General features: G+C 35.7%; 55 protein-coding genes and 2 pseudogenes (2 of these 57 cut by a window edge). 41 read left to right on the forward strand and 16 right to left on the reverse strand.

The window, feature by feature from the left end:
* Positions 1 to 628 carry the 3' end of an alpha,alpha-phosphotrehalase gene (gene treC / locus NLJ82_RS03390; protein ID WP_000656104.1) on the forward strand. 1,034 nt of this gene lie to the left of the window's left edge, so only the last 628 of its 1,662 coding nucleotides appear in the window; the start codon falls outside the window, past its left edge; its stop codon occupies positions 626 to 628.
* Between the two features lie 31 nt (positions 629 to 659).
* On the opposite strand, the gene gerKC is transcribed toward treC, so the two are convergent.
* Genes gerKC through gerKA form a run of 3 tightly spaced genes read right to left on the reverse strand, consistent with a single transcriptional unit; the run spans position 660 to position 4,354 of the window.
* Positions 660 to 1,784, reverse strand: coding sequence for a spore germination protein GerKC (gerKC, locus tag NLJ82_RS03395; protein ID WP_000474040.1), 1,125 nt, complete (start codon positions 1,782 to 1,784; stop codon positions 660 to 662).
* Entirely contained in the window at positions 1,765 to 2,871 is a 1,107-nt protein-coding gene (locus NLJ82_RS03400; RefSeq protein ID WP_000185780.1) for a GerAB/ArcD/ProY family transporter, read from the reverse strand. Before NLJ82_RS03400 ends, gerKC begins: the two co-directional genes overlap by 20 nt.
* Positions 2,852 to 4,354: a spore germination protein GerKA gene (gerKA, locus tag NLJ82_RS03405; RefSeq protein ID WP_000139272.1), complete on the reverse strand. Its 1,503-nt coding sequence runs from the start codon at positions 4,352 to 4,354 to the stop codon at positions 2,852 to 2,854. The genes NLJ82_RS03400 and gerKA overlap by 20 nt, the downstream gene beginning before the upstream one ends.
* A gap of 149 nt (positions 4,355 to 4,503) precedes the next feature.
* On the opposite strand from gerKA, the gene NLJ82_RS03410 reads away from it, so the two are divergent.
* The 12 genes from NLJ82_RS03410 to NLJ82_RS03465 all read left to right on the forward strand — a co-directional run bounded on the left by NLJ82_RS03410 (position 4,504) and on the right by NLJ82_RS03465 (position 15,478).
* Positions 4,504 to 5,190, forward strand: coding sequence for a CPBP family intramembrane glutamic endopeptidase (locus tag NLJ82_RS03410; protein WP_000175469.1), 687 nt, complete (start codon positions 4,504 to 4,506; stop codon positions 5,188 to 5,190).
* A 23-nt stretch (positions 5,191 to 5,213) separates the two neighbouring features.
* On the forward strand, positions 5,214 to 6,185 hold the full coding sequence (locus tag NLJ82_RS03415) for a phosphotransferase enzyme family protein (protein WP_000401621.1): 972 nt from the start codon (positions 5,214 to 5,216) through the stop codon (positions 6,183 to 6,185).
* 157 nt (positions 6,186 to 6,342) lie between these two features.
* On the forward strand, positions 6,343 to 7,803 hold the full coding sequence (locus NLJ82_RS03420) for an alanine/glycine:cation symporter family protein (protein ID WP_000387151.1): 1,461 nt from the start codon (positions 6,343 to 6,345) through the stop codon (positions 7,801 to 7,803).
* A gap of 136 nt (positions 7,804 to 7,939) precedes the next feature.
* Complete coding sequence (locus NLJ82_RS03425; RefSeq protein WP_163170595.1) at positions 7,940 to 8,668, forward strand: amino acid ABC transporter ATP-binding protein; 729 nt, start codon at positions 7,940 to 7,942, stop codon at positions 8,666 to 8,668.
* Positions 8,669 to 8,680: 12 nt separating this feature from the next.
* Positions 8,681 to 9,511 carry a glutamine ABC transporter substrate-binding protein GlnH gene (glnH, locus tag NLJ82_RS03430; RefSeq protein WP_000916479.1) on the forward strand — a complete coding sequence of 277 codons (831 nt, stop codon included), beginning with the start codon at positions 8,681 to 8,683 and terminating at the stop codon, positions 9,509 to 9,511.
* 70 nt (positions 9,512 to 9,581) lie between these two features.
* A complete protein-coding gene (locus NLJ82_RS03435) occupies positions 9,582 to 10,238 on the forward strand; it encodes an amino acid ABC transporter permease (RefSeq protein WP_001112694.1) in 657 nt (218 codons plus the stop codon).
* Positions 10,239 to 10,883, forward strand: coding sequence for an amino acid ABC transporter permease (locus NLJ82_RS03440; protein ID WP_000345989.1), 645 nt, complete (start codon positions 10,239 to 10,241; stop codon positions 10,881 to 10,883).
* Between the two features lie 204 nt (positions 10,884 to 11,087).
* On the forward strand, positions 11,088 to 12,509 hold the full coding sequence (locus tag NLJ82_RS03445) for an amino acid permease (RefSeq protein ID WP_001187116.1): 1,422 nt from the start codon (positions 11,088 to 11,090) through the stop codon (positions 12,507 to 12,509).
* Positions 12,484 to 12,861 (forward strand): OsmC family protein, encoded by a 378-nt coding sequence (locus NLJ82_RS03450; protein WP_000778863.1) that lies wholly within the window; start codon positions 12,484 to 12,486, stop codon positions 12,859 to 12,861. The genes NLJ82_RS03445 and NLJ82_RS03450 overlap by 26 nt, the downstream gene beginning before the upstream one ends.
* A gap of 59 nt (positions 12,862 to 12,920) precedes the next feature.
* Positions 12,921 to 13,358: an HIT family protein gene (locus NLJ82_RS03455; RefSeq protein WP_000969618.1), complete on the forward strand. Its 438-nt coding sequence runs from the start codon at positions 12,921 to 12,923 to the stop codon at positions 13,356 to 13,358.
* 178 nt (positions 13,359 to 13,536) lie between these two features.
* A complete protein-coding gene (locus NLJ82_RS03460) occupies positions 13,537 to 14,094 on the forward strand; it encodes an RNA polymerase sigma factor (protein WP_000869289.1) in 558 nt (185 codons plus the stop codon).
* Positions 14,060 to 15,478 (forward strand): ECF-type sigma factor negative effector, encoded by a 1,419-nt coding sequence (locus NLJ82_RS03465; RefSeq protein WP_000185095.1) that lies wholly within the window; start codon positions 14,060 to 14,062, stop codon positions 15,476 to 15,478. The genes NLJ82_RS03460 and NLJ82_RS03465 overlap by 35 nt, the downstream gene beginning before the upstream one ends.
* Before the next feature lie 29 nt (positions 15,479 to 15,507).
* On the opposite strand, the gene NLJ82_RS03470 is transcribed toward NLJ82_RS03465, so the two are convergent.
* Complete coding sequence (locus tag NLJ82_RS03470; RefSeq protein WP_170930443.1) at positions 15,508 to 16,503, reverse strand: helix-turn-helix transcriptional regulator; 996 nt, start codon at positions 16,501 to 16,503, stop codon at positions 15,508 to 15,510.
* A 76-nt stretch (positions 16,504 to 16,579) separates the two neighbouring features.
* On the opposite strand from NLJ82_RS03470, the gene NLJ82_RS03475 reads away from it, so the two are divergent.
* Entirely contained in the window at positions 16,580 to 17,101 is a 522-nt protein-coding gene (locus NLJ82_RS03475; RefSeq protein WP_000085793.1) for a dihydrofolate reductase family protein, read from the forward strand.
* Positions 17,102 to 17,114: 13 nt separating this feature from the next.
* Here the strand turns inward: NLJ82_RS03475 and NLJ82_RS03480 are convergent, their stop codons facing one another.
* Together NLJ82_RS03480 and NLJ82_RS03485 are read right to left on the reverse strand one after the other, a co-directional pair.
* Positions 17,115 to 18,506: a sensor histidine kinase gene (locus NLJ82_RS03480; protein ID WP_000822575.1), complete on the reverse strand. Its 1,392-nt coding sequence runs from the start codon at positions 18,504 to 18,506 to the stop codon at positions 17,115 to 17,117.
* Between the two features lie 11 nt (positions 18,507 to 18,517).
* Positions 18,518 to 19,195, reverse strand: a complete 678-nt coding sequence (locus NLJ82_RS03485; RefSeq protein WP_000565459.1) for a response regulator transcription factor — start codon at positions 19,193 to 19,195, stop codon at positions 18,518 to 18,520.
* 173 nt (positions 19,196 to 19,368) lie between these two features.
* Here NLJ82_RS03485 and NLJ82_RS03490 point away from each other — a divergent pair, with 173 nt between their 5' ends.
* The 4 genes from NLJ82_RS03490 to NLJ82_RS03505 all read left to right on the forward strand — a co-directional run bounded on the left by NLJ82_RS03490 (position 19,369) and on the right by NLJ82_RS03505 (position 23,048).
* The gene (locus tag NLJ82_RS03490) at positions 19,369 to 20,616 is read left to right on the forward strand and encodes a cell wall-binding repeat-containing protein (RefSeq protein WP_000738890.1); all 1,248 of its coding nucleotides are present in this window, start codon (positions 19,369 to 19,371) and stop codon (positions 20,614 to 20,616) included.
* 157 nt (positions 20,617 to 20,773) lie between these two features.
* Positions 20,774 to 22,225, forward strand: a complete 1,452-nt coding sequence (locus NLJ82_RS03495; protein ID WP_000487890.1) for a SulP family inorganic anion transporter — start codon at positions 20,774 to 20,776, stop codon at positions 22,223 to 22,225.
* Positions 22,226 to 22,290: 65 nt separating this feature from the next.
* On the forward strand, positions 22,291 to 22,713 hold the full coding sequence (locus NLJ82_RS03500) for a universal stress protein (protein ID WP_000277992.1): 423 nt from the start codon (positions 22,291 to 22,293) through the stop codon (positions 22,711 to 22,713).
* 209 nt (positions 22,714 to 22,922) lie between these two features.
* Positions 22,923 to 23,048, forward strand: coding sequence for a DUF4027 family protein (locus NLJ82_RS03505; RefSeq protein WP_000738301.1), 126 nt, complete (start codon positions 22,923 to 22,925; stop codon positions 23,046 to 23,048).
* A gap of 100 nt (positions 23,049 to 23,148) precedes the next feature.
* Here the strand turns inward: NLJ82_RS03505 and opp4A are convergent, their stop codons facing one another.
* From opp4A to glpT, 6 genes are all read right to left on the reverse strand, one after another.
* On the reverse strand, positions 23,149 to 24,924 hold the full coding sequence (opp4A, locus tag NLJ82_RS03510; RefSeq protein ID WP_000182626.1) for an oligopeptide ABC transporter substrate-binding protein: 1,776 nt from the start codon (positions 24,922 to 24,924) through the stop codon (positions 23,149 to 23,151).
* Between the two features lie 12 nt (positions 24,925 to 24,936).
* Positions 24,937 to 25,842, reverse strand: a complete 906-nt coding sequence (locus tag NLJ82_RS03515; RefSeq protein WP_000880726.1) for an ABC transporter permease — start codon at positions 25,840 to 25,842, stop codon at positions 24,937 to 24,939.
* Between the two features lie 17 nt (positions 25,843 to 25,859).
* Positions 25,860 to 26,825: an oligopeptide ABC transporter permease gene (gene opp4B / locus NLJ82_RS03520; protein ID WP_012644197.1), complete on the reverse strand. Its 966-nt coding sequence runs from the start codon at positions 26,823 to 26,825 to the stop codon at positions 25,860 to 25,862.
* A gap of 14 nt (positions 26,826 to 26,839) precedes the next feature.
* Positions 26,840 to 27,766 (reverse strand): ABC transporter ATP-binding protein, encoded by a 927-nt coding sequence (locus tag NLJ82_RS03525; RefSeq protein ID WP_001196370.1) that lies wholly within the window; start codon positions 27,764 to 27,766, stop codon positions 26,840 to 26,842.
* On the reverse strand, positions 27,753 to 28,772 hold the full coding sequence (locus tag NLJ82_RS03530; protein WP_000795376.1) for an ABC transporter ATP-binding protein: 1,020 nt from the start codon (positions 28,770 to 28,772) through the stop codon (positions 27,753 to 27,755). The genes NLJ82_RS03525 and NLJ82_RS03530 overlap by 14 nt, the downstream gene beginning before the upstream one ends.
* Before the next feature lie 283 nt (positions 28,773 to 29,055).
* Positions 29,056 to 30,405: a glycerol-3-phosphate transporter gene (glpT, locus tag NLJ82_RS03535; protein WP_000466372.1), complete on the reverse strand. Its 1,350-nt coding sequence runs from the start codon at positions 30,403 to 30,405 to the stop codon at positions 29,056 to 29,058.
* A 272-nt stretch (positions 30,406 to 30,677) separates the two neighbouring features.
* Between glpT and NLJ82_RS03540 the strand changes: the two genes are divergently transcribed.
* The 11 genes and pseudogenes from NLJ82_RS03540 (at position 30,678) to NLJ82_RS03590 (ending at position 42,626) form a co-directional block, all read left to right on the forward strand.
* Positions 30,678 to 31,136, forward strand: coding sequence for a MarR family winged helix-turn-helix transcriptional regulator (locus NLJ82_RS03540; protein ID WP_001132364.1), 459 nt, complete (start codon positions 30,678 to 30,680; stop codon positions 31,134 to 31,136).
* Positions 31,137 to 31,155: 19 nt separating this feature from the next.
* Positions 31,156 to 32,768, forward strand: a pseudogene (locus NLJ82_RS03545) (MDR family MFS transporter).
* Between the two features lie 137 nt (positions 32,769 to 32,905).
* Positions 32,906 to 33,877 (forward strand): ribose operon transcriptional repressor RbsR, encoded by a 972-nt coding sequence (gene rbsR, locus NLJ82_RS03550; RefSeq protein WP_000104037.1) that lies wholly within the window; start codon positions 32,906 to 32,908, stop codon positions 33,875 to 33,877.
* A gap of 13 nt (positions 33,878 to 33,890) precedes the next feature.
* Positions 33,891 to 34,787, forward strand: coding sequence for a ribokinase (gene rbsK / locus NLJ82_RS03555; protein WP_001132854.1), 897 nt, complete (start codon positions 33,891 to 33,893; stop codon positions 34,785 to 34,787).
* Positions 34,784 to 35,179, forward strand: a complete 396-nt coding sequence (gene rbsD / locus NLJ82_RS03560) for a D-ribose pyranase (protein WP_000716141.1) — start codon at positions 34,784 to 34,786, stop codon at positions 35,177 to 35,179. The genes rbsK and rbsD overlap by 4 nt, the downstream gene beginning before the upstream one ends.
* 18 nt (positions 35,180 to 35,197) lie before the next feature.
* Positions 35,198 to 36,682 (forward strand): ribose ABC transporter ATP-binding protein RbsA, encoded by a 1,485-nt coding sequence (gene rbsA, locus NLJ82_RS03565; RefSeq protein ID WP_041185200.1) that lies wholly within the window; start codon positions 35,198 to 35,200, stop codon positions 36,680 to 36,682.
* Positions 36,683 to 36,684: 2 nt separating this feature from the next.
* Complete coding sequence (locus NLJ82_RS03570) at positions 36,685 to 37,620, forward strand: ABC transporter permease subunit (RefSeq protein ID WP_001074633.1); 936 nt, start codon at positions 36,685 to 36,687, stop codon at positions 37,618 to 37,620.
* 14 nt (positions 37,621 to 37,634) lie between these two features.
* Positions 37,635 to 38,561, forward strand: a complete 927-nt coding sequence (gene rbsB, locus NLJ82_RS03575; RefSeq protein ID WP_000758969.1) for a ribose ABC transporter substrate-binding protein RbsB — start codon at positions 37,635 to 37,637, stop codon at positions 38,559 to 38,561.
* Between the two features lie 34 nt (positions 38,562 to 38,595).
* A complete protein-coding gene (gene fsa, locus NLJ82_RS03580) occupies positions 38,596 to 39,243 on the forward strand; it encodes a fructose-6-phosphate aldolase (protein ID WP_000667663.1) in 648 nt (215 codons plus the stop codon).
* Between the two features lie 323 nt (positions 39,244 to 39,566).
* On the forward strand, positions 39,567 to 41,966 hold the full coding sequence (inhA2, locus tag NLJ82_RS03585; protein WP_001252969.1) for a M6 family metalloprotease immune inhibitor InhA2: 2,400 nt from the start codon (positions 39,567 to 39,569) through the stop codon (positions 41,964 to 41,966).
* 318 nt (positions 41,967 to 42,284) lie between these two features.
* Positions 42,285 to 42,626, forward strand: coding sequence for a YcnL family membrane protein (locus tag NLJ82_RS03590; protein WP_000665758.1), 342 nt, complete (start codon positions 42,285 to 42,287; stop codon positions 42,624 to 42,626).
* Between the two features lie 36 nt (positions 42,627 to 42,662).
* Here the strand turns inward: NLJ82_RS03590 and NLJ82_RS03595 are convergent, their stop codons facing one another.
* Positions 42,663 to 43,835 (reverse strand): MFS transporter, encoded by a 1,173-nt coding sequence (locus NLJ82_RS03595; RefSeq protein WP_000873241.1) that lies wholly within the window; start codon positions 43,833 to 43,835, stop codon positions 42,663 to 42,665.
* Positions 43,836 to 44,060: 225 nt separating this feature from the next.
* Between NLJ82_RS03595 and bdhA the strand changes: the two genes are divergently transcribed.
* The 7 genes from bdhA (at position 44,061) to NLJ82_RS03630 (ending at position 51,764) form a co-directional block, all read left to right on the forward strand.
* Positions 44,061 to 45,113: a (R,R)-butanediol dehydrogenase gene (gene bdhA / locus NLJ82_RS03600; RefSeq protein WP_000645822.1), complete on the forward strand. Its 1,053-nt coding sequence runs from the start codon at positions 44,061 to 44,063 to the stop codon at positions 45,111 to 45,113.
* Positions 45,114 to 45,231: 118 nt separating this feature from the next.
* Positions 45,232 to 45,576 carry a potassium channel family protein gene (locus tag NLJ82_RS03605; RefSeq protein ID WP_000948232.1) on the forward strand — a complete coding sequence of 115 codons (345 nt, stop codon included), beginning with the start codon at positions 45,232 to 45,234 and terminating at the stop codon, positions 45,574 to 45,576.
* A 253-nt stretch (positions 45,577 to 45,829) separates the two neighbouring features.
* On the forward strand, positions 45,830 to 46,681 hold the full coding sequence (gene cerA / locus NLJ82_RS03610; RefSeq protein ID WP_000731014.1) for a phospholipase CerA: 852 nt from the start codon (positions 45,830 to 45,832) through the stop codon (positions 46,679 to 46,681).
* A gap of 269 nt (positions 46,682 to 46,950) precedes the next feature.
* Positions 46,951 to 48,069 (forward strand): IS200/IS605 family element RNA-guided endonuclease TnpB, encoded by a 1,119-nt coding sequence (tnpB, locus tag NLJ82_RS03615; protein ID WP_000608415.1) that lies wholly within the window; start codon positions 46,951 to 46,953, stop codon positions 48,067 to 48,069.
* 94 nt (positions 48,070 to 48,163) lie between these two features.
* The gene (gene sph, locus NLJ82_RS03620) at positions 48,164 to 49,180 is read left to right on the forward strand and encodes a sphingomyelinase C (RefSeq protein ID WP_012644199.1); all 1,017 of its coding nucleotides are present in this window, start codon (positions 48,164 to 48,166) and stop codon (positions 49,178 to 49,180) included.
* A 110-nt stretch (positions 49,181 to 49,290) separates the two neighbouring features.
* Positions 49,291 to 50,463, forward strand: a complete 1,173-nt coding sequence (locus tag NLJ82_RS03625) for an amino acid deaminase/aldolase (protein ID WP_000373740.1) — start codon at positions 49,291 to 49,293, stop codon at positions 50,461 to 50,463.
* Entirely contained in the window at positions 50,451 to 51,764 is a 1,314-nt protein-coding gene (locus NLJ82_RS03630; RefSeq protein WP_000948915.1) for a D-arabinono-1,4-lactone oxidase, read from the forward strand. Before NLJ82_RS03625 ends, NLJ82_RS03630 begins: the two co-directional genes overlap by 13 nt.
* 7 nt (positions 51,765 to 51,771) lie before the next feature.
* On the opposite strand, the gene NLJ82_RS03635 is transcribed toward NLJ82_RS03630, so the two are convergent.
* The gene (locus tag NLJ82_RS03635) at positions 51,772 to 52,923 is read right to left on the reverse strand and encodes a VanZ family protein (RefSeq protein ID WP_000128043.1); all 1,152 of its coding nucleotides are present in this window, start codon (positions 52,921 to 52,923) and stop codon (positions 51,772 to 51,774) included.
* A gap of 172 nt (positions 52,924 to 53,095) precedes the next feature.
* Between NLJ82_RS03635 and NLJ82_RS03640 the strand changes: the two genes are divergently transcribed.
* On the forward strand, positions 53,096 to 53,299 hold the full coding sequence (locus NLJ82_RS03640; RefSeq protein WP_001268337.1) for a hypothetical protein: 204 nt from the start codon (positions 53,096 to 53,098) through the stop codon (positions 53,297 to 53,299).
* Positions 53,300 to 53,357: 58 nt separating this feature from the next.
* Here the strand turns inward: NLJ82_RS03640 and NLJ82_RS03645 are convergent, their stop codons facing one another.
* Both NLJ82_RS03645 and NLJ82_RS28870 read right to left on the reverse strand, forming a co-directional pair.
* Entirely contained in the window at positions 53,358 to 54,170 is an 813-nt protein-coding gene (locus tag NLJ82_RS03645; protein WP_000434782.1) for an undecaprenyl-diphosphate phosphatase, read from the reverse strand.
* A 132-nt stretch (positions 54,171 to 54,302) separates the two neighbouring features.
* Positions 54,303 to 54,836 (reverse strand): annotated as a pseudogene (locus NLJ82_RS28870) (methyl-accepting chemotaxis protein); the annotation flags it as partial.
* Positions 54,837 to 55,467: 631 nt separating this feature from the next.
* Here NLJ82_RS28870 and NLJ82_RS03655 point away from each other — a divergent pair.
* From NLJ82_RS03655 to NLJ82_RS03670, 4 genes are all read left to right on the forward strand, one after another.
* Positions 55,468 to 56,751, forward strand: coding sequence for a 3D domain-containing protein (locus NLJ82_RS03655; protein ID WP_001105827.1), 1,284 nt, complete (start codon positions 55,468 to 55,470; stop codon positions 56,749 to 56,751).
* Positions 56,752 to 56,863: 112 nt separating this feature from the next.
* Positions 56,864 to 57,082: a helix-turn-helix transcriptional regulator gene (locus NLJ82_RS03660; protein WP_000154009.1), complete on the forward strand. Its 219-nt coding sequence runs from the start codon at positions 56,864 to 56,866 to the stop codon at positions 57,080 to 57,082.
* Complete coding sequence (locus NLJ82_RS03665) at positions 57,075 to 57,548, forward strand: hypothetical protein (RefSeq protein ID WP_001081111.1); 474 nt, start codon at positions 57,075 to 57,077, stop codon at positions 57,546 to 57,548. The genes NLJ82_RS03660 and NLJ82_RS03665 overlap by 8 nt, the downstream gene beginning before the upstream one ends.
* A gap of 116 nt (positions 57,549 to 57,664) precedes the next feature.
* On the forward strand, positions 57,665 to 57,671 hold the beginning of the coding sequence (locus NLJ82_RS03670) for a class A sortase (protein WP_001041721.1). The gene runs 626 nt beyond the window's last position; 7 of the gene's 633 nt are visible here — the first part of the coding sequence; it begins with the start codon at positions 57,665 to 57,667; the stop codon falls past the right edge of the window.

The following is a 57,671-nucleotide window of genomic DNA, read 5'->3' on the forward strand; positions in this document are numbered from 1 at the left end:
AACGGCTATGCATATGTTGCAAGGAACGCCTTATATTTATCAAGGCGAAGAAATCGGTATGACGAATCCTAATTTTGAGTCTATTGAACAATATCGTGATGTGGAATCGTTAAATATATATGATATAAAGTTGGAAGAAGGATTATCAAAAGAAGAGATTATCGGGATTTTAAAACAAAAATCTCGTGACAACTCCCGTACTCCAATGCAGTGGAATGAAGAGATGAACAGTGGCTTTACAACAAGTACACCTTGGATTTCAGTGGCTGAAAACTTTAAAGAAATAAACGTAGAGAAGGCATTAGAAGATAAAGAGTCTGTATTTTATCATTATAAAGAGTTAATAGAACTTAGAAAAACGTATGATGTAATTACAGAAGGAGAATATGCTATTTTGGATGAAAATGATCCTAAAATTTGGGCATATACTCGTACTACAGAAAGTGAAGTGCTACTTGTTATCAATAACTTCTATGGAGAGGAAATAACGTACTCTATACCAGCGCACGTTCAATTAGATGGAATGAAACAAGAAGTATTACTGTCGAATTATAAGGATTCCAGCAAGGATATTACAAACCTTGACTTAAGACCATATGAATCAATTGTATATCGATATACGAAATAAAAGGTTGTATGCCTGCGTGGCATACAACCTTTTATTTTAAGACACCACTATACAAAATGCTTACTTCTACCTCAGGCTTAAATTTTACTTTTGCATAATCTTTATTCCAATTTTTTTTCTTCCATAGGTCAGGATGATAAGCGATAAGATGTCTACCAATTCCGAAAGCATCACAATTTGCCTTTTGTAACTTTTTCGTTATTTTTTTCGCTTCTTTCGTGAGCTGTTTGGATAGTTCCTTATTTAGTTTTTTTCTTTCATCCATTTTGTAAAGATTATCTCTCGGAGCTTCAAGGGCTATAACTTTTAATTGAAGCTTAATGTGAGCATAAACATTTCCTTTTTTATCTGTTGTTATTTTTAAGTCTCGTTTTAATTTCCGATTGCTCACTTCCATTGTTAAATAGTCAGATGTCTTCTCGGATTCATCGCTAGTAAGCTTTTGGGTTATACGGGCACTTGTTCCCATTTTTCCAGTTAATAATACGAATAAAACAGATTGTTTTAAAGGTAAATGCCCGGTCAATTTATCATTGTTAAATAAAGCTAATCCGTTTGTAATTACTTCTTGTCCTTTTATTTTTATAGAAGGGAGGGTAAAGTCTTTACCCGGATCTAACATTTTTGTAGCAGCAGTTTCTAAAGTTTCTTTTGGAAATACACTCATATCTTCTAAGCTTTTCACTTTTTTCTTTAGAAAATCTCCAATTAGTAAATTTCCTACTTTCTTTTTTTCTAGTATCTCAGATGTTTCACCATCTACTGCAATAAGTTTTACTAAAGCAGTTGGGTTTGTTGGGTCCCGAAAGCTGACATCTAAATAGGGTAGTATACCTTTTTTTAAAATTTTTGTTCCTAGTAATTGAACACCATATTTGAAATAACGAATGTTTCCCGTTACATTTTTTTTCAGTGCATCGCTTGTATCTCTTATGTTATGCCCGGTTGCTGAATGTATTTCATTCTCGAATGAAGATTGTTCGCCGCTTGAACTTTTTACGAGCTCAATTGTTTGCTGGAGTTGATTCTCTTCCGTAATATCAGATCCAATACTATAAGCTAACCTTGCTTCCCTTAATGGTTCTTGATCCCAACAGCCAGCAAGGAATGCACTAGTGCATAATACAAAAAGTAATTTAACTCTTTTTTTGAACATACTGTTCTCCTTTCTTATTTCTTATTACTGAATAAAGTAGAAATAAAAGAGGGAGGACAACGATGAAAATATAGGTGAACTTATCTGTGAAAGTTGCAATCACTTTTAATTCTTCAGGTGTATCGATAAATAGGGCTATACTAAAAGCAATAATACCAACGATTGGGACAGCCTTTTTATGATTACCAAGATTGAATATATGTCCAATTCCTATAGAAGCAGCACAGTAATAACTAGCGATAGAAGCTACAACTGTTATCATCCAAATTGGTATGAATAGTAAATCAGTTCGGTCTATAATCCCGATATGCAAGGATCGTAATAAGTAAGCAACTGGTTCTGGAATAAGCTCAATTTGTTTTGGACTAAATACGATAAAGCAAATCCAAACAGTAAAAGTATAAAAAAGGGTTACAAATCCATTCGCGATAGAAATTGCCTTTAGTTTTGCAATAGAACCCCCATTTACTTTGGGGAAAGCGATAAGAATAATTTCAAAACCATACATAGCTGTAATTGTTTCTTTAGATGCTTGAATAATATTCCACCATCCAGCTTCTGTAATTGGAAAAATATAAGAAAAATCGGCTCGCGTGAGTCCTAAGGCGATTAAAAGAGCCATTGGTAAAATGAGAATAGAGGCCATGACATAAAATCGTACGATGACTTTAAAAGTGTTATAAGCTACATAACAACAAGCTATTGTAAATAGTATGAGAATGGCATACCAAGGAGTTGCTTGTAATATCCACACTTTAATGACATTACAAGCATTCAACATAACCGTCATACCAATAAGGGTAAAATAAAAAACATAAGCAAAACCTAATAGTTTTCCAAACTTATTCCCAAATAGCATACAAACACTTTCATACATATCTGCATCAGGAAATCGTTTTAAGAAAAGCCACATAAGTAAAATAATAAGCTGAATCGCAAGCCCAGCGATGAGTGCAGAAATCCACCCACCGCCTTTAGCAATCGGGTGAAGGCGGTTCGGTAGAGAAAGTATGCCTACTCCGATTTGGCACTGAATAACGAAAAAGGTAAATTGAACTAACGAAATTTTACTTTGCGTGTTTGTCACCGTCCTCATCCTCTCTCGTTACATGTTGGCGCTGCATTTTTTTCGGTTTTGGATCATGTGGTCGTTCCCAAAATGACCAAATTGGTAGTCTGACAAAAGAATCTTTCATATCTTTAATCCGCATTGGTGCAACAGGAGAAAGATATGGTGTATGAAAAGAATGAAGCTGACATAGGTGAACGAAAGTTATAATGAGACCGAATGATATTCCTACGTATCCGAATAGGGCAGCAAGGAGCATTAATGGAAAACGAAGAATTCGAACTGCTGAACTCATATCGTTTGATGGAACGAGAAAAGATGAGATTGCAGTTAAAGCTACAACGATAATCATTGTGTAAGAAACGAGTCCAGCTTTTACAATTGCATCCCCAATTACTAAACCGCCTACAATACCGATTGTTTGTCCAACTCGGCTCGGCAAGCGAATACCAGCTTCCCGTAATAATTCGAAAATTAGCTCCATTAAGAGAGCTTCAAAAATAGGAGGGAGCGGTACTTTCTCTAATGAAGCTTTAATTGTATACACAAGTTCAAGCGGCAATACATCAGGATGAAAGGCTACGGTTGCGATATATATAGCTGGTAAGAGAAAAGCAATCAAAAAACTCACTAAGCGAATCATTCGGACGAAAGAACCGACAATCCAGCGGTTATTGTAATCATCTGGTGATTGATAGAAAGCAAATAACGTAACAGGAACGATAAGCGCTGTTGGATCTCCATCAGATAAAATAGCAACTCGTCCTTCCATTAAATTTGCTGCGACTCTATCTGGACGCTCTGTATTTAATTGCTGCGGAAATGGTGAGAAAGACGTATCCTCTATAAATTCTTGTATATATCCCGGAGGCATAAGTGCATCTGTCTTAATCGTTTCTAACCTTCTTTTTACTTCTGTAACTAAATCGTCATTCGCTATGTTTTGCATATAAGCAATTGCCACTTTCGTATGCATTTCTTCACCAAGTGTGAAATATTTAACGACGATATTTGGACTTTTTATGAGTTTACGAATGGAAGCTAAATTGGTTGCTAAATCTTCTACAAAACCAGTATGTGGTCCACGTACAATACCTTCATTATCAGGCTCTGCTATATCTCTCTTTAAAGATAAAGCTGTTTCGAAAATACAAAAACTGTCGACTTGTTCATGAAAATATAATGATTTGCCTTGTAATAAAAGTTGCACACCGTAATTTAAATTTGTTTCTTTCTTCATACTTAATGTGGCAAAAGCTTTATCTAAAGATAAATCGGACCGAGTTAATAAAGGTTCAAGAGCTAATTGGTGAATTAAACTCGGGTCTGCTAAAGATTCGATATATAAGATTGTTCCTTTGCCGTTTTGGAAAGGAAGATCTAATTTTTTTATATCGTCTGAATGACAGAGCTTATTTTCGATATAATTAATGTTTTCCGGAAGTGATGGAAACATATGCTTTTGATCCGTACTCTTTTGTTGTTCTTTTTGCTCTGTCATAATTTCCACCTCTTTTAGATAAAGTTACTTCTGTTAATTTTTGCTTTTTGTGAGAAATTTATGCTTGGATTATTTTTGACAAAGTAGCTTGAAAGTTACGTTACGTCATCTTTTATACTATAGAAAATAGGATATAGGGGATGATATAAATGACTTTGAGGTATATGTGGGGATGGAAAGAAGTTTTATATTTATTTATGTTTGTATTTGTTATTGTTCCAGTAACTGTCGAATCCCTTTTTTATAAATATATTTTAGAAGTAATAGGTAACTCACTATATGCTGGAGTATTAATGGGCTTTATAATGGCAGTGATATTTACTACTGTAGTTTATCTTTTTTGTATCAAAAGATATAAACTCTCGTGGAAAGATATTGGAATTCGGAAGCTTTCATGGAAAGATCTTTTATGGACAGTTGGAGCGGTTATTTTCTTAATTGTAGCTAGTATTGCTGTATTAGTGGTAATGGAGAAAATGGGTATTTCCTTTGAAAATAGTAAGACGGAGACAGTCCAAAATGATAAATCAATCTATTCATTCTGTATCGCGGTAATTGGAGCAGCAATTATATCACCAATTTATGAAGAGATTTTATATCGAGGTGTTTTTTATACATTTTTTCGTAATAGATATGGCATGCGGGGCGGTATGTTTATCAGTTCCATAATATTTACCGTTGTCCATATTCCAACATATAACACATTACCGGTGAATTTTTTAAGTGGGGTAGTATTTGCTTGGTTATATGAGAAAACAAATTCTATTTTATCGGCTATGATTGCCCACGCATTATTCAATTTCATAGCAGTACTTCTCACATTTATGTCGAATTAAGAAGATATATAGGAGGGATACATATGGAAATAGCTGTAGAACGTATTTTTACGAAAGAGATTTTAAAAAGAGCAGCGAGTTTGTTTCATGTAACAGTGGACGAAAAGCCGCTTGGAGATTTTGAGAATTATATTTTTAAGGCGAAGGGTGATAATGATGAAGATTACGTATTACGTTTAACACATTCTTCTCATCGCTCTAAACAAGAGGTAGAGGCTGAACTAGATTTTTTACGATATGTTGCGGAGAATGGGGCAAAGGTAGCAGGACCCCTTTATTCAGCATCTCAAAATCTTGTAGAAGAAATCAGAGCAGAGGATGAAACTTTCTTTTTCGCTTCTTTATTTACATATGCAAAAGGTGAGCAAGTAAAAGGAGCGGAATCGCCTTATTGGGGAGACGCTTACTTTGAAGCATGGGGAAAAGCGATTGGACAACTGCATCGCCTTACAATGGATTATCCTAAAACAGACTACCGTGATACGTGGGAAGAAGATGAGAGTGGGATTGTTAATGAATTAGAAGATGATCAAGTGAAAAAGATCGCTGCGGTATTAATGGATGAGATAAAGGCTCTTCCAATTGAAAGAGAAACATTCGGCCTTATGCATGGGGATATTCATCCAGGTAATTTTCATTATGATGGAAAAGAGCTAACAATCTTTGATTTTGATGATGCGGCTTATAATTACTTTATACACGATTTAGCGATGGTTCTTTATTACTCTGTTCTATTTACAACGTGGACAGCGGAAGAGAAGACAGACTTTGCTCGTAAACAGTTACAAGTGTTACGGAAAGGCTATGAGTATGAGCACAGACTGGCGGATAGCTGGTATGAATCATTACCACTATTTTTACGTTTGCGTGACATAGGTCTATACGGCACGCTCCAAAAGAAATTTAAAGGGAAAGATATGCCAGATAATTTCCGAAAGTTATCAGAAGAGCTATACGAAAGAATTATAAAAAAAGAAGCAATTGTGAATATATAATACATTCTGTTCAAAACAAAGTATATAAAACAAATATATACTTTGTTTTTTTATACAAAAATATGTTTGTTTTATTAAAATAATATTGTCATAGATTCGGTATACACTTATAATTTTTATATATTCTGAATATTCTTGATAAAAAGGAGGGGGAATATTGGAAGCTTTCGTAAATTGGTTAAATAATATTGTTTGGAGTCCAGCACTTGTTTATTTATGTTTAGGAGCAGGTTTATATTTTTCTATTCGAACGAGGTTTTTACAAGTAAGGCACGTAGGAGAAATGGTGAAGCTGACATTTAAAGGAGAAAAATCAGAGGCTGGTGTTTCTTCATTCCAAGCGTTAGCACTTTCGTTATCAGGGCGCGTTGGGACAGGGAATATCGCTGGGGTAGCTACAGCGGTTGCCTTCGGCGGACCAGGAGCTGTATTTTGGATGTGGGCAGTAGCCTTTTTAGGAGCAGGATCAGCTTATGTAGAATCAACACTCGCGCAAATCTATAAGACAAAGCATCAAGGACAGTTTCGCGGTGGACCTGCTTATTACATTGAAAAAGGTTTAGGGGTTAAATGGTATGCATTAGTATTCGTTGCAGCGACAATCCTTGCAACTGGGCTTTTATTACCAGGCGTGCAAGCAAATAGTATTGCTGTAAGTTTAGAGACAGCTTTTGGAATTAATACTACTCTATCAGGGGCTTTATTAGTTGTTGTATTGGCTCTTATCATCTTCGGTGGAGTAAAACGAATTGTTAACGTAGCGCAAGTTGTCGTACCGTTTATGGCTGTTGGGTATATTTTAGTAGCTTGTGTTATTGTCGCTATGAATATTGAAAAATTGCCAGAAGCATTTATGTTAATTATAAGAAGCGCTTTCGCATTAGAAGCAGCATTTGGTGGTATTATCGGTTTAGCAATTTCTTGGGGAGTAAAACGAGGTATTTATTCTAATGAAGCAGGGCAAGGAACAGGGCCACATGCAGCGGCAGCAGCTGAAGTATCACATCCAGCTAAGCAAGGTTTAGTGCAAGCATTTTCCGTTTACATTGATACATTATTTGTTTGTTCAGCAACAGCATTTATGATGATTATTACAGGCATGTATAACGTATTTGATGCAAGCGGAAAAAACTTTATCGTAAATAAATTAAATGGTGCTCAGCCAGGGCCGGGATATACACAGGCAGCGGTAGAATCTGTTTTCCCTGGATTTGGAAACGGTTTCGTTGCAATCTCATTACTATTCTTTGCATTTACAACAATTATGGCGTATTACTACATTGCAGAAACGAATATCGCGTACTTAAATCGTGATAAAGACCGCCCTTGGCTGTCTATGGTACTAAAGTTTGTATTTTTAGGAGCTGTATTCTACGGTTGTATCAAAACAGCAGCAACGGCTTGGGCTTTAGGCGATATCGGTGTAGGAATTATGGCATGGGTAAATATCATTGCGATTTTACTATTACAAAAACCTGCATTAGTTGCATTAAAGGATTATGAAAAGCAGAAAAAAGAAGGAAAAGATCCAGTATTCGATCCAGGGCCATTAGGAATTAAAAATGCTGATTTCTGGGAGCATGAATATGGAAAAGATAAGAAAGAAGAAGTATCGTAATGGAATAGAAATGAAAAAGCAAAGGGGAAATTCCTTTGCTTTTTTTATGGACAAAATGAGGCTGAAAGTTATTTTTTTGCCTATTTTTGAATATAAAAAGAATGTACATGCTTTGTTAGGGGAAGGGGTGAGTATGTTGATAGAGTTTCGGAACGTAAATAAATATTATGGCACCTTTCAAGTTTTAAAAGATATTAATGTACAAGTGAAAAAAGGTGAAGTGGTAGTAGTTGTTGGGCCTTCAGGATCAGGAAAAAGTACGTTGCTTCGGTGTATAAACCAGTTAGAGTCAATTACAGAGGGAGAGTTAATTGTACAAAATACGGAGGTACACAATGCGAAAACAGATATGAATGAATTACGCCGAAATATCGGAATGGTCTTTCAACATTTTTATTTATATCCACATAAAACGGTTCTTCAAAATATTACACTAGCACCTATTAAAGTAAATAAAATTTCAAAAGAGGAAGCAGAGAAAACGGCGATGTTTTATTTAGAGAAAGTAGGAATTCCGGAGAAGGCCAGTGTATATCCACATCAATTATCTGGTGGACAACAGCAAAGGGTGGCAATTGCTAGAGGACTTGCGATGCAGCCGGAAATTATGCTATTCGATGAGCCTACGTCTGCTCTTGATCCAGAGATGATCGGGGAAGTACTTGATGTTATGAAAACACTAGCTAAAGAAGGGATGACGATGGTTGTTGTCACGCATGAGATGGGATTCGCGCGGGAGGTAGCCGATCGGATTTTATTTATGGATGATGGCAAAATCATTGAGGATACAACACCGGCGCAATTTTTTGCAAGTCCTGAACAAGAAAGAGCGCGTCTATTTTTAAGCCGAGTGTTAAACCATTAAAGGAGGAGTTTTATGCTTAAAATGAAAAAGTTGTTTACGTTAATCGTATTTTCATGTCTATTCGTACTTGTCGTTGCTGGATGCGGAAGTAAAAAAGATGAGGCAAAAGAAACGAACACGAAGCAAGGCGGTGCTGTTGAACAAATTAAGAAGCGAGGGAAGTTAGTAGTTGGGGTGAAGAATGATACGAACTTATTTGGATTGAAAAACCCTTCAACAGGGCAGGTAGAAGGATTTGATGTTGATGTTGCAAAGGCACTTGCGAAAAAGATTCTTGGGGATGAAAAGAAACTAGAGTTGAAAGAGGTAACATCTAAAACGCGTATTCCACTACTGAAAAACGGTGACATTGATGCAATTATTGCAACAATGACAATTACAGAAGAACGTAAAAAAGAGGTCGATTTTTCAGATGTATATTTTAAAGCAGGGCAATCGTTACTCGTGAAAAAAGGAAGCGATATTAAAAGTATTGATGATGTGAAAAAGGGCGTAAAAGTGTTAGCAGTAAAAGGCTCAACATCGACAAATAACATTCGCCAAAAATCACCAGAAGCGACTGTATTAGAATTTGAAAATTACAGTGAGGCATTTACAGCGTTAAAAGCAGGAAAAGGTGATGTGTTAACGACAGATAATGCAATTCTTTACGGTATGGCAAAACAAGATTCGAATTATGAAGTTGTCGGGAAAATTTTCACGGATGAGCCGTACGGAATCGCAGTGCAAAAAGGTGCAGATGATTTAACGAAAGAGATTAATAATTTAATTAAAGACATGAAAGCAAGCGGAGAGTATGACAAATTATATGAGAAATGGATTGGGCAGAAACCAGAGAAGTAAAGTGATAAATAGTAAAAGTGAGAGGATGAGAGTACTCATCCTCTTCTTGTAAAGAAAGAGGGGAGAATATGTGCCTGATTTTTCTATATTAACGAATAACATTGATATGTATTTAGAAGGCTTTAAGTATACAGTTATGTCTAGTGTACTTGCATTAATAGGAAGCTTTATTTTAGGAGTAATTTTGGCGGTAATGCGTATTGCACCAATTCGCATTTTAAATTGGTTGGGAGCTGCTATTGTAGAATTTGTAAGAAATATTCCGCTCGTATTAATTGCATTTATATTCTATTTCGCTTTACCTGTAGTAGGAATTACTCTAAATGGTTTTGTAGCAGGAACAGTTACGCTTACCGTATATACTGCAGCGTTTATTGCGGAAGTCATTCGCGCTGGTATTTTATCCGTTGCAAAAGGTCAAATGGAAGCAGCACGTTCCTCAGGATTAACGTATGTACAGGGAATGTATTATATTGTTTTACCCCAGGCGATGAAAATCGTAATCCCTCCTTTAGGAAATCAATTTCTCAATTTAGTAAAAAACTCTTCTATACTCGGAATTATTGCTGGTGCTGATTTAATGTATCAAGGAGATTTAATTTCAACGAAGACGTTTGTTACGTTCGATGTGTATATATTTGTCGGGATGTTTTATTTAATATTAACAATTCCGCTCAGTATGCTAGTGCGTTATTTAGAAAAACGCTTAGCAAAGGAGGCGGTGTAAATGGATTTTAAGGGAGCAATTACAGGAGATCATATTCTCTTTTTATTAAAAGGATTACTCATCACATTAGAGGTAGCACTCGTAGCAATTGTACTTAGCTTTATTATCGGTAGTGTAATAGGGATTGTACGGTACACAAAAATACCCGTCTTCTCACAAATATTAGGAGTTATCGTTGAAGTAATTCGAAACTTACCACTACTTTTAATTATATTTTTCACATATTTTGCACTTCCAGAAGCAGGCTTGAAATTAGAAATTATAACAGCCGTAATTGTCGCTTTAACAATATTTGAAGCTGCAATGATATCTGAAATTGTTCGAAGTGGCCTATTATCTATTGAAAAAGGACAGATTGAGGCTGCAAGATCTTCAGGATTAACGTATGTGCAAGCACTTTGGCACATTATTTTACCACAAGCATTAAGAAGAATGGTCCCGCCACTTGTCAGTCAGTTTATTTCATTGCTGAAAGATACAGCGCTAGCAGTCGTTATATCACTCCCAGAGCTTATGCATAATGCTCAAATTATTAGCGGACAAAATGTAAATTATATGATTCCAACGTTTATAGTAGTAGCTTGTATGTACTTTATTGTAAACTATAGTTTATCAATTTTATCGAGAAGGTTAGAACTTCGTTAACCCTTACAATATATGTAAGGGTTTTTCCTTGTTTCTCCTTATTTTCCTCTAAATAGAATCTAAATCTTGCAATAATTCAATTTTTTATATTATTTTATCAGAAAAGTTTTAATTTTATATAGAAAATGTAATCGCTTTCGTGTATATTTTTATTATCAGAAAATTTTAACAAGATATAGGGGTATTGGTAGGGGGAGGATTTAGATGCAGCAACCAACGAATGAGAAATTACATCGTACGATGAAGAGTAGACATTTATTTATGATCGCACTAGGTGGTGTAATCGGAACTGGTTTTTTCTTAGGTTCAGGTTACACCATTAATCAGGCTGGACCAGGGGGAGCCATCCTTTCATATTTAGTAGGCGGATTTATTATGTATTTAACAATGCTTTGTCTTGGAGAGTTAACGGTAGCGATGCCAGTTTCAGGTTCTTTCCAAAAGTATGCGACGAAGTTTATTGGACCAGGAACGGGCTTTATGATCGGCTGGCTATATTGGCTTGGCTGGGCAGTAACAGTAGGATTAGAATTAACGTCAATCGGTTTAATGATGAAAAGATGGTTTCCGAATGTTGATGTTTGGGTATGGTGTCTCGTATTCGGTGTTATTTTATATGCTTCAAACGCAATTTCGGCGAAAAGTTATGCTGAATTAGAATTTTGGTTCTCTAGTATTAAAGTAGTTACCATTCTTGCCTTTGTTGTTCTTGGTGGTAGTGCATTATTAGGATTTATATCATATGACGGAAAAGAAGCAGCACCTCTTTTCTCTAACTTTGTAAGCGAAGGCGGGTTATTCCCGAATGGACTAGCTGCCGTATTACTTACAATGATTACAGTTAACTTCTCGTTCCAAGGAACAGAGTTAATCGGGATTGCAGCGGGAGAAAGTGAAAATCCAGAAAAAACAATTCCACGTGCAATCCGTAATACAGTATGGCGCATTATGTTATTCTTCATTTTAACAATGACGATTTTAGTAGGATTAATTTCTTGGAAAGAAGCTGGCGTAATTGAAAGTCCGTTCGTAGTTGTATTTGATAAAATCGGTATTCCATACGCAGCTGATATTATGAACTTCGTTATTATTACAGCGTTACTATCTGTAGCGAATTCAGGATTATATGCGGCAACTCGTATACTATGGTCACTTGCAAATGAAGGAATGGCACCAAAGTCTTTCCAGAAAGTAAATAAGCGTGGTATTCCAATTACAGCGCTAGTCGTAACAATTGCTGTAGCTGCTTTATCTTTATTAACAAGTTTCCTTGCAGAAGATACAGTATACATGTACTTATTATCTATAGCTGGTTTATCAGCTGTTTCAAGTTGGATCATTATTGCCCTGTCGCAATTGCGCTTTAGAAGTCAGTATATAAAAGGCGGAGGAAAGTTAGAGGACTTAAAATATAGAACACCGTTATATCCAATTGTTCCTATTTTAGCTTTAATTACAAATAGTATCGTCGTTATTAGTTTAGCGTTTATTCCAGAACAAAGAATGGCGTTATATTGTGGTATTCCATTTATCATTTTCTGCTACATATATTATTATATAAATAAGAAACGGCAGAAACCGATGAAGGTGGAGACAACAAATGAAACTAACCATCAAACAAGATGATATTGAGGCAGATTTATCGTATGGTCAATTAGCGATTGGAAAAGAAAACGGGTATTCACCGTTACAATTACTCGTTTCTTCTATCGCAGGATGCAGTGCAATTGTCTTTCGAACAATTTTAGAAAAGAAACGTATTACATATGATACGTTTACAATTGAAACGGAAATTGGTAGAAGTGATGCTTTATCAAAACCAGTTGAAAGTGTTCATTTGCACTATAAAATTAAAGCACAAAACATTACAGAAGAGCAGTTGGACAAGGCGTTGCAGCTTGCAGTGAAAAATTGCACAATTGTTCAATCTGTAAAGGATAGTATAAAAGTTACGGAAACAATTGAGCTAATAAAGTAAAACAGAAAAACGTGAGAATACGGCTCTCACGTTTTTCTGTTTTAGAGAGGGGGGAAAGTATGATGGAATGTTTAGGATGTAAATTAGCAAACGAAGAGGAAAAAATTTATAGAGTATACGAAGATGAGTATGTAACATGTTTTTTAGATCATGCACCTTTCTATCCAGGACATACTTTAATTGTGCCAAAACAGCATGTTGTAGAAGTAGATGAATTAGATGATGTTGTAGCAAAATCCATTATGGATGCTTCTAAGCTTATTGCAAAAGCGATTAAGGCATTATATAAACCAGATGGAGTTACAGTTTGTCAAAATGGTGGAGTATTTAACGAGTTAACACATTACCATATGCATGTCGTACCAAGATATAAAGAGCGCTCGTTTGCTGAATTTTATACGGTACAATCGGGAGAAAAGCAGAATCATAATTTTGAAGAGACTAAGCGCTTATTAAAAGGGGCGATAGAGCAAATACTGCTTAATGAAAAAGTGTAAGAGGGATGTTTTAAAGAAGTTTTTAGGAAAATTCTAATAAACAAAAGCCCAATTTCTCAGTTAAAATAGAGAAATTGGGCTTTTGTTTATTCTATTATTAAATTTTATCTATAAAAAGATTTTGCAGTGTCACAAAGTATGGTGCTCATTCGTTATATAGAGTGAGAGGAGGAATTATATGAAAGTTACAAACAACGATTATGAAAAGATGGAAGAGCTATACGAGTTGTACGAACAAAAGGTTTATTATGTAGCTTATTCTATTTTAAATAATATTCAGCAGGCAGAAGATGCAGTTCAAGAGACGTTTATTACTCTTTATAAGAACTTGGAAAAGCTCCATAGCTTGAGTACTGAAGAGCTTAAACGCTACATTTTGAGGATCGCGAAAAACAAGGCGATTGATAGTTACCGGAAAAATAAACGACATGAAACATTTTTAGAAGAATATGAAAGAGAATCGATAGAAGCAGTAGATGAAAATATTGAAGAGTGGGAAAAACGTAAAATGTCTGAGGTTCAAATTGATGCATTACTAAAAGAGTTAAATGAGTCTAATAGACAGGTGTTTAAGTATAAAGTCTTCTATAACTTAACGTATCAAGAAATTTCAAGTGTTATGGGGATAACGGAAGTCAATGTCCGCAAGCAGTTTGAGCGTGCTCGAAAAAGAGTCCAAAATATGATAGGAGGTATACAACATGACGAATTCAAAGAATTCCAAAGAAATATATGAACTTGCTGAAAAGATTGCTTTAGATGATTTTGATAAACTCGAAGAACAACATGAATTTTCACATACATATACGCGCAAAAAGAAATTGTTTATGGAGGAAATGAAGCTGAAAGACGAGAAGCCACAGAAAAAGCGTAAAAAACATCGTATGTTAATCGCTGCTGCTTGCTTATTGATTGGTATGCCGACAACCGTTTTTGGTGCAGTGAAAGTCTATAATATGATTGTCCAAAAACAAAATTACGAAGTAAATGTTTCGGTATCAAACAAGGACTCAAAAAAGAGTGATAAGTGGTATAAGTTGAAAATAGGTAAATTGCCAGAAAATATGGAAGCAATTGATGATAGTGCTATGAAATATTCATTTAAAGATAACTACGCAATGGGGGGATTTTCATTCGTTCTTTGGAGAGTAGGAGGGAATTCAGATTTTCCAACTCTGTACTCGAAAAGTTATGAAGAAAAAGAGATAAATGGTAAGAAGGCAGTAATTGTTCATAGAGAAAATGGTAATAAAGATTTAATGTTTAATAGAGTAATTTTTCTCTATTTTGAGGAAGAAGGAATTATGTTACAAAGTTATATTGGAAATGATATAAACGAAGAACAAATGATAGATGTGCTAGGGAGCATTTCACTTGAGCCCACGTCAAAAGAAAAGTCATCATATATAAGCGATTATGATAAAAAGTATTTTAGCCAAGAAAGTAAAACAACTAAGGTAATTCCTTTGAAGAAGGATAGCAAAAGACTATTTCATATAGGGCAAAAGGTTCCAGTAACGATATCTATGGATAACAGCCAAATTGAATATGTGATAGAAAAAGTTGAAGTCTTTGATTCAATCAAAGATTTTAAACAAGAGAACTTTAATGAACTTGGCCTAGAGATATTAAGCAAGAATCAAGCTTTGGATCAAGAGGGACAATTGATACCATATAGACGCGATGTATATAAACTTGGAAATGGTAAAGATTCAATTCATAAATTAGTAGAAACAAAATTAGTTAATCCTAAGTTTGTTTACTTAAAAACAACAGTAAAAAATATTGGTAAAAAGTCGACAGAAGAAATCTATATGCATCCATCTATAAAACAGCTTAAATTTGAAGGTAATGCATGGAACTACGCTAAAGAAGATGGAATCGCAGAAAAAAATATTATGACAGGCGAAGTTGATTATTTAGAGCCTCATGGAGATGGAAAAAGCTTCTACAATATTGGTAGTATCCGACCAGGAGAAACGGTGAAGGTTAACTTAGGTTATTTTGTAGATGAGGATAAACTAGATTCAATCTTTTTGGATGCTTTCAATTACAGAGGGACTGGCGACACTGAAAATATGAATGCGAAACATCGTTGGTGGATTGATATTCGTCAATAGTAACAAAGAGACTAAAAAGCTGCTTACATCTAGCAGCTTTTTTCGTCTTCATACATATGTAAAATTTCTTTCGCACGTATACGTAAACCATCTATTAATTCTTTCGGTTCTAACACTTTTGCATCTTTTCCAAGTCTATAAAATAAAGGGATAATAAAGTTTATTTCACCTTTATCAATTGTTGAATGTATATATCCTGTCCCGTCCTCGTTTACTACAACGAATTCTTCAAGGTAAGGCACGCTTTTACATTGGCGTACACCTTCTGTTGTTAGTAAAACATGTAACTGAGTAGGACTATGTATTACGTTAGAGTTAGAGGCAAACCACTCTTCTAAATTCATGAATGTATCTTCATTTTCTTCCGTTGATAATATAGAAAGAATACGATCAACGCGATACAGTAATACTTTTTTTCTACTGAAGTCATAGGATGGTAAGTACCATAGCCCGTCATGCGCATATACACCAATAGGATGAACGTGTTTTGTTTTGATCCCTGATTTAGATTCATATTGAAATTGTAAATTTTTATTTTCAATAGCCGCAGTTAGTACTTCGTTTAAAAGAGGTGTATCAATTGTACGCTTCGGATTCCAAAAGGCGATGTAAGAACGTATTTTATCAACTTTCACTTTCGCATCATGTTGTAGGGAGCTATACAGTTTATGTGTAACGGAATTGATTTCTGTGTTAAAAGGCAAATCGCGATAGTAACTTAAAGATTGAAAAGCAAAAAAGATGGAGACTGCTTCTTCTTCCGTAAATAAGATAGGTGGAATGACTCTATTCGTTAATACTTTATAGCCGCCGTTACGACCTTGTTCTGCGTAAATGGGCAACCCCATATCACTTAAATCTAAAATGTATCTATGGACAGTACGAACGGAGATATTAAATTCATCAGCTATTTCTTGCGCTGTAAATGTCTTTTTGGCAGAAGCAAATATAAGAATATCTAATAAGCGTTTAGCTTTTGACAAATGTATCACCTTTTTTCTTTTTAACATGACATAAATTGTCATGTTTTATTGTTAGTATATTGTTTACATCATATGTTATCAAGATGATTATCAAGATGAGATGCAAGGAGGAAAAGATATGTCACGTGAAATCGTTTTATTTATTGCGGCGAGCTTAGATGGATATATTGCGAAAGAAAATGATGATTTAGAGTGGTTAATGGAAACGGAAGGAGAGGGAGATAACGGTTATACAGAAATGTATGAAACGATTGATACGATAATCATGGGAAAAAGAACGTACGATTATGTAGTAGAGCATATGGAAACATTCCCGTATGTAGATAAAAAATGTTATGTTTTCTCTAACTCAGAAAAAGGTTCAAACGAACACGTGGAGTTTGTAAATGAAGATGTAGTGGAGTTTACAAAAAGGTTGAAAGAGCAAGAAGGATCTAAAATATGGATGGTCGGTGGAGGGAGTCTACTGAGAGAGTTCTTTAAGAATAATCTAATTGATGAATATGTTGTTACGATTACACCGCATATATTAGGTTCTGGAGTTCCGTTATTTCAAGACAAGAACCCAGAAATTCATTTAACTTTAACGGATACGAAACGTTTTGGGCAATTTGTAAACTTATATTATAAAGTAAAATGATAAAGAAACACGACTACTGATGGTAGTCGTGTTTTTGTATAGATGGCAATGAAATAATAAAGCAAGATCCGTGATCAACTTCGCTCGTTACAGTAATATTCCCACCGTGCAGCTCTACAATTTCTTTCACGATAGATAATCCTAAACCAGTTCCGCCTGTAGCTCGTGATCTCGCTTTATCAACTCGATAAAAGCGGTCGAAAATGTGAGGGAGGTCTTCAAGCGGAATACCTTCGCCTTCATCTTCCATTGTAATGGAGATACGTTTATTTTCTTCTGTAACAGAAATGTTTATATGAGAATGCTCTTTTGAATGTCTATAAGCGTTATTTAAAATATTCACCACAACTTGTTCGAATCGTTGTTCATCTAAGTTTACTAGCAGTGTAGGAGGACAAGAGAAAGAAACTGTAATGTACCTTTCTTTATACATGGCGTTTACTTTTTCACATATACGCGTAAGGAAGGTGTGTAAATGCACTTCCTTTACTTGAATAGAAAAGTTATGTTGTTCCATTTGTGCAAGGGAGAACAAATCTTGAACTAAGTTTGTGATGTAATCAGACTCATCTTTTATAATAGATAAATATCGTAAACGTTGCTTGGGAGATGTGGTTTCTTTTAAAGCAATGTCAGCGTAACCTCTTACGTATGTCAAAGGTGTTCGTAATTCATGAGCAACACTTGCTAGAAATTCACTTCGCTCTGTTTTCATATAATGTAAATCATTTGCGAGTGTTTGAATAGATGATGCTAGTTCACCAATTTCATCATTTCGAGTAGTCGTTAATGAAACTGATAAATCTCCTTTACTCATTTTTTCAGTGGCATGTTTCATGTGTAACAATGGTTTTGTTAATAACCGAGATAAAAGAAAAATGGTAATGACTGTGAGTAGAAACGTGATGGCACCTGCGATAATGAATTGTTTTGTTAATCCATTCACCAACTTTTCAATAGATTCTGTCCCAAGAAACATATACACATACCCCTCATGTTTTCCAGCTACTATGATGGGACTAACCGTACATATATAATTAGATGTTTTCCAGTGATTCTCTATAATCGCTCCATCATGATCTGTCCGTGTTTGCATCTTTTCAATATGCTTTTTTATAGTAGTATTTATTTCATTGGATTTAGCTAGTACTTCCTTATTTGCATTTGTAATAACAACAGTGGTTTCGGCTTCGGATTCCATTAGTGCAACATGAGAGATTGTTTGCTTATCAAAATACTTTTCAAGGACATCTCTGTGACTATTTCCGCGTTTTAATAAAGCTGTCATTTCTTCATTTACTCTATTGTTGACAAGACTATAATAAAGCGAGACAAATAGAACACTTTCGATTAAAAGTGTAACAATCAAAAAATAAAATCCGAGCTGAATAGAAATTCGCTTCATTGCTTTGCTCCTTAATCTAGAGTATCAACCCATCGATAGCCAACTCCGTACACAGTTTTTAAATGATCATCAATAGGGAAATTCACTTTTCGTAATTTATCACGCAAATTACGAATATGTGAATCGACAGTTCTATCTTCTGTATTTGTATTTAATCCCCAAATTCGTTCAATGAGCTGATCACGGTTCAATACATAGTTCACATGACGTAAAAATAATCCGAGTAAAGAGAATTCAATTGGTGTAAGAAGAAGTTCTTCGTTATAGACAGAAACGAAATGCTTTGCCTCATCCCATAAAATGCCGTGATATTGGATTTGCGTCCGTTGATTCGTTCGCCTTAAAACAGCTTCAATTCTCGCGAAAAGCTCTTCTTCATGGAAAGGTTTCGTTACGTAATCATCTGCTCCGATTTTTAATCCTTGGACGACATCTACCGTTTGATCACGAGCTGTTACCATAATGATAGGAACGTTACTAAATGAGCGGATTTTTTTACACGTTTCCCATCCGTCCATCTTTGGCATCATAATATCCAGTAAAATAAATTTAAAGTTTTGATTTTCTATATGTGAAATCGCTTCTTCTCCGGATCGTGCACATATGCAGTTATATCCAATTGGAGTAAGATAAAGCGTTAATAATTCAAGCATTCTCGGTTCATCGTCTACGAGCAGTATATCAATCATAGAGAGCCCTCCATATGTAATCTTTACTTAAATTGTAATGCAAAATCATGAAGAAATGGTGCAGATTGTAATGCGTCTGCATAATTTCTTCAGAATTGCTTGTTATTGTAAAGTTGAAATTCCATTTTAGGTAATCATATTGGCTCGAAAATGATTTATACGGAGGCGGTATAGTGAAAAAAATGACCCGAGTTTTTGGGATAACAATAATTACAGCAGTTGGTCTTGCGGCGTGTGGACAAACAAATGCAGATCATAAAAATCATGAATCTAAAGAAGCGAAGAAAACAGAGAAGAAGGAAATGAAAATGAATCAGCAGGTAACTGCGCCGAAAGAAATGAATCAAGGTGCAGCAAATGATTTATTAACGACAAGTTTAAAAAATGTAACGAGATTAAACACAAATGATCCTCTTCAAATGGCAGTATTAACTTCGCAGACGATATGGCCAGCAACGCATAAAGAGAATCAGCCAGGCGCTGTTATTTTAGTACCAGTAAAAGACTGGCAATTAGGTATTGCAAGTGCAGACCTTATTCATCATCCGAATAACGGACCGATTCTATTTATAGAAAAAGAAAAGGTACCCGAAATGACATTAAAAGAAATAAAACGATTAAATCCGCTCGGAACGAAAGATGGAACACAAATTATGGTGATGGGGGATGTCGATGCATCTATCCTTGAGCAATTAAAAGAGTATAAAGTAAAGCAAATAAAAGAAACGGACCCAGCTACATTTGCTAAAGATGTGGATAAAGAATATGCCGATATAACAGGTAGTTATCCGAATAGTGTTATTATCGGCTCATCTGAAGAGGAAGGGCGTTTATATACAACACCAGCTGTAAACTGGATTTCTCATATGCCAGAACCACTACTTTATACAGAAAAGAATAAAGTGCCAAAAGCGACGATAGAGGCATTAAAGATGCGAAAAGATAAAGCAAATATATATGTACTAGGACCAGAAAAAATCATTTCAAAAGAAGTAGAAAAAGAGTTAAGCAAATACGGGAAAGTAACGCGTATTAGTGGAGAGACTCCAGTAGAAAATTCTATTGCATTTGCAAAGTTTAAAGATGAAAAAACAAAATTTGGATGGGGGTTCACAAAACCAGGTCACGGTGTATCATTTGTTTCAAGCAAAACACCAGACTTAGCAGTTGCAGGAGCACCATTTTCACATATGGGTAAACATGCCCCCGTTATCTTATTAGAGGAAGGAAAAGCTTCACAACCAGTGTATGATTTCCTTGCAAGTATTCAACCGAAGTTTAAAGATGACCCAACGCTTGGACCGTATAACCACGGCTTCTTATTAGGAAGTACGAGTGATATTTCATTTGAAACACAAGGAATATTAGATGAGAGGTTAGAGATTGTGCAAGAAAGTGGTCAAGGGCACGGTGGACATTAATGAAATGAGAGAAGACGCTGCTAAGGTAGCGTCTTTTTCTTTAGGAAACTTTTACATAGCAAAAATCTCTCTACTCGTTATATAATAGCCTTCGTGCAGTCGGCTTAGATTTTCTTATGGAGAAAATCAAATGAGAAAAGAGTAGAGGAGTGGTATTTTGTTTCAGACGATAAAAAATGATTGGTTCTCCAACGTGAAAGGGGATGTGCTATCAGGAATAGTTGTTGCTTTAGCGTTAATCCCTGAAGCAATTGCTTTCTCTGTTATTGCAGGCGTGGATCCGACCGTTGGGTTGTACGCAGCCTTTTGTATTGCCGTTACCATTTCATTTGTTGGTGGACGAACTGGAATGATTTCAGCTGCAACAGGTGCAATGGCATTGTTAATGGTAACGCTTGTTAAAGATCATGGTTTGCAATACTTATTTGCTACAACAATATTAACGGGGATTGTCCAAATTATTTTTGGTGTGTTCAAACTGAGCTCATTTATGAAGTTTGTACCTAAATCTGTTATGAGTGGTTTTTTAAATTCACTTGGAATTTTAGTTTTTACAGCACAATTGCCGCATTTTAAAAACGCAACTTGGCAAATGTATGCACTTGTCGCATTAGGACTTGTCATTATATATGTATTTCCACGTATTACGACGGCTGTTCCGTCTACACTTATTTCCATTATTGTTGTAACAAGTATTGCAATTATGAGTGGATTACAGTTGAAAACAGTAGGGGATATGGGAAGTCTGCCGAAAGAATTACCGTTCTTTAGCATGCCTGACGTGCCTTTTACACTTGAGACATTAGGGATTATTTTACCGTACGCAGTTATGCTTGCAATTATCGGTTTACTAGAGTCATTATTAACAGCTTCAGTTTTAGATGATATGACGCATACGGAAAGTAATAAGCATAAGGAAGCACGTGGACAAGGGATTGCAAACATTGTTGCTGGTTTCTTCGGAGGAATGGCAGGATGTGCAATGATTGGACAATCTGTTATTAATATTAAATCAGGTGGACGCGGGCGATTATCGACGTTTGTAGCGGGCGGATTTTTAATCATATTACTATTTGTTTTAGGTGATTATGTCGTTCATATTCCGATGGCAGCTTTAGTTGCAGTTATGATTATGGTTTCAATTGGAACATTTGATTGGAACTCTGTAACAACGATTCATAAAGTACCAAAAGGAAATGCATTTGTTATGATTGTAACAGTTGTGGTGGTCTTAATTACACATAATTTAGCATTAGGTGTAATTATCGGAACAGTAATTAGTGCGGTTTTATTTGCATTCAATATGGCAAAGATTCACGTGAAACATTTATATATTGAAAATAAGAAAATATACGAAATTCATGGTCAACTTTTCTTTGTATCTACGGCAGATTTTATAAATAATTTTTCATTTGAGGAAGATGTAAAAGAAATTGAGTTAAATTTTTCTCACGCACACATATGGGATGATTCAGCAGTGGCATCAATTGATAAAGTTATCATGAAGTATGAACAAAGTGGCGTGAAAGTAAGTATAACGGGATTAAATGAACGTAGTGCAAAACTTGTTACTAATTTAGCTACTTATAATAAAAGAATTGCTAGTTAGAAGCCTCCTTTTTAGGGGGCTTTATTATATAATACGAGTAGGATAACGAAAAGGGGATTCAGCATATGTATAAACAAATTATATTAGCATGTGACGGTTCTGAACATGCACTTCGAGCAGCGGAACATGCAACATATATTGCGAAATGTAGCGAAGAAGCAAATGTTGAAGTTGTGTACGTAGTAGATAATAGAACAGCAAAATCAGATATTATACAAGGTCAAACGGATTTAGAAACAATATCGGCTAGTCGAAAAGATAAATTGAAAGAGATTGAAGGTTTATTAAAGAAAGAGAACATTTCTTATACAATTACGATATTACATGGCGATCCAGGAGATACGATTGTTCAATATGTAAATACAGGAGATATAGATCTTGTTATTGCTGGGAGTAGAGGGCTAAATACACTGCAAGAAATGGTGCTTGGTAGTGTCAGTCATAAAATAGCAAAGCGTGTGAAATGTCCGGTGATGATTATTAAATAAATTGAGTGAGATATTCTGTAGTGTAAGCAGGGCCTTGATATAATTCGAGGTCTTTTTTTACGTATAAAGGGGGGAAAGAGAGGGCATAATAGATACATAAGTTTTAAGAAATGTTAACTTACAAATTTGTAAGTTTGTTGTCAGAAAAATCGATGTTATGAAAATTATTCCATTGGTAAAATAAAAATAACGAAGGGAAGATAGGGAGGATGAAAAAAATGAAAGCACTTCAAAATTTATCATATAGCCAAGGTGTCAGTCTTATTTGTTTAGGGGGATTTGCTGCATCTGTTACGTTAGCCGTTGTAATAAAGATGATTCATCAAATCTTTTAACCTTAGAGTAGGGAAGGAATTGGTTGTTATAAATAGTAAGAAAAGGATTGTAAATAAAAAATAGCTCCTGGCATGTATCTCAGTGCCGGGAGCTATTTTATTATTTCTCTGTTTCTGCTTTATCGCTTGTTACGCTAACCTTACCCCATTTATATTGATCTTCTGGTGTGTATTTATAATCTTTTACGCGATTATTTACACCTTTTAAGTCAAATTTATAATGAAGTGGAATTAATGGTACTTCATCGTGAACTAATTTTTGCCATTTATCGTAGACATCTTTACGGTATTTTTCATCAGCAGCTTCTGGAGAAATACCTTGTTTTAATAATTCTGTGTTTTTGTCAGTAGCCCAACGTGGGTAATTGAATGCTGCATCTTTAGCCCAAATACCAGAAGGGTCTGGGTCAGATCCAGTTCCCCAAGCTGCCGCGAAAAGATCAACTTTTGGATCATCTTTTTTAATCATATCGTAGAATGAATTAAATTCATGTAAGCGACCATCAAGAAGCTCTACTTTTAGGCCGATGTCTTTCCAAGATTGAATAAAGAATTTTGCAAGTGGTTCACTTACATCGCTACCACTCATTGATAAGAAATTAGCTTTAAACTCTTTACCATTCGGATCTTCACGGAATCCATCTCCGTTCGTATCTTTATAGCCCGCTTCATCTAATAACTTTTTAGCTTTCTCTACATCTTTATCATAGGAACCAGCTTTATTGTTATGATATTTTGGTAGGGATGGTGGGATTGGTGAGTTAGCCGGATAACGTAGGCCGTGATATAATTTTTCACCAATTTCTTTTCGATCGATAGCATACGCCATTGCTTGACGTACACGAACATCTTTAAATTTCTCTTTATCCATTACTACTTCTTCTTTTTCTTTATCCATATGTCCTAATTTAAAACCGATATAACTATAGTATAAATCAGTTTTACCGACTAATTGAGCATTTTTTAATTTACTTACATTTGGATACTGATCTGCACTTACTTCAGCAATGTCAATATCACCATTTTTTAAGGACGCGTTAACAACGGACGGGTTAACAACTTTTAAAACCATGCTTTTCAGTTTTGGTTTTCCACCATAATAATCATCAAAACGTTCAAATTCAACAGCTTCACCTGGCGTAATTTTCTTCACTTTAAATGGTCCGAAACCAATTGGGTTTTTACGGATTTTATCAGATTCTGCTAATTTATCAATTGGTACATCTCCTAAGTATTTCTTATGAAGAGGGTATGTCCAAAGCCCAGTTTTCACTGAAGGGTTTGGTGTTTTAAATGTAATCGAAATAGTTTTTGGATCTGTTACCTTTATACCTGAAATTTTTTCGGCTTTTCCATTATGGTAATCTTCCATACCTTCAATCATTTGCATTTGAGTGTCATAGCGAGAACCAGCATATTTTTTACTACCAATCACTAGATAAGAGTATTCTAAATCCTCAGCAGTAACAGGGTTTCCATCATGCCACTTTACATTATCTTTAATTTTTAGTGTAATTGTCTTTTTATCTTTAGAAATTTCATATGTAGCAGCGCCATCATTCGTGTATTCCCAGTTTTCGTCATTTGATAATAAAGATTCATCGAAAATTGTAATAACTTGGTTATCAGGATCCCCTTCATATACAGCGAAATTTAAAAGTCCTTCAAATGGTGTGTTAGAAACAAGACCATATGTTAATGAACCATCTTTAATTTCCTTTTTATCATTTTTAACAGATGCACTAAATTTATTTGTATCTACTTTTTTTGTGCTACTCGTTTTTTCACTACCCCCACTGCCCCCACATGCTGAAAGTAGTAATGTTGAAACCGCAAGTGTACTTAATACTTTGAAAAACTTTGGCTTATTTGTCATTTCTTCCACCCCTTATCCTTTTCTTTGTCTTGCATCGGCCGAACGACGTAGCGCTTGACCAATAAAATTTATACACAGCATCAATGTTAAAATCATGATTGATGCGGGTAACCAAATCCACCATTTTTCTTGTAATACATCTGGATTTCTAGCATAACTAACAAGTGTACCAAGGCTTGGTGTACTTTCTGGTAGACCAAACCCTAAGAAGGTTAGACCAGATTCAATACCGATGTTTCCAGCAAGGTTTAATGTAACGCTAACAATGATAATTGAACTTAAGTTAGGTAGTACTTGGAAAAGAATGATCTTCCAGTTTGGTGTACCTAAAGTTTTTGATGCAGAGACATAGTCGAGTTCTTTTTCAGTTAATACTTTTGAGCGAATTAATCTTGCCTTTCCTGTCCATAAGAACACGCTCATAATTAAAATGAAAGTGAAGATATTGAATGTAGGAACAAGTGTAATAAATACAATTACAAGCATTAAAAATGGTAAAACCATTACAAAATCGATAATGCGCATAATGATATTATCAATTGCTCCTCCAAAATAACCGGCAATTAATCCAATGGAAAGGCCAATTAAACAAGAAAGAATAGTAATCGCTAATCCAATTGTAAATGAGTTACGCGTACCAATAATAAGTTGGCCGAAAATATCGCGTCCTCCATAATCTGTTCCTAACCAATGTTCAGCAGAGGGAGGAGCATAAATAGCGAATAAATCAACTCGTACAATATCTTCTTGTTTCATAATAAAAGATGTTGCGTAGACTGCTAGTAATAAGATTGCTAGGAAAACAAGTGAAAACATTGCTAATTTATCTTTACGAAGTTCTCGCCACATAATAGAGAAACCAGAAGGGCTTTTTTCGAAATTAATAATTTCAGTTTGTTTTTCAGGGTTTGCTAACATAACGTCATCTCCTTTCTTTAATCAATACGAATACGTGGATCGACGATGCTTAGAATAATATCTGAAAGGAGAGTTCCAAGTAACGTTGCAAATCCAGTAAACATAACGAGTGCAGTTATTACACTAAAATCACGTTGAGAGATAGATTGTATAAATAGTTGGCCAATTCCTGGATAGCTAAAAATACTTTCTAAAAAGATGGCACCGCCAACTAATCCCGTAATTTCATAGCCTAAGAAGGCTGCAATTGGTAAGAATGAATTTCGTAAAATATGTCTAGAATAGATTTTTGATTCTGGAACACCTTTTGCTCTTACTGTACGCACAAAATCTTTATGTTTCGTATCAATAATTTCGCTTCGTAAATATTGAACAGTACCAACTGTTGCAATTAATGCCCCTGATAAAGCTGGTAGTAGCATGTGATTCAATTTGCTTAAATAGTAAGCAAATGTACCTGTTGCAACTTGAGGATCTACGCTACCGCCGGTTGGGAATATTGCAAACTTAAATCCGAATAGGAAGAGCATAACGAGTGCAAATATAAATAGTGGTGTAGCAAAACCTAGATAGTTGTAAATGGTAATGAGTCGATCAGCCCAGGTATCATTCCACCGCCCACTTATAACTCCCAGTGGTATGGCAATTAAATAAGTAAGAATAAGAATAACAAGTGCTAAAGATACTGTATTTCCAAGTCGTTCTCCAATTAACTCGGTTACTTTCATTTTATGTGCATAGGAGATACCAAAGTCACCTTGTACTGCATTTTTAATCCAGCGAACATATTGTGTTGTAACTGGGTCATTTAATCCAAGCTTTTCACGTTGTTCTTCAATTACTTTTGGATCCGCTTTTGGATTTATTGCTTTGCCGGTTAATGCATCACCTGGCATTGCTTTAGCTAGTAGAAAGACAAGTACACTTAACACGAATAATTGCGGGATCATCACTAAAAATCTCCGTAATATAAACTTCCACATGTTTTATCACTCCCTTATGGTAATGCCACCCGGTGCGTTGGCGAGATTGGTTTTAAATCATAAGCCCGACCGTTTTCATTGAAATAATTTTCGTATGATTTCTCGTATTCAGAGCTTACTTGTTGACGGAGCTTACGCTGTCTCTCTCTGTTTTCAGGACGAATATCAGGAATTGCTGATATTAGGCGCTTCGTATAAATGTGTTGTGGATTACTATAAATTTCTGCACTAGTTGCTTCTTCGACGATGCGCCCGCGATACATAACACCGATACGGTCACACATATGACGAATTACACCTAAATCATGACTAATGAATAAGTATGTTAGTCCGAGCTCAGCTTGTAAATCTTGCAAGAAGTTTAATACTTGTGCCTGTACAGAGACGTCAAGCGCAGATACTGGCTCATCCGCAATAATAAGCTTCGGCTTTAAAGTAAGAGCGCGTGCAATACCAATCCGCTGCCTTTGACCACCGGAAAATTCATGTGGATATTTATAAATAGACTCTGGATTTAGACCAACTTTATCGAGATATTCTTGAACTGCTCTCCGTTCTTCATCAGGTGAGAATTTTTCAAAATTTCGAAGAGGCTCCGCAATAATGTCGAGAACACGTTTCTTCGGATTTAATGATGAATATGGGTCTTGGAAAATCATTTGAATATCTTTTCGTTGTTCACGTAACTCAGAGCGACTTAACTTTGTTAAATCTCGATTATTAAAATGAATGCTACCCTCTGTTGCTTTCGTTAAATGCATAATTGCTTTACCTGTTGTTGATTTACCACTTCCGGATTCACCAACAATCCCGTACGTTTCACCTGGTTGTAATTCAAAACTTACACCATCTACAGCACGTACATAATCTAATGTGCGGCCGAAGAAACCACCTTTAATTGGGAAATGTACTTTTAAATCTTCTACTTTAAGCAGTGCCATGAGTTACGTCATCTCCTTTCTTATCTTGGAAGTTGAAATGCTTGTAGCAAGTACAACGCACCCAGTGGTCTGGTTTTACTTCATGTAAAATTGGATTTTCCTCGTGCTGATCAGGTCTAATCCATGGAATTCGAGCTTGGAAGCGGCAACCTGTGCGAGGAAGTTTCGCTAACGTAGGAACCACCCCTTGAATTACATGCAATTTTTCTTTTTCAGCATACGCAGATGGAATGGAGTTTAATAGAGAACGAGTATATGGGTGAAGAGGGTTGTTAAAAATCTCTTCAACTTTTCCTGTTTCTACAACTTGTCCAGCGTACATAACGACGATACGATCGGCTGTTTCTGCGACAACACTTAAATCATGAGTAATTAAAATGATGCCCATTTTCGTTTGTTCTTGAATAGATTTTAGTAAGTCTAAAATTTGTGCTTGGATGGTTACGTCAAGAGCCGTTGTTGGCTCATCCGCAATAATGAGTGCTGGGTTACAAGCAATTGCAATTGCGATAACAATTCTTTGTCTCATTCCGCCAGATAATTCGTGTGGGTATTGTTTATATGTAAGTTCTGGTTTTGGAATACCAACTTGATGAAGTAGTTCTAAGGTGCGTTCTTTCTTTTCAACTTTTGAAAGGCTTGTGTGGTAGTCTAAATTTTCTTCGATTTGTTTTCCAACTGTCATAAGAGGATCGAGTGCTGTAAGAGGTTCTTGGAAAATCATACCGATGTTTGATCCGCGTACTTTATTCATCTCTGCGGCTGACATCGTTAGTAAATCCTTATCTCTATAGTTAAGCTGCCCTTGTAATTTTGTATTTGCTTCATTATGCAGTCGCATAATGGAAAGGGCAAGTGCACTTTTTCCGCAACCTGATTCACCGACTATCGCGACAATTTCATTTTCATGGACAGTTAACGAAACATCATCAACTGCGGCATGATATTGATCTTGTATGCGAAAGGAAGTCTGTAAGTTTTCAATGCGAAGAAGTGGATTCTTCATGGCTATCCCTCCATCTTTCTGAAAAGACTAAATATTTTGTATGTTGTTGTTATTTTAATATAAATTGACAATGTTTGACAAGCATAAGTTGAGAAAATATTCAAAAATCTTTTTATATAGAGATTGGATGCATGTATATAAGTAGTTGAAGCGCTTTGAAAACGCTAACATGTATAAGGGAGGGAAATAAATCTTTTGTAAGAAAAAAGTATTATATGTAGAAAAAAGAGAGACGTTCTGGAAAGAACAGTCTCTCTTTTTTTGATAAGAATAATATTAGTGCTTAAGCTTGCTTTTGTTTTGGAGATCCTGTCTTTAAAGTAAGAGCAAGGAAGAACATTGCAAGTACACAAGATACAAGTAATAAGATGAATCCGCCATCCCATCCGAATGCATCGACGATAAAGCCCATAGCGGCACTAGCGAAAGCTGCTCCGCCTAAGTAACCGAAGAAGCCAGTTAATCCAGCTGCAGTTCCAGCCGCTTTCTTTGGTGCTAAGTCAAGAGCGTGTAGACCAATTAACATAACAGGTCCGTAAATTAAAAATCCAATTGCAACAAGTGCGATACTATCAACCATTGGATTACCAGGAGGGTTTAGCCAGTATACAAGAACGGCGATAAATACACCAACCATAAATAAAATACCAGCAGGTGCGCGGCGTCCTTTAAATAGTTTATCACTCATCCAGCCGCAAAGAAGTGTACCTGGAATACCAGCCCATTCATATAGAGCATAAGCTGTACGTGAGCTACTATGAGTAAAGCTTTTTTCTTCTACTAAATAAGTAGGAGCCCAGTCTACAACACCGTAACGTACGAAATATACGAAAACGTTCGCAATAGCGATGTACCATAAAAATTTATTGTTTAGTACGTATGTAAATAAAATTTCCTTTACTGAAAGTTCGCGTTCGCGATCTTGTACTTTTTCATCTGGTGGATATTCTCCAGTATGTTCTTCAATAGAAGGTAATCCGCAAGATTGAGGTGTATCTCTCATCGTAATTAATACATAAATACCAACTAAAATTGAAAGAATACCTGGGAAGTAAAAAATACTTTTCCAGTCATTTGCAAAGAAATATAACCCTAATGTTACAAGGGAAGGCATAAGTGCGCCACCGACATTATGAGCGACGTTCCAAATAGACATTTTTGTACCACGTTCACTAATAGAGAACCAGTGAACCATTGTACGACCACAAGGAGGCCATCCCATCCCTTGTACCCATCCATTTAAAAACTGAAGTACAAACATAAGTATAATGCTCGTTGTAATGAAAGAAAATGAGCCGAAAATAATATTAATGATACCTGATAAAAATAGCCCAGCTGCTAAAAAGTAGCGAGGATTACAACGATCGGATACGATACCCATAAGAAATTTACTTAATCCGTAAGCGATAGAAACTGCTGAAAGGATAACCCCAAGCTCCCCTTTACTAAAGCCTTGTTCAATTAAGTATGGCATTGCTAGTGAAAAGTTTTTTCGAACAAAGTAGTAGCCTGCATAGCCGATGAAAATACCTAAGAATACTTGTAAACGTAATTTACGGTATTCACTATCAACGCGATCAGCTGGTAAGCGTTCCGCGTGGGGCGCAGGTTTAAAGAATTGTGTGAAAAACATAAAATGAAAATCCTCCCCAAATTAATTCGAAGTGTCGTAAGTCAGAGAGAATATAAAAAGGCCATGAAATATAAAAAAGTTTCCTTTTTTATGATTCATAGCCGTGTACTCCGATTCTCCGTGACTGTCAATATTAACTTCGTCGAAAATTATACAACTTTGTGACAAAAATGTAAACGTTTTTATAGATAAAAAGTGTTGACGGATTTTGTTCGTCGGATTAATATTTAAATACGTTAAATATTTTATTGTTTAAATAAGAGGTGGATAACATGCCAAATGATATGACGCATATCGATAAAATTCAAGCTCTTGCCTTTTCGATTGGAAAGAAAATGCAGACAGAGTTATTAGAACAAATGCAAGCAACAGGACTTACACCACCGCAGTTTTATATTTTAAAGATTTTAGATCATTATGGAGCTTCAAGGGCGACAAAATTAGCAAAAAAGATGTATGTAAAGCCTAGTGCAATTACAGTGATGATCGATCGCTTAATTGACCAAGAGCTTGTAGAGCGTTATCACGACAAAGAGGACCGTCGTGTTGTCGTCATTGAGTTAACCAAAAAGGGGAAAGCTAGAGTAGAAGAGGCAATGACCGCTCGTAATGAGCACATTGCAAAATATTTCTCGCATTTAGAATTACAAGAAAGAGAAGATTTGTTACGCCTCTTTGAGAAGTTAGAAACAATTATTTGCGGGACACAAGAGAAAAAAGAGAATAACTAAGAGGAATTGAGGAGATTACATGGAGCAACAAGAAAATATAAATAGAAAGTTGTTGTTAATCGGTTTAATCATTGCGATGCTATTTGCTGCCTTAGATGGAACGATCGTTGGTACAGCAATGCCACGTATCGTTGGTGAACTAGGCGGATTAAGCTTAATGACGTGGTTAACAACAGCTTATATGTTAACATCAACGACAGTTGTACCAATCGCAGGTAAATTAGCGGATTTACTTGGCCGTCGTAACGTATATATAACAGGGCTAGTTATCTTTATGGTTGGCTCAGCATTATGTGGTATGGCAAATGGTATGACAGAATTAATTATTTTCCGTGGTATTCAAGGTCTTGGCGGCGGTATTATGATGCCGATGGCTATGATTATTATTGGAGATATGTTCACGGGGAAAGAACGTGCGAAATGGCAAGGTATTTTTGGTGCGTTATACGGTCTTGCTTCTGTAATTGGACCACAAGTGGGTGGTTGGATTGTAGATGCAGTGAACTGGAGATGGGTATTCTACATTAACTTGCCAGTTGGTATTTTAGCAACAATCTTTATTGCAATGGGATTAAAATCACATAAACAAACAGGACCAATTAAAATTGATATCGCTGGGATCTTTACGATGATTCTCGGTGTTGTAAGTTTATTACTTGCATTAACGTTTGGTGGAAAAGATTACGCATGGGATTCTTGGCAAATTATCGGGTTATTTGCATTAGCTTTAATTGGTATCGTTAGCTTTGTTATCGTTGAAACGAAAGCGGAAGAACCAATTTTACCGATGCATTTCTTTAAAAATCGTACATTTACATTACTAAATGCGATTGGATTCTTTATGAGTATTGGAATGTTCGGTGCGATTATGTTCGTACCATTCTTCATGCAAGGAATTGTAGGAGTAAGTGCTGCTGAATCAGGAACAATTATGACGCCAATGATGATTACAATGATTGTGATGAGTATTATTGGCGGGCAACTTGTATTAAAAGTTGGTGTAAAACCACAAATTATTACAGGAATGCTTATAATGGCTGGAGGGTTCTGGTTATTAACAACGATGGATATGCACACAACTAAATTGACTGCTACTTCTTATATGATGGTTATCGGTTTAGGAATGGGTCTTGTAATGCCGACATTAACATTAGCGTTACAAGAAAGCTTCCCGAAAAAAGATCTTGGTGTCGTAACATCATCAAGTCAGTTCTTCCGTCAAATCGGCGGAACATTTGGTATTACAATTTTAGGATCAATCATGAATAACACTTCAGGTACAACGTTAACAAAAAATTTAGTACCTGTATTAGATACATTCCCAAAAGAAGCGGGACAAATGGTAACGAAATTTAAAGATATGATTCATACAGATCCGCAAGGCTTATATTCAATGTTATTTAGTCCAGAGGCATTAAAACAAATGCCAGAAGATTCGCTAATAGCATTGTACCAATTTTGAAAAACTCTTTAGTAGACTCACTTCATACTGTATTCTTAACAGGATTAGTATTTATCGTAGTAGGCGCTATCTTTACGATTTTCTTACAGAAGATTAAACTGTCAGATCGTAAAAAAGATGCTGAAGAGCCAGCTACAGAGGAAAAAGAACAAACTGTATCCTATTCGTAATGAAAAAGCATCGCCTTATGGCGGTGCTTTTTTGAGTATAACCTTAAAAGCTTTTTCGTGAGAAATGATTGACGTATTTCTAGAAATACGTTATATTATCTTCTGTAAACGGTTACATGAAATGGAGAGGAAAGAAAATGAGTACGATTAAAGACGTTGCAAAATTAGCGGGAGTATCTGTTGCGACCGTTTCCAGAGTGTTAAATAAAAATGGATATGTTCATGAAGATACGTTAAAGAAAGTAGAACGAGCGATTGAGATGCTAGACTATAAGCCTAGTACAGTAGCGCGTTCACTGTATAATAAAAAATCTCGTTTAATTGGCTTAGTTGTTCCAAATATCGTGAATCCATTCTTTCCAGAAGTTGCACGTGCCGTAGAAGATGTAGCGCATAAGCAAGGGTATACAGTTGTACTTTGTAACTCTGATGAAAGTTTAGAGAAAGAAAAGCAATATATTGATGTACTTAGGCAAAATAATGTAGATGGATTTATTGTAGCGACAAATCCACAAAATAGTGTGAATTACATGAACTTGTCAGTACCAGTCGTTGCAATTGACCGTATGTTTAATGAGCGTATACCTGCTGTGTATGCAGATAACTATGCGGGAAGTCAGGCAGCGACAAAGTTATTAATAGATAAAGGCTGTAAACATATTGCGCATATTCGTGGACCGCGTGACGTAAGTACAGCTAATGAACGTTTTGAAGGCTTTGTAGACGTTATTACGCAAAATAATCTTTCTTATATGATTGCAGAGAGTACATTTGATCCAGCTAATAGTGAGCGTGTAGCGGTGGAACTATTAGAAGAATACCCGCATATTGATGGAATTGTTGCTGGGAATGATTTAATTGCAATAGGTATCGTAAAGGCTGCGCTTCAAAAGGGGATTTCTATTCCGGATGATTTACAAATTATCGGATTCGATGGAATTTCTTTAACAGAGATGATGTATCCATCTATTACAACTGTTGCACAGCCAATTTATGAAATGGGGAAAGTTGCAACAGAACTGTTGTTAGAGCAGATGGAAGGAAACGTATTAGAAGAGAAACACTATCGTTTACCGATTGAAATTATAGAACGAAATACAACGAAATAAGGAGATGAAATAGATGCCAAATATTGCAGTAGTAGGTAGTATTTCAATGGACTTAGTGGCCGTTTCAAAAAAACGTCCGAAAGCAGGGGAAACAGTAATTGGTGAAGCATTTCATACAATTCCAGGAGGGAAAGGAGCTAACCAGGCGGTTGCTGCAGCTAGATTAGGCGCAAATGTAGCGATGGTTGGAGCGGTAGGAGACGATAATTATGGAACTGTAGTTAGAAAAAATTTAGAGAACGAACGCGTTTTTATCGACTATGTGGTACCGGTTACAGATGCGGCGACAGGAATTGCTCATATCGTTTTAGCAGAAGAGGATAACAGTATTGTTGTCGTGCAAGGAGCGAATGCTCTTGTCAATGAGTCGGTTGTAAATCGTTCAAAAGATCTTCTTATAAAAGCTGATATGGTTGTGCTTCAACTAGAGATTCCGCTTGAAACAGTAAAATATGTATTAGCTATTTGTGAGGAACACAAAATCCCGGTTATGTTAAACCCAGCGCCAGCACAAGTGTTATCAGAAGATATTTTAGAAAAGGCAACTTATATTACGCCAAATGAACATGAGTGTCGCATCGTATTAGATGATTTCACATCACCAATTGAAGAGTTACTGGCTAAATATCCAAACAAACTATTGATGACAGAAGGTTCTAACGGTGTACGTTTCCATAATGGTACGGAGATTGTACATGTTCCTAGCATTGCTGTTGATGTAGTAGATACGACTGGAGCTGGTGATACATTTAATGGTGCATTAGCAGTTGCGCTTTCTGAAGGAGAAACACTTCAAAAAGCAATTCGTTTTGCGAATATTGCTGGTGGTCTTTCTGTAACGAAGCTTGGAGCACAAGGCGGTATGCCAACGAGAGATAGAGTACGTGAAGTGCAGGTGATTGTCGGATGAAAAAGCACGGCGTATTAAACAGTGAGATTGCAGCAGTGCTTGCTTCACTTGGACATACGGATACGATTGTAATCGCTGATTGCGGTTTACCAATTCCTGACGGAGTAAAGAGAATTGATCTAGCTGTTGAAATAGGAAAACCTAGCTTTTTAGATGTATTGCAAGTGGTAGCGGATGATATGGCAATTGAAAAAGTGACGTTAGCAGAAGAAGTCATTAACAACAATGCGGAAGTAAATAAAGAAATCGAACTAAAATTAATAGAACCAGCGTTTGAATATGTATCTCATGAACAATTTAAAGAGCATACAAAGAAAGCGAAGGCCATTATTCGTACAGGCGAGGCTACGCCTTATGCCAATGTAATTTTACATGCAGGCGTTATTTTTTAATAAAGGGAAGTGATGGGAATGCGTATTGAAATGAAAAATATTTCAAAGGCGTTCAATGGAAATCCTGTTTTGAAGAATGCACAATTTATGATTGAAACAGGAGAAGTCCATGCATTGATGGGGGAAAATGGAGCGGGTAAATCAACGCTCATGAAGATTTTAACAGGTGTATACAAAAGAGATGGTGGAACGATTACGATTGATGGACAAGAACGAACTTTTAAAAATGCGAAAGAAGCTGAAGAGTACGGTATTGCATTTATACATCAAGAATTGAACATATTATCGAATTTAACAGTAGCTGAAAATATGTTTCTCGGTAAAGAGTTAATGTATGGGAAGACAGGTATTTTACGTACGCGTCAAATGAACGCGATTGCGCAGCAGCAACTAGCGGAGTTAGGATTACATGTAAAAGGCGCTATGTTGGCAGGAGAGTTATCGGTTGGACAACAGCAAATTATCGAAATTGCGAAAGCACTAATGACAAATGCAAGCGTTATTATTATGGATGAGCCTACTGCGGCACTGACGGATCGTGAAATCGAAACGCTCTTTACAGTAATCAATAAGTTACGTAAAGAAGGTGTTTCATTCGTGTACATTTCGCATCGTATGGAAGAGATTTTCTCAATATGTGATGCTATTACGATTTTGCGTGATGGAGAATACGTGGGAAAGAGATTAATTCCAGAAACATCATTTGATGAAGTAGTGAGTATGATGGTGGGGCGCAGCATTGGTGAACGTTACCCAGAACGAAATAGTCAAATTGGCGATGTTATTTTTGAAATGCGTAATGGAACGAAAAAAGGGAAGTTTGAAAATGTATCGTTTCAGGTGAGAAAAGGTGAAATCCTTGGTGTTGCTGGTTTGATGGGAGCTGGCCGTACAGATATTATGAAAGCGATATTTGGATACGAACCTTTAGATTCTGGCCAAATTTTTATAAATGGACAAGAAGTAAAGATTGATAGTCCGATAGATGCGATTAGACAAAGAATCGCTTTCATTACAGAGGATAGAAAATCTGAAGGGTTAGTGCTAGATTTCTCAATTCGGGAAAATTTGGCTTTAACGAATTTAGAAAGTCTTTCAAAGGGGAGTGTCGTAAGTAACGAACTAGAACAACAGTTTACGGCGGACATGATGAAGCTTCTTAATGTGAAAGCATCTAGTGGAGAGCAAGCGGTAAAATCTCTTTCTGGTGGAAATCAGCAAAAGGTTGTAATTGCAAAATGGCTAGGTATCCACCCGCAGTTACTCATTTTAGATGAGCCAACAAGGGGTGTTGATGTTGGAGCAAAAAAAGAAATTTACTCTATTATGAATAAGCTTACCGAAGAAGGAGATGCCGTTATTATGGTATCATCTGAGCTTCCAGAAGTTTTAGGGATGAGTGATCGCGTTCTTGTTATTCATGAAGGAAAAGTCGGCGGCATTTTAGAGAAAGATGAGGCATCACAAGAGTCTATTATGGCACTAGCTACAGGGGGAGAGTAAGGATGGCTAAGAAGGGGAATGTATTACAACAACTTGGGTCTTTAATTGGACTAGCGCTAATTATTGTAGTAATTACGGCTTTAAATCCAGCGTTTATTGAAATTCCAAATTTATTTAATATACTGCGTCAAGTATCGATTAATGCGCTTATTGCATTCGGAATGACCTTTGTAATTTTAACAGGGGGTATTGACTTATCGGTAGGTTCTATTTTAGCATTATCAAGTGCACTTGTTGCTGGAATGATGGCAAGTGGCATGGACCCGTTCCTTGCGATGGCAGTTGGATTATTAGCTGGTCTTGTAATGGGAATTGTAAACGGTATCATCATAGCGAAGGGAAAAGTAGCTCCATTTATTGCGACTTTAGCAACAATGACTATTTTTCGCGGGTTGACGCTTGTTTATATGGACGGACGTCCGATCACTGGTCTTGGTGATCATTTAATGTTCCAAATGTTTGGCCGCGGTTATTTTCTTGGTATTCCAGTACCAGCTGTTACAATGATGATTGCTTTCGCAGTGCTGTACTTCATTTTGAAGAAAACGACATTTGGTCGCCGTACATTTGCAATTGGTGGAAATGAAGAAGCAGCAGCATTATCAGGTATTAATGTTACGAGAATTAAAGTAATGATTTACGGTCTTTCCGGAATTTTGGCAGCGCTTGCAGGTATTGTCTTAACATCACGACTAGATTCTGCACAGCCGACTGCAGGTACTTCTTACGAATTAGATGCAATTGCAGCAGTTGTATTAGGTGGAACTAGTCTTTCTGGGGGAAGAGGATGGATTGTTGGTACATTCATCGGTGTACTTATTATCGGTGTACTAAATAACGGTTTAAATTTATTAGGTGTATCTTCTTTCTTCCAACAAGTTGTAAAAGGACTTGTAATCTTACTAGCTGTATTAATTGATCGCCGAAAAGAAGCGTAATGGAGGGACAGTTCATGAAGAAATGGTTACTTATATTCGTTGCATGTATTATGGTCATTACTGCTGGTTGTTCAATGGAACCACCAGAATGGGCAAAGGATTCTAGCGATAAAGGTCGAAATAAAACTATTAAAGTTGGATTCTCTGTTTCAACTTTAAATAATCCCTTCTTTGTAACTTTGAAAAAAGGTGCAGAAAAGAAAGCGAAAGATAGTGGCATCGAATTGATTGCTGTTGATGCACAAAATGATGCAGCAAAGCAAACAAATGATGTTGAAGATTTAATTCAAAAAGGTGTCGATGTAGTTGTTATTAATCCAACTGATTCAGATGCTGTTGCTTCAGCAGTAAGTGCAGCAAATGCAGCGAATGTTCCTGTTATTACAGTAGACCGCGTTGCAAATTCAGGTAAAGTTGTTTCTCACATTGCCTCTAATAACATTGAAGGTGGTCAAATGGCTAGTGATTACGTTCGTGAATTAGTTGGCGAAGGAGCAAACGTTGCTGAATTAGAAGGAATCCCTGGATCTTCTGCTGCTCGTGAGCGCGGGAAAGGATTCCATAACGTAGCGGATAAATCTTTAAAAGTAGTTGCTAAACAAGCGGCTGATTTTGATAGAGCAAAAGGATTATCTGTTATGGAAAACATTTTGCAAGCGAATAGCGACATTAAAGCCGTGTTTGCGCACAACGACGAAATGGCATTAGGGGCACTTGAAGCATTGAAGTCTGCTGGAAAAACGGATGTAGTCGTTGTTGGATTTGATGCAACAGAAGATGCTGTGCAAGCGGTTAACGATGGGCGTATGGCTGCAACAGTTGCTCAAAAACCGGAATTAATCGGAGAGAAGGCGATGCAAACAGCAAAAGAGATCACGCAAGGTAAAAAAGTGGACAAATCTATTCCGATTGAATTAGAGCTTATTAAGAAAAATAAATAAATATAAAATGAAAATTAGGAAGGAAGAATAACAAATGAAATTCTTTATTGATACAGCAAACATTAACGAAATTAAAGAGGCAAATGCATTAGGCGTATTAGCTGGAGTAACGACAAATCCATCACTTGTAGCAAAAGAAGGCGTAGACTTCCACGAGCGCATTCGTGAAATTTGCAGCGTTGTAGAAGGACCTGTAAGTGCAGAAGTAATTAGCTTAGAAGCAGATAAAATGATCGAAGAAGGAAAAGAGTTAGCGAAAATTGCTCCAAACGTTGTTGTAAAAGTTCCAATGACAACAGAAGGTTTAAAAGCAGTAAAAGCGTTCTCTGACTTAGGAATTCGTACAAACGTTACATTAGTGTTCTCAGCAGTTCAAGCATTACTTGCAGCTCGTGCTGGTGCAACATACGTTTCACCATTCTTAGGTCGCTTAGACGATATCGGTCATAACGGTATGGACTTAATTCACCAAATCGCAGAAATCTTTGCAATTCATGGTATTGAAACAGAAATTATCGCAGCATCTGTACGTCACAGTGTTCACGTAACTGACGCAGCATTAAACGGTGCACATATTGCAACAATCCCAGCAAACGTAATTGCTTCATTAGTGAAGCATCCATTAACAGATCAAGGAATTGAGAAATTCTTAGCTGATTGGGAAAAAACACAAGAGAAATAATAGAAAATCAAGAATCCTAGTTTAATTGACTAGGATTCTTTTTATTTAAAAGAATTTTCATGCAATTTTGCATATTGTCTTTTAAATTTGTTATATAAACTATTTAATATATACAAATCACTCTTTATTTTTCATATTTTGATATAGACAGATAGAGAGTCTGACCAGAAAACTGGAGGGCATGATTCTATAACAGAAAGCTTAATGTTTATAGAATTATGCCTTTTTATATAGGGAGGGCAGAAAGTAGAGCTTTTGATTTAAATGCACTTATTTATCCCACTTTATCTGAATTTTAAGTTTTATAAAAGGAGAGAAATGAAATGAGAAGAAAAGCGCCATTTAAAGTGTTATCGTCATTAGCAATTGCGGCAATTATCGGATGCACATCTGTAATGAGTGCTCCATTAGCGTACGCAGAAACGCCAGCAAAAGAGAAAGAAAATGTATCTACAACACCAATTGATTACAATTTAATTCAAGAAGATCGTCTAGCGGAAGCGCTGAAAGAAAGAGGAGAAATTAATCCAGCATCTTCTAAAGAAGAGACGAAAAAGGCTGTCGAGCAATATATTGAAAAGAAACAAGGAGATCAGGCAAATAAAGAAATTCTTCCAGCTGATACTGCTAAAGAGGCATCTGATTTCGTGAAAAAAATAAAAGAGAAAAAAATGGAAGAAAAGGAAAAGGTAAAGAAACCTGAAAAAAACGTTAGCCCTGAGCAAAAGCCTGAACCAAATAAAAAACAATTGAACGGACAAGTTCCAACATCTAAAGCAAAGCAAGCACCGTATAAGGGATCTGTTCGAACGGATAAGGTATTAGTGTTACTCGTTGAATTTAGTGATTATAAACATAATAATATTGATCAAACACCAGGGTATATGTATTCGAATGACTTTAGTAGAGAGCATTATCAAAAGATGTTATTTGGTAATGAGCCGTACACGTTATTTGATGGTTCAAAAGTAAAAACGTTTAAACAATATTATGAAGAGCAGTCTGGTGGTAGTTATACGACAGACGGATATGTAACGGAGTGGCTAACAGTTCCAGGAAAAGCATCTGACTACGGTGCTGATGGTAGCAGTGGTCACGATAATAAAGGTCCGAAAGGTGCACGTGATTTAGTGAAAGAAGCTTTGCATGCAGCTGCTGAGAAAGGATTAGATTTATCTCAATTTGATCAGTTTGATAGATATGATACAAACGGGGATGGGAATCAAAATGAGCCTGACGGTGTAATTGATCATTTAATGGTAATCCATGCTGGTGTTGGTCAAGAAGCAGGTGGTGGTAAATTAGGCGATGATGCCATTTGGTCACATCGTTCAAAATTAGCAGTAGATCCAGTAGCGATTGAAGGCACAAAATCAAAAGTAGATTACTTTGGTGGAAAAGTAGCAGCACATGATTACACAATTGAACCAGAAGATGGAGCAGTAGGTGTGTTTGCGCATGAATTTGGACATGACCTTGGCTTACCAGATGAATATGATACGAAATATACTGGAACCGGTTCACCTGTCGAAGCTTGGTCATTAATGAGTGGAGGTAGTTGGACAGGGAAAATTGCAGGAACAGAGCCAACTAGTTTCTCACCACAAAATAAAGATTTCTTACAAAAGAATATGGGTGGCAACTGGGCAAAAATTTTAGAAGTAGATTACGATAAAATTAAGCGTGGTGTAGGAGTTCCTACATATATTGATCAAAGTGTTACGAAATCAAATCGTCCAGGCGTTGTACGTGTTAACTTACCAGGCAAAAGCGTTGAAACGATTAAACCGGAGTTTGGAAAGCATGCATATTATAGTACAAGAGGCGATGATATGCATACAACATTAGAAACACCGTTCTTTGATTTAACAAAAGGAACAAATGCAAAGTTTGATTATAAAGCAAATTATGAGTTAGAAGCAGAGTGCGATTTTGTTGAAGTGCATGCAGTAACAGAAGATGGAACGAAAACATTAATTGATAGACTTGGAGAAAAAGTAGTCCAAGGAGATAAAGATACAACAGATGGGAAATGGATTGATAAGTCATACGATTTAAGTCAATTTAAAGGGAAAAAGGTAAAACTGCAATTCGATTATATTACAGATCCAGCAGTAACGTATAAAGGCTTCGCGATGGATAATGTAAATGTAACAGTTGATGGACAAGTAGTGTTTTCTGATGATGCAGAAGGAACATCAAAAATGCAGTTAAATGGATTCGTTGTTTCTGATGGAACAGAGAAAAAAGCTCATTATTACTACTTAGAGTGGAGAAACTATGCGGGATCAGATAATGGATTAAAAGCAGGAAAAGGTCCAGTGTATAATACAGGTCTTGTCGTTTGGTATGCAGATGATAGCTTTAAAGATAACTGGGTTGGGGTGCATCCAGGTGAAGGGTTCCTTGGTGTTGTAGATTCGCATCCAGAGGCACTTGTTGGCAATTTAAACGGAAAACCAACTTACGGTAATACAGGTATGCAAATTGCAGACGCAGCATTTTCATTTGATCAAACACCAGCATGGAGTGTAAATTCATTCACACGTGGACAGTTTAACTATTCTGGATTACAAGGCGTTACAACTTTTGATGATTCAAAAGTATATAGTAACAACCAAATTGCAGATGCAGGAAGAAAAGTTCCGAATCTTGGACTTAAATTCCAAGTTGTTGGACAGGCAGATGATAAATCAGCAGGCGCTGTTTGGATTAAACGTTAATAACAGAAAAGCACATTCTTCATATGAAGAATGTGCTTTTGAATTTGTACAGTAAGTTATTATTTTAGCTTATGTAATACAAGTGTCTGTTTATATGTAGTGTATCAAATTATGTAGGGAAAGGAAATATTTCCGAGGAAATTGTCGAAGTATCGTTGGTATTGATACACTTTTTTTGTAAAAGAAGAACTGTAGTATTGCCATTACAGTTTAATTTATTTACATTGTTACTTGGCTACACACAAAAGTAATATATTCGGCAATAAAAAAGCGCTATTGGATAGTGCTCTTTTTTATGGATAGAAAGGAGTGAGTTACATGAAAGAAGTAATTGAATGTCCACAGTGTGAAGGGAATATTACTGCACAACATATTATGGAGCTCCCGCATCCTTTTTCATTCAAGTGTCCACACTGTAAGGTGGGGCTAAAAGAAATGAGGATCACACCATGCTTAATATTAGCGGCAATTTGTATCATTCCACTGTTTATTATAATTGGAGAGAGTATTAAGGAATTGCTAGTAAAATATTTTTCTATTATAGACGATGTCCCAACTGTATTTATTTTCTTCTTATTTTGTTATCCATTGTATTATCTCTATGAAAAATATAATGCCATATTGTTTATTAAATACGGCTTATTGAAAGTTAAAAGTTGAATAGAAGTTTATCATTAAAAAAAGACAATGATGGAATTATCCTATCATTGTCTTTTTTACTTTGTCTCTGCCTTTTACTTTGCTTCTTACGTAAATCATTCCGGCAAATGTTAATAAGAATGCAGTTCCGATAACGAAGCTAACGCTAGGGGATGCCCCGATTGCTCCAACTGTAAAGGATCCAGCAACAACGCCTAACGAGAAGAAAGCATAAAACAATCCGAATGCTTTTCCGCGTTTATCATCTGTCGTATTTTCAACAAGTAATGCGTTTATCGATGGGAAAAGGATAGCGAATCCAATGCCATAAATCATCATAACGATAAAGAGCATGCCTTTTGTTGCGAATAATCCAAGTAAAGATAATGCTAATGCCATTACTGCAATACCAATTAACATTAGTTTTGAACGATTAAATCGATCGTAAATACGATTTGTTGGCAGTAAGAAGAAGAGGATAGCGGTAATGCCGAATACACTTAACATCATGCCTGTTGTAGATGCTTTAAGGGCTAATGCTTCAACCTTTACTGGTAACATATAAGTGACAATTCCTTGTGAAAACATGAGTGTGAAAGCACCAATATATGCCTGTAATAACGGTTCTGATTTCAATAGTTCAAACATATCTTCTTTGTTCATCATTTGTGTTCTTGAAGTATCTTTTCTTGATACGTTATTTGGTAAGAAGAAGAGAGATACAATTGTACCAAGAACCATTAAAATAGAAATGGTAATGAACACCCACTCTATACCGGCAGTTGCTTTCATAATTCCGCTAAAAGCAGGTCCTACAATTGCCGCTGTTCCAACTGCAGCCCCAGATAGAGCCATTGCCTTACCTTGCCTTGCTGCATTTGTTTGTTTGGATAAAAACGTAAAGGCAGCAGGAATTAAAAATCCATCACTAAAGCCATGCATAAAGCGCACAACTAATAGTTGTTCACCACTTTGAACAACAGTGTATAACAAGACTATGAAACTCGTAAGTCCCATGCTTATATAAAGTATTTTTTTTGCACCAAATTTATCGACAGCAGCGCCAGCAATAATATTACCGATCATATTAGCGAATGAGTACATGCCGACAACTAGCCCAATAATAAGAGGGGATCCTCCAAGACTTTGAGCGAACGTACTCATAATAGGTAATTGTGAAAACGTATCTAGAAACGCTACGATAACAATAAAGTAAATAAAATATTTCAAGCGATATTCACCTCTCCTATGCTATTATGGCATAATGCGAATTTCAACCGCAATGAAATTGAATTAACAGATGTGGAAAAAAGTACAAAGTGACAAAATATTGAACGTTATTTGTTAAAATTTAGTGGAAATGAGATTGTTTTTTTGAAATATATGGATAGAAGTATTATAATAGATTTGTAAACTTCACCAGGTTAAGTATATACATAGAGAGGGATGTATAAAATGAAAGCATTACTTTGGCATAATCAACGTGATGTAAGAGTAGAAGAAGTACCAGAACCAACTGTAAAACCAGGAGCAGTTAAGATTAAAGTGAAATGGTGTGGTATCTGCGGGACAGACTTGCATGAATATTTAGCAGGACCTATTTTTATTCCGACAGAAGAGCATCCATTAACACATGTAAAAGCACCGGTTATTTTAGGTCATGAGTTTAGCGGTGAGGTAGTTGAAATCGGTGAAGGCGTTACATCTCATAAAGTGGGAGACCGCGTCGTTGTAGAACCAATTTATTCTTGTGGTAAATGTGAAGCTTGTAAACATGGACATTACAATGTTTGTGAACAACTTGTTTTCCACGGTCTTGGCGGAGAAGGCGGCGGTTTCTCTGAATATACAGTAGTACCAGAAGATATGGTTCACCATATTCCAGATGAAATGACGTATGAACAAGGTGCTCTTGTAGAACCAGCAGCAGTAGCGGTTCATGCAGTACGTCAAAGTAAATTAAAAGAAGGGGAAGCAGTAGCAGTCTTTGGTTGTGGTCCAATTGGACTTCTTGTTATCCAAGCAGCTAAAGCAGCAGGAGCAACTCCTGTTATTGCAGTTGAACTTTCTAAAGAACGTCAAGAATTAGCAAAATTAGCAGGTGCGGATTACGTATTGAATCCAGCGACTCAAGATGTATTAGCTGAAATTCGCAACTTAACAAATGGTTTAGGTGTAAATGTAAGCTTTGAAGTAACTGGTGTTGAAGTAGTACTTCGTCAAGCAATTGAAAGTACAAGTTTCGAAGGACAAACTGTAATTGTTAGTGTATGGGAAAAAGACGCAACAATTACTCCAAACAATCTTGTACTAAAAGAAAAAGAAGTGGTTGGTATTTTAGGATACCGTCATATCTTCCCAGCTGTTATTAAATTAATTAGCTCTGGTCAAATTCAAGCAGAGAAATTAATTACGAAAAAAATCACAGTAGATCAAGTTGTTGAAGAAGGATTTGAAGCACTTGTAAAAGATAAAACACAAGTGAAAATTCTTGTTTCACCTAAATAATATAGAATAGTAAAAAGTAGCTCTTTTCTAGAAATAGAAGAGGGCTACTTTTTTTCTGTACAGAAAGGTGATAGACTTTCCTGTAACTACAGGTATTTTGTTTGGAAGGGGAAGTCTCATGCTTTCATTTATGTTGACATTGAAACGAATGCTAAAAGCTTGTTTACGAGCGTGGAAAGATAAAGAATTTCAAGTATTATTCGTATTAACATTTTTAACATTAACATCTGGTACGATTTTTTATAGTACAGTTGAAGAATTACGTCCTCTTGACGCTTTGTATTTTAGCGTTGTGACGCTGACGACTGTCGGTGATGCGAATTTTAGCCCGCAAACTGATTTTGGGAAGATATTTACAATCTTATACATATTTATTGGGATTGGATTAGTATTTGGATTTATTCATAAGTTGGCAGTTAATGTACAACTGCCGAGTATATTATCGAATAGAAAAAAAGAGTAAAGCATGTGGGTGCTTTACTCTTTTTTTACATTAGTTTAGATAAGCCTTAATAATAGTTTATTAAAATGAAAGTGTATTCATTCATTATATTCACTGTGTATAAAGTTATAATTATATGAACATTTACATATTTTGATTTAGTAATAGAAATTTCATGAAAGGTGGGATATTCTAGTCATAGGTTAACCGGATGACATTATAGGATCCTAACAAAAAGTTTACAATAATTCGATTATAAAATGGAGGATTTCAGATGAAAAAGAAAGTACTTGCTTTAGCAGCAGCTATTACAGTAGTAGCTCCTTTACAAAGCGTTGCATTTGCTCATGAAAACGATGGGGGAAGTAAAATAAAAATAGTTCACCGCTGGTCTGCTGAAGATAAACATAAAGAAGGCGTAAATTCTCATTTATGGATTGTAAACCGTGCGATTGATATTATGTCTCGCAATACAACACTTGTAAAACAAGATCGAGTTGCACAATTAAATGAATGGCGTACGGAGTTAGAGAACGGTATTTATGCTGCTGACTATGAAAATCCTTATTATGATAATAGCACATTTGCTTCACATTTCTATGATCCAGACAATGGAAAAACATATATTCCATTTGCAAAGCAGGCAAAAGAAACTGGCGCTAAATATTTTAAATTAGCTGGTGAATCATATAAAAATAAAGATATGAAACAAGCATTCTTCTATTTAGGATTATCTCTTCATTATTTAGGAGATGTAAACCAACCGATGCATGCAGCAAACTTTACAAATCTTTCGTATCCACAAGGATTCCATTCTAAATATGAAAACTTTGTAGATACGATAAAAGATAATTATAAAGTGACGGATGGAAATGGATATTGGAACTGGAAAGGTACAAATCCAGAAGAGTGGATTCATGGAGCGGCAGTAGTAGCGAAACAAGATTACTCTGGAATTGTAAATGATAATACGAAAGATTGGTTCGTAAAAGCAGCTGTGTCACAAGAATATGCAGATAAATGGCGCGCTGAAGTTACGCCAATGACAGGTAAGCGATTAATGGATGCACAACGTGTTACTGCTGGATACATTCAGCTTTGGTTTGATACGTACGGAGATCGTTAAGTATTTAAAAAAGGTCAAATCTCACAATAGAGTATTTGACCTTTTTATCAATTTAGCCAAGAAGACTCCTTCCTCAAGGAGCGTGAAGGGCGTAGCCCAGCGAGTAGGTGGGAGATGAATTGGCTTCGAACAAGAGATGGCAGGAAGTCATCTTAATTGTTCGACATATGTAAAGTGTTACCGGATAATTTGTCATAATCACTTAACTAACTATCGAATGTGTGTTTGGTATATAATGGGAATATATCGAAATGGAGGTGAAATGAAGGATGATCAATAAAGCGTATAAATTTCGTATCTATCCAAATAAAGCACAAGCGATCCTGATCAATAAAACGATTGGTTGTTCTCGTTTTGTATTCAATCACTTCCTATCTCTATGGGATAATGCATACAAAGAAACAGGAAAAGGTTTGACATATGGTACATGCTCTGCCAAACTTCCTGCCATGAAGAAAGAGTTTGTTTGGCTAAAAGAAGTGGATAGTATTGCTATTCAATCGTCTGTTCGCAACCTTGTGGATGCTTATACACGCTTTTTTAAAAAACAAAACAGTGCCCCGCGTTTCAAATCTAAAAAGAACAACGTACAATCTTATACCACAAAACAAACAAATGAAAACATTGCTGTTGTCGGAAACAAAATGAAATTGCCGAAACTAGGTCTTGTTCGATTTGCCAAAAGTCGTGAAGTAAAGGGACGTATTTTAAATGCTACGGTTAGACGGAACCCTTCTGGCAGATACTTTGTGTCATTGTTAGTTGAAACAGAAGTGCAAGAACTTCCGAAAACACATTCTTATATTGGAATGGATGTAGGATTAAAAGATTTCGCCATTTTGTCAGATGGAACAACCTATAAAAACCCTAAATTTTTTCGCTCATTGGAAGAGAAGTTGGCAAAAGCACAGCGCGTTCTTTCTAGAAGAATGAAAGGATCTTCTCGCTGGAATAAACAACGAGTAAGGGTAGCTAGAATTCATGAATACATAGCTAATGCTAGAAAAGATTACTTGGACAAAATCTCAACTGAAATCATCAAAAACCACGATGTTATCGGTATAGAAGATTTGCAAGTATCGAATATGTTAAAAAATCATAAGTTAGCAAAAGCGATTAGTGAAGTATCTTGGTCACAATTTAGAACGTTGCTAGAATACAAGGCAAAATGGTATGGAAAACAAGTCATTCTGGTATCCAAAACATTTGCTTCAAGCCAATTATGTTCTTGTTGTGGGTATCAAAATAAAGACGTTAAGAATCTAAATCTTCGTGAATGGGATTGTCCTGAGTGCAATAGTCATCACGACAGAGATATTAACGCAAGTATCAATCTTAAAAATGAAGCTTTAAGGCTTCTAACCGTAGGAACTACGGGGATAGCCTAATGAATTAGAAGCCATTAGGCTTCTGTACTTAGGAATCTCCCACTTCAAACAGTCCGTAAGGACGTTAAGTGGTGAGTAGTTCAATACTATACACATGGAGGTATGGAACGTGAAAGGTAAATTGCTAAAAGGTGTACTTAGCCTTGGGATTGGTTTAGGAGTTTTATACGGAGGATCTTCAGCTCAAGCAGATACGTCTACAGATCAAAACAACATTTTGAAAGTGATGACGCATAACGTGTACATGCTATCAACTAACTTATATCCGAATTGGGGACAAAGTCAGCGTGCTGATTTAATTGGGGCGGCAGATTATATTAAAAATCAAGACGTTGTTATATTAAATGAAGTGTTTGATAATAGTGCTTCAGATCGCCTTTTAGGAAATTTGAAGAAAGAATACCCAAATCAAACAGCTGTATTAGGTCGTAGTAACGGAAATGAATGGGATAAAACGTTAGGTAGTTATTCATCTTCAACGCCTGAAGATGGAGGCGTTGCAATCGTGAGCAAATGGCCGATCGTTGAAAAGGTTCAATATGTATTTGCAAATGGATGCGGGCCGGATAATTTATCGAATAAAGGATTTGTATACACGAAGATTAAGAAAAATGATCGTTTCGTTCATGTAATTGGGACGCATTTGCAGGCAGAAGATAGTATGTGCGGAAAAACTTCACCTGCATCTGTACGTACAAACCAGTTAAAAGAAATTCAAGATTTTATTAAAAATAAAAATATACCAAATGACGAGTACGTCCTATTTGGTGGTGATATGAATGTGAATAAAATAAATGCTGAGAACAATAGTGACTCAGAATACGCATCAATGTTCAAAACATTGCACGCTTCTATTCCATCTTATACGGGACATACAGCAACTTGGGATGCGACGACAAACAGTATTGCAAAATATAATTTCCCTGATAGCCCTGCCGAGTATTTAGATTATATTATTGCAAGTAAAGACCATGCGAACCCGTCATTTGTAGAGAATAAAGTGTTACAACCGAAATCTCCACAGTGGACTGTTACATCATGGCTCAAAAAATATACGTATGATGATTATTCTGATCATTATCCAGTAGCAGCAACTATTTCTATGAAGTAGTCCTAAAAAAGTTTCTTCTTAAATAGGAAGAAACTTTTTTATTTTGTAGAGGAGATTCCAACTTTCTTTCCAATATGTATAAGACATATAGAGAAGAGGAGAGAAAAAATGTGGATCGAGGAATTTTTAAAGAAGTGCCATTACCGTGTGCATTTTTGGATGAAGTAGCTTTAGATAGAAATATTCAATTGATTATAGAATTAAGTGGCAATAAGAAGATTCGTATAGCGAGTAAATCGTTACGTTCTGTTCCGGTTATGCAAAAGATTTTAGCTGCAAATGAACGATTTCAAGGTATTATGTGTTTTTCACCTAGGGAAGCCTTATTTTTAATTGAACAAGGATTCAATGATTTATTGCTCGGATATCCTGCTTATGATGAAAGAGCGTTACATGAAATAAGTTTGCTAACAAAGCAAGGGCTCATTATAACTTGTATGGTGGATTGTGAAGATCATATTGTTTATTTAGAAAAAATTGCTGAGAAGTCTAAAGGATGTTTTCGTGTTTGCTTAGATATTGATATGAGTAGTCGTTTTTTTAAGTTTCATTTTGGGGTCAAAAGATCACCGGTAAAAGATGTGCAAGGTGCTTTGAAAATAGTAAAAAGGTTGAAAGAATCATCATTTTTAATACTAGATGGTGTAATGGGATATGAAGCCCAAATTGCTGGGGGAGGAGATCACATACCGAATCAACGAGCGAAAAGTAAAGTGATTTCATATTTAAAGAAGAAATCAGTGTTAGAAGTTAAAGAAAGAAGAGGACATATCGTAAAAGAAATACAAAATCTGGGTATTGAACTAAGATTCGTAAATGGGGGAGGCACAGGAAGCATAAAAACAACTGAGCAAGATCATTCAGTTTCAGAGATTACAATAGGTTCGGCTTTTTATGCCCCGAAGCTGTTTGATTATTATAAAGAGGTGCAATTTCATCCAGCTGTCGGGTTTGCTTTACCAGTTGTGCGTAAACCAGCCCCAACAATTTACACTTGTCTAGGTGGTGGATATATTGCCTCAGGCGCAATTGGGAAAGATAAAGAACCTGAGATTTGGAGGCCGAATGGTGCAAAACTATTAGCTTTAGAAGGCGCTGGTGAAGTGCAAACACCGATTTTTTATAACGGTGAGGAACGAGTAGAGATAGGAGATTCTATCTTATTTCGTCATAGTAAAGCTGGCGAATTATGTGAGCGGTTTCCATTTTTATATCGTGTGAAAGAAGGAGAGATTGTTGGGGAGTATTCAACATATCGGGGGGATGGCCAATGCTTTCTATAAAGGGACAAAAATGGAGAAATTGGACAGGGAATGTAGAAGGAACACCGCATTATACGATGTATCCAGAAAGTATACAAGATGTAGTAGAAGTTATAGAGCTTGCGCGAAAGAAAGGGAAGAAAATTCGTGTTGTCGGTTCAGGACACTCGTTTACACCTCTTGTGCAAACGGAAGAAATTTTAGTTTCTTTAGATGAATTGAAGGGAATTGTGAATATTGATACGGAAGAAATGGTTGCCGAAGTATGGGCAGGAACAAAGTTACATGAGCTAGGGAAGTTACTTGAGGAAAAAGGTTATGCGCAAGAAAATTTAGGGGATATTGATTCGCAATCTATCGCAGGAGCAATTAGTACGGGGACGCATGGAACGGGTATTACCTTTGGAAGTTTATCAACACAAGTTATAGAGATTACGGCAGTTTTATCTACAGGTGAGACTATAGTTTGTTCGGAAACGGAGAATGTAGAATATTGGAGGGCCTTTCAGTTGTCACTTGGGATGCTAGGTATCATTGTAAGGATAAAATTGAAAGTTATCAGGGCGTATTCACTTGTGTATGAAAGTGAAAAACAAGCATTATCTACTGTAATGAACAAATTAGAAGAATATAAGAAGAATCGCCACTTTGAATTCTTTGTTTTTCCTTATTCAGATGAAGTGCAAGTGAAAATTACAAACGAAACAACGGGTAAAAAAAGTGATTTGAAATGGCATAAACTAAAGGTAGAGTTACTTGAAAATAAGATGTTCTCTTTGTTATCTAAAGGATGCAAATGGTTTCCTTCTATAAGTAAAGGAGTAAGTCGATTATCGGCTAAAGCTGTACCGAATACAAAAATAATTGGCCCGAGTTATGAAGTATTTGCTACATCGCGTGCGGTTCCATTTTATGAAATGGAGTATAGTGTTCCTTCAAAGTATATGCAGGCCGTTGTAGAAGAAATTTCAAACCTTATTGAAAAGAAAAAGTATAAAGTGCACTTCCCAATTGAATGCCGTTATGTGAAAAAGGATGATATATGGCTCAGTCCAGCGTATGGAAGAGATTCTGCGTATATAGCTGTTCATATGTATAAAGGTATGAAGTATGCTGCTTATTTTGGTGAGGTGGAGAAAATTTTTCTAAAGTATGAAGGACGCCCGCATTGGGGAAAAATGCATACGTTAACGTACGAAAAATTACAAAATATATATCCAGAATTGCATTCGTTTCTAAAGGTGAGGAAATTATTAGATGAAGCAGAAATGTTTTCAAATCCTTACACAGAAAAGTTATTTACGATTATGAAAAAAAGCTGACAAAGTATTACTTGTCAGCTTTTTTTAGTACGATCGCATTTCTTGTTTGACTAATTCGCTCGTAAAATAGTAACTTATCACGACTAAATACATGTAATAAAACATGAATAATAAATAGACCGTTAATTACGAGTTGGAATAATAATATAACTATTAATACTAAAGGTTCTTTAAGATTTAAGATAGAGCTACTAGAAAGAATATAATTGATTCCACCTAAAACGAAATAGAATATACCATAACGGATGAATAGTTCCTTCAACGTAATACGATCTGATTGTCCTTTCACGTAAATACGAAGCAATGCTTTACCGATTGTCTTTCCATTCGTAAAGTATGGAATGATAATAAAGTAAATAAAGATCGAACACGTTATGAAAATGAGTTCGTATATGTTCGTGTAAGATTGAATATTAGAAACAAAGAAAGAATTTCCTTTGTTTTTAATGACAGGTACAACGATGGATAAGAAAATCCAATCAATTTGCATCGCGATAAAGCGACGAACGAATCCGACTGGTTTCGTTTCCAAATCAATATGACTATCTAATTCGCTTGCTTTCGGAAGGAAGTACGTAAAAATTGGTGCAATGATAAAGCCGATTACGCCGCCTAATGTATTTAAAAACAGATCATCTATATCAAATAAGCGGTACGCACAATTGTATATACCGTATAGTCCAGTCACTTGTGTTAGCTCGAAAAAGAGTGAAAGACAAAAAGAAATACAAATTGTTTGTAAGAAACTACGTCGGAAATAATACCGTAAGTAAATACCGAATGGAACGGTTAATAGAACGTTAAATGCTACTTGTAAAAACGCAGATTCTTTTAATAGGTAGAAATAAGTAGCTGGTTTCGTTAAAATTGCCGAAGTACGATTACTAATTTCTTGTATGAAATAAAATGGTGATAGTTGCATGTGCTGCGTATTAGCCGGTTGTAGGCTACAAGTATCATATGTTTGTGGCAACGGCAAAATCACAAGAAAATAGGCATTTAATAAGTAAAGCAATAATGAGTATAAAATAAATGAACGCCATTTATTTAAATAACCATACTTTCGATAATTAAATATTAAAAAAGGGATTAATAGAAACATTGCTAAAAAAGGAAATAAAATAAATGCTGTTTTTACAGGGAATAAATATGCAGTCAAAATGAAGCTCCTTTCAATGAAAATTCGTTTACCATTATAACGTTAAAAGAACCTTAAAACAAAATTAAAATATTTTGAAATAGAAAAAATTATAAATTTTAATAGAATTAAGTTATACTAAATTTAATATAAGGATATTATGATTATTATAAGTTGAAAGAGGGAACAAGATATGCGATATGAGCTTTTTTCTGTAAGTGGGAATCATATTACAACTTTTGAAAGTGCGTGGCGTTTTCAAGAGGGAGAACAGATTTTTGTTCATGATGATCAAATAAAACGAAATTTTATTATTATCCGCCTAACGCATGATGTATTTCAACAAAATAAACATGTTATTCGTTTGTATTGTCAAGAAAAGAAAGTATATGCATAAAAAAACGAGTCGTTCTAGTGTAATAGAATGACTCGCTTTTTGATTTGTAAGTTTCACCTTATAAGAAAATAAGAGTAAGTACACCTACGATAATGCAATAGAAAGAGAAATATTTTAAATTTCCTTTTGCCATAATGTTCATAAACCATTTTAATGAAATATACGTCATGATAAATGTTGCGATAAATGCAACGATATATGGTACGAATAGTGTATCTAGATTTGGATCTTTTGCAATGTCTGTAATACTTAGTAATAAACCACCTAAGCTAACAGGGATATATAGTAAGAATGAGAAACGAAGAGCCGTTTCTTGCTTCATACCAAGTAACATCGCTGCTACGATTGTTGCACCTGATCGGCTTATTCCAGGAATTAGTGCGCAAGCTTGTGCTAGGCCGACAATAATTGCGTCTTTCATAGAAAGGTCGCCATCATTTTTACGTCCACGCAAGTTTCTAATAATCCAAAGACCGACAGCGGTAATAAGAAGGGAAATCCCAACCATTTTCACACCTTTTAAGTATTGATCGATGTAATCTTTAAATAAAACACCAATAACACCTGCTGGAATGGTCGCAATAACAAGGTAAATAATAAAGAAGAAATCTGATTTTGCATCTTCTGCTCTTGTAAATATATAAGATAGACCATTCTTCGTTAGACGAATTAAATCATTTCTATAAATAAGTAATACAGCTAATAATGAAGCTGAATTAACAAGTAGTTCAAAGCTAAACCCTTCGATTTTTAGTCCTAGCAAATGCTGTGCTAAAACGAGGTGACCGCTTGAAGAAATCGGAATCGGTTCTGTTAGTCCTTGGAACAGACCAAGAATTAAATATTTTAAAATGTAGTAAAATTGTTCCATAATAACCTCCTTGTTTAATAGTCGAAAGAAACAACTTGTCCATTATAACAAAGATACGGATGAATATTGAGAAGAAATAAATATTCGAAATATAATAAAAATCCCTTATAGCAGTATAAGGGATTTTTATTGTTAACGAGAAACTGCTGTTTCTTCAAGACTTTTCGTTAATTGAACATCGACTTTCTCAGCATCATGAATGTGATTCATAATAGTAGTATTTAACTTTTGGAACATTTGTTGTGTAGTAGCGAATTCTCGTAATATATCATCATTACAAGACTTTTGGTTTTCAATAGCTTTAATAACATTAGTAGCACCGTTTTGTAACGTTTGAATCATAATTAAAATATTTTCAATTCTAGCGTTTGTATCGGCACTCATTTCTACACCTTCATCGACTAAATGCAAATTATCTTTTGTATTATCGTATGCTTTTTCAATTTCTTCTTGAATTTTTTTCGTTAAGTTGCCAATGTTTTTTGTACTTTCAGCTGTACTTTCAGCTAATTTTCTTACTTCATTGGCAACGACAGCGAATCCTTTACCGTGTTCACCAGCACGTGCAGCTTCAATGCTTGCATTTAAAGCAAGTAAATTTGTTTGTGCTGCAATGTTTTGAATGACTTCTACAATTTGCTCGATTTCTTTTGAGCGTTCACTTAAATGATTCATACTATTAGACGTACGTTGAGATTGTTCGCCTAATTTGTTAATTACAATAAGTAAACGGTGAACAGATTCTTTTCCTTCATTAGAGCAGTCAATGATTTCTTCAATAGATTGAATTAAGCTTTGTTCTTTTTGTAACATTTCATTATTTAATTCATTGGAATGTGTCGTGCGTGTTGAAACATTTTCGAAACATGAGCTTAATTGTTGAACTAAATTTTGAAGTGTATTGTGCTGGTTATTTACAAGTTGATGCTCTTGAACAACGCTTTGTACACGATCGTGGATAGAAGAAATAGTCTCTTGTTGTTCGATATCCTTTTGTTTTAATTCTGCTTCTAGTTCTTGTATACGACTTTCTAATTGATCAATTTTATGTTGGAGTGATTTCTTTTGAGTAAACATATATTTATTTCAACCGCCTTTAGAAGTTATATTTTCTCTATATTTGGATTTTAGCATCTTTTATAATTTTTAAATATAGGAATTGTTAAATATTTAAGAATCTATTACATTTTATGCATAATTCCCTTTTTTTCGTCATGAAAAATAAACTGTATTTAATGGTATTGTAAACAAACTGTAAAATAAATCATGTATAACTGTATAAGAAGGGAGTCGGATTATGAACTATTTTAAGCGAATCAGTAGTCTAGTATTAGCAGGAATTATAAGTCTTTCTAGTACAGTCGCTGTTAAAGCAGAGTCAAACGACGAGAAACTTAACAACATGCAACAGCAATTGCAGCAAAACGATGCAGAAATGCAAAAGAAAGAGCAAGAGAAGCAAGCTGTTAGTAAAGAAATTCAAGGTATCGAAAACGAACTACATAATTTAAATAATACAATTGCAAAAAATAAAGAGGATCAAGCTGCTATTCAACGTAAAATTGATGAAACACATAAGCAGATTGAGCAAAAAAAGGAAGAAATTGTCGTTTTAGAGGATAAAGTCCTTGCTCGTAAAGATATTATGAGAAAACGTATGGTTTCTGTTCAAAACAGTTCAAATACAAGTTTAGTAGTAGAAGTTGTAGTAGAGTCAAAAAACTTTGCAGATTTCTTACAACGTATGAACGCAGTTTCTACTATTTTAGAAGCTGATAAAGAAATTTTACGTCTACAGGAACAAGATCTTCGTCAAATTGAAGCAGACAAGAAAACAATTGACGAAAAAGAAGCATCTTTAGTAGTAGACAAACAAAAATTAGCAAAAGCACAAGCTGATTTGCAAGATAACTTGAAAAAGCGTCAAGCTAACTTACAAACAGTTCAAGCTAAATATAATCAGGTTGCAAGCCAACTTAATTTAGCTGCAGAAGAAAAGGCTAAAATCGAATCAAACATGAAGGCAGTACAAGAAACGATTGCTCGTGAGCAAGAAGCAGTAAGAATTGCAGCAGAAGAGCGTGCAAAAGCGGAGGCAGCTGCAAAGGCTGAGCAAGAAGCTTTAGCGAAAGCGCAAGCGGAAATTGCTGAAAAGCAAAAGCAAGCAAAAGCTAGTAAACCAGCTGAACCAGTTACTAATAATAATTCGAAGGTAGAACCTCCACAACCTAAACCATCTCCTAAGCCAACTGCTGGTGGGAAAGAAATTTATGTAGAAGCTACAGCTTATACAGCTGATCCAGGGGAAAATGGTTATGCACCAGGTCAACAAGTATTCTCTGCATGGGGACCAGGTGGTAAAGGTTATAATCTAACTGCAAACCCAGGAATGAAATTAATTGCTGTAGATCCAAATGTTATTCCATTAGGTAAAACTGTAAATGTTGAAGGTTATGGAGTCGCAATTGCAGCAGATACTGGTGGAGCGATTAAAGGTAACAGAATTGATGTGTTAATGCCTGATAAAGGGTCTTCTAGTCAATGGGGAAGAAAAATCGTTAAAGTTACAATTTTAAACTAACACGTAATCCAACTTTACAATACGTAGAGTTGGATTTTTTTATAAAAACAATGTTAAGTTGAGTTTACATTTTGTTAAGGATAGCATACAATGATGGTGAGAGGTGGTAAATTTGACCATTTTAAATAGAGTGAAGGAATTAAGAGCTCGGTTTAATTTTTCGCAAAGTGTATTAGCAGAAAAGGTTGGAGTGACGAGACAAACAATCGCGGCAATTGAAAAAGGGGATTATGTTCCGTCATTGTTATTAGCGCTTACGATTTGCGATGTGTTCGAGCTCAAGATGGAAGATGTGTTTGTTTTAAATAAGGAGGGGGAAGAGGATGAATAGACTTGTATTTTCCTATATGTTGAATGTACTTTTAATGGTATTAGCAGGTTGGGCATTTATTGAGTTGTATTATTTTACTATCGAAGTTGCTAATTTTATTCAAACGAAGAGGGTACCATTTGAAGTTTCGGTGAGTTTAATGCCAATAGGATTGCTTTTAATATTTGGTATTGTATCGACTGTTCTTTATAAAATTCAAAAGAAAAAATATAAAGAGCTATCATATTGGATGTTTCCACTGTTATTTCCTCAAGAAGACGAGCGGGAAAAGGCGATTACAGAAAAGGCTTGTCGTACTACATTTATGTCACTATGGTACGTGTTGCCTTGTGCGGTTGGTTTTTTAACGCTTTCTCCAATTGCTAATCTATATGTTCCTGCATATCCAATATATATTGCATTTAGTATTTTCTTTATTCAAATGACAATTTTCCACGTATCTTTATATCGAAATAAAATCGCTTAAAAAGAAACCTTCTTGCATCAGCAAGAAGGTTTCTTTTCAGCTTACACTTGTACATATAGCAATATTATCTTATCATTTTAAATAGAGTAAGATTTTGTAACGGAAAGGAATTGTATATGAATA

Origin of the sequence: Bacillus paranthracis (assembly GCF_024296885.1) — a bacterium.
In the GTDB taxonomy this organism is placed as follows: domain Bacteria; phylum Bacillota; class Bacilli; order Bacillales; family Bacillaceae_G; genus Bacillus_A; species Bacillus_A paranthracis.

What these genes read in the sequence shown, in the direction of transcription:
- gerKC (WP_000474040.1), bottom strand. Translation starts at nt 1,784, where the DNA reads ATGTTCAAAAAAAGAGTTAAATTACTTTTTGTATTATGCACTAGTGCA.
- gerKA (WP_000139272.1), bottom strand. Translation starts at nt 4,354, where the DNA reads ATGACAGAGCAAAAAGAACAACAAAAGAGTACGGATCAAAAGCATATG.
- NLJ82_RS03410 (WP_000175469.1), top strand. Translation starts at nt 4,504, where the DNA reads ATGACTTTGAGGTATATGTGGGGATGGAAAGAAGTTTTATATTTATTT.
- NLJ82_RS03415 (WP_000401621.1), top strand. Translation starts at nt 5,214, where the DNA reads ATGGAAATAGCTGTAGAACGTATTTTTACGAAAGAGATTTTAAAAAGA.
- glnH (WP_000916479.1), top strand. Translation starts at nt 8,681, where the DNA reads ATGCTTAAAATGAAAAAGTTGTTTACGTTAATCGTATTTTCATGTCTA.
- NLJ82_RS03440 (WP_000345989.1), top strand. Translation starts at nt 10,239, where the DNA reads ATGGATTTTAAGGGAGCAATTACAGGAGATCATATTCTCTTTTTATTA.
- NLJ82_RS03445 (WP_001187116.1), top strand. Translation starts at nt 11,088, where the DNA reads ATGCAGCAACCAACGAATGAGAAATTACATCGTACGATGAAGAGTAGA.
- NLJ82_RS03450 (WP_000778863.1), top strand. Translation starts at nt 12,484, where the DNA reads ATGAAACTAACCATCAAACAAGATGATATTGAGGCAGATTTATCGTAT.
- NLJ82_RS03455 (WP_000969618.1), top strand. Translation starts at nt 12,921, where the DNA reads ATGATGGAATGTTTAGGATGTAAATTAGCAAACGAAGAGGAAAAAATT.
- NLJ82_RS03460 (WP_000869289.1), top strand. Translation starts at nt 13,537, where the DNA reads ATGAAAGTTACAAACAACGATTATGAAAAGATGGAAGAGCTATACGAG.
- NLJ82_RS03465 (WP_000185095.1), top strand. Translation starts at nt 14,060, where the DNA reads ATGACGAATTCAAAGAATTCCAAAGAAATATATGAACTTGCTGAAAAG.
- NLJ82_RS03470 (WP_170930443.1), bottom strand. Translation starts at nt 16,503, where the DNA reads ATGACAATTTATGTCATGTTAAAAAGAAAAAAGGTGATACATTTGTCA.
- NLJ82_RS03475 (WP_000085793.1), top strand. Translation starts at nt 16,580, where the DNA reads ATGTCACGTGAAATCGTTTTATTTATTGCGGCGAGCTTAGATGGATAT.
- NLJ82_RS03480 (WP_000822575.1), bottom strand. Translation starts at nt 18,506, where the DNA reads ATGAAGCGAATTTCTATTCAGCTCGGATTTTATTTTTTGATTGTTACA.
- NLJ82_RS03485 (WP_000565459.1), bottom strand. Translation starts at nt 19,195, where the DNA reads ATGATTGATATACTGCTCGTAGACGATGAACCGAGAATGCTTGAATTA.
- NLJ82_RS03500 (WP_000277992.1), top strand. Translation starts at nt 22,291, where the DNA reads ATGTATAAACAAATTATATTAGCATGTGACGGTTCTGAACATGCACTT.
- NLJ82_RS03505 (WP_000738301.1), top strand. Translation starts at nt 22,923, where the DNA reads ATGAAAAAAATGAAAGCACTTCAAAATTTATCATATAGCCAAGGTGTC.
- opp4A (WP_000182626.1), bottom strand. Translation starts at nt 24,924, where the DNA reads ATGACAAATAAGCCAAAGTTTTTCAAAGTATTAAGTACACTTGCGGTT.
- NLJ82_RS03515 (WP_000880726.1), bottom strand. Translation starts at nt 25,842, where the DNA reads ATGTTAGCAAACCCTGAAAAACAAACTGAAATTATTAATTTCGAAAAA.
- opp4B (WP_012644197.1), bottom strand. Translation starts at nt 26,825, where the DNA reads ATGTGGAAGTTTATATTACGGAGATTTTTAGTGATGATCCCGCAATTA.
- NLJ82_RS03525 (WP_001196370.1), bottom strand. Translation starts at nt 27,766, where the DNA reads ATGGCACTGCTTAAAGTAGAAGATTTAAAAGTACATTTCCCAATTAAA.
- NLJ82_RS03530 (WP_000795376.1), bottom strand. Translation starts at nt 28,772, where the DNA reads ATGAAGAATCCACTTCTTCGCATTGAAAACTTACAGACTTCCTTTCGC.
- glpT (WP_000466372.1), bottom strand. Translation starts at nt 30,405, where the DNA reads ATGTTTTTCACACAATTCTTTAAACCTGCGCCCCACGCGGAACGCTTA.
- NLJ82_RS03540 (WP_001132364.1), top strand. Translation starts at nt 30,678, where the DNA reads ATGCCAAATGATATGACGCATATCGATAAAATTCAAGCTCTTGCCTTT.
- rbsR (WP_000104037.1), top strand. Translation starts at nt 32,906, where the DNA reads ATGAGTACGATTAAAGACGTTGCAAAATTAGCGGGAGTATCTGTTGCG.
- rbsK (WP_001132854.1), top strand. Translation starts at nt 33,891, where the DNA reads ATGCCAAATATTGCAGTAGTAGGTAGTATTTCAATGGACTTAGTGGCC.
- rbsD (WP_000716141.1), top strand. Translation starts at nt 34,784, where the DNA reads ATGAAAAAGCACGGCGTATTAAACAGTGAGATTGCAGCAGTGCTTGCT.
- rbsA (WP_041185200.1), top strand. Translation starts at nt 35,198, where the DNA reads ATGCGTATTGAAATGAAAAATATTTCAAAGGCGTTCAATGGAAATCCT.
- NLJ82_RS03570 (WP_001074633.1), top strand. Translation starts at nt 36,685, where the DNA reads ATGGCTAAGAAGGGGAATGTATTACAACAACTTGGGTCTTTAATTGGA.
- rbsB (WP_000758969.1), top strand. Translation starts at nt 37,635, where the DNA reads ATGAAGAAATGGTTACTTATATTCGTTGCATGTATTATGGTCATTACT.
- fsa (WP_000667663.1), top strand. Translation starts at nt 38,596, where the DNA reads ATGAAATTCTTTATTGATACAGCAAACATTAACGAAATTAAAGAGGCA.
- inhA2 (WP_001252969.1), top strand. Translation starts at nt 39,567, where the DNA reads ATGAGAAGAAAAGCGCCATTTAAAGTGTTATCGTCATTAGCAATTGCG.
- NLJ82_RS03590 (WP_000665758.1), top strand. Translation starts at nt 42,285, where the DNA reads ATGAAAGAAGTAATTGAATGTCCACAGTGTGAAGGGAATATTACTGCA.
- bdhA (WP_000645822.1), top strand. Translation starts at nt 44,061, where the DNA reads ATGAAAGCATTACTTTGGCATAATCAACGTGATGTAAGAGTAGAAGAA.
- NLJ82_RS03605 (WP_000948232.1), top strand. Translation starts at nt 45,232, where the DNA reads ATGCTTTCATTTATGTTGACATTGAAACGAATGCTAAAAGCTTGTTTA.
- cerA (WP_000731014.1), top strand. Translation starts at nt 45,830, where the DNA reads ATGAAAAAGAAAGTACTTGCTTTAGCAGCAGCTATTACAGTAGTAGCT.
- tnpB (WP_000608415.1), top strand. Translation starts at nt 46,951, where the DNA reads ATGATCAATAAAGCGTATAAATTTCGTATCTATCCAAATAAAGCACAA.
- sph (WP_012644199.1), top strand. Translation starts at nt 48,164, where the DNA reads ATGGAGGTATGGAACGTGAAAGGTAAATTGCTAAAAGGTGTACTTAGC.
- NLJ82_RS03630 (WP_000948915.1), top strand. Translation starts at nt 50,451, where the DNA reads ATGCTTTCTATAAAGGGACAAAAATGGAGAAATTGGACAGGGAATGTA.
- NLJ82_RS03640 (WP_001268337.1), top strand. Translation starts at nt 53,096, where the DNA reads ATGCGATATGAGCTTTTTTCTGTAAGTGGGAATCATATTACAACTTTT.
- NLJ82_RS03645 (WP_000434782.1), bottom strand. Translation starts at nt 54,170, where the DNA reads ATGGAACAATTTTACTACATTTTAAAATATTTAATTCTTGGTCTGTTC.
- NLJ82_RS03655 (WP_001105827.1), top strand. Translation starts at nt 55,468, where the DNA reads ATGAACTATTTTAAGCGAATCAGTAGTCTAGTATTAGCAGGAATTATA.
- NLJ82_RS03665 (WP_001081111.1), top strand. Translation starts at nt 57,075, where the DNA reads ATGAATAGACTTGTATTTTCCTATATGTTGAATGTACTTTTAATGGTA.